Raw genomic sequence first — 57,671 nt, 5'->3', positions numbered from 1 at the left:
CAACAGTCATTCCTTTACCTGAAAGATTCACTGCCAGACTCCCACCTTGCTGAAGAGCGTTGGTAGAAGTAGTGATTGCAGCCCTAGTGTTAAACGTAGTGTAATAAACGGGTGCATTGCTTTCGTCAAAATAATTAAGCTCCGCTACTTGACCATCTTGTAGTTTGAGCAGATAGGGAATACCTAATTGACTAGCTTTTTGTTTTAAAGCTTCTTTATTAAGAAAGAAAGAAGGAAAATTTAAATTGAAATCCCTAGATATAACATTCCGTTCCTCCAAAAGAGAGGGAGTATTGACAACCTGTTGGGCTTTGACAAAGGCAATGCTTAAACCCAATAGCAAAACTACAAATATTGATCTCATCAATCTTTTATCCATAAACCAGTTTGTCAACGTTTTAGAACTAAATAAAGTTTAAAAAAAAGGGGGCTAAATAGCCCCCTTTATTATGAGTCAAAAGAGATTCTAGACTTTGGTAAGCACTACAGTACCACCATCTCCCCATGTATTTGACCAAATTATGGTAATCGTACCGTCGTCATTTACAACACCCGAGATGGTGAAAGGATCACCAAACCTATCTGCATTAGATGCAGCACCTGTTAGGACATCGCAGTTATCACGGATAGATCCAGTTGGTTTTGAGTCACCATAGAGACCAGGATACATTCCAAAAGACATATCGTCCATGTTATATAAACCAGTACCTGCAACTGCGAATGACATGGTATTATCAGAAGCAATTACGAAATCCGTAGCTGTTTGATCTGCACCTCCAGAACCATCACCAAGCTGGAGTTCCTCCCAAAAAACAGAGTATGTTCCAGCCAAATCTGATGGACAGATTACTCGAATAGCTACTTTCAACGAACCATAGTTAGAGGAAACTTCTGCACCAGTAGCACTTGTGATATTCAACAACAAATCAGGAGTCTCTGATGGGTCAATATTCCCTGTTAACACTGTAATTGGTAAGGTAGAAACGAATTCACCAGAACCAATTGTAATAGATTTAGAATCCAATCTATAATGAACACCTTCAACAGCTGTCGAAGTAGGATCTGCCTCAATATTCACAGTAATTGCTCCAGTACCTGATGTAGAAACTCTGTTGATTTGAACATTCAACATATCAGTTTGCGTAGGATTCAATCTTACGAAAGACTGAGTCAATCCATTTGGAAGATTTGCAGCGTTGAATTCTACTTGATTTCCGTTGTAGAAGGTATCAACACCTTGATCATCAAAACAAGCAGTGGTCGTCAGCGTAGCGACGAGCATTGCTAGAAATATATATATTTTATTGCTTTTCATTATTTTTTCCGGTTTTAGTTATAACCTGGGTTATCTACCAACAGCTCATTTAATTGTATCTGATCCTGTGGAAGAGGAGCAAGAAGTCTGTAATCCGTATAAGGAACAGGCTGATTGTTACCATGCTTAGTGATTGTAAGACCATTTCTTTTTAGATCGAACCATCTATGACCTTCTACTGCAAATTCAAGTCGTCTTTCAGTCATAATCTGATTGAACAATGCATCACCAGACAATCCACCGTCTACAGGAGACAACCCTCTGTTTGTTCTAAGTGCGTTCAAATCTGATCTTGATCCAGCGGCATCACTAGTTCTAAATCTAGCCTCAGCTCTGATTAGATAAAGTTCTGCAGCTCTAATGATCGGAAGGTTTTCAAGAAAATCACCTTTTGTACCTAACCACTTATTGGATCTGTAAACTGTACCTGTAGCACCAGAACGAGTGGTTTCCGTCCAAGTATCTCTTCGTACGTCTCCAGTTTCGTAGGTTGCAAGCAATTCATTTGATGCAGTTACAATAAACTGTGCACTACTGAAAACATTGGCAGTAAGCGTACACATGGAGTTATTGACACCATCAACTGTTGACCAATCTACAGATCTTATTTCAACCTCAAATAAAGATTCAGGGTTAGGATAAGTAGAGAAGCTTGATACATAATTCGCAGGTGTAGCAAGGCCAGTTCCATCATTTCCAAGACCAAAAGTAGCCATTGATTGAGTTGCCATTGCAGCAGCTTCAGAAAACTTGGAATCATACAAATAAACTCGTGCAAGAAGTGCTTCCGCTGCTCCTTTAGTCACTCTGTAAATTCCTGCTGTTCCTTTTGCAGCTGATGGCAGTAAACCAATTGCAGTAGTCAAGTCAGACTCAATCTGATCATATACTTGTCTGTTTGTAGATCTAGCTCTAAAGTCTGCATCAGAAAATCCTAATGTAGGTTCAGTTCTGATAATCACAGAATTATTCCAACCATCTACTTCTTTTCCTGGCTCATAGCCATAAACTTTAGCTAGATCGAAATAATATAACGCTCTCAAGAAAAGGGCTTCACCTTTAATTCTATTCTTTCTGGTAGCATCACCTTCCACTTCATCAATACCTGCAAGGATAATATTTGTTTCATTAATTGAACCGTAATTACCCCAAAGTCCCATATGGGCTCTGTCTGCATTCACTTCTTGGCCAATATATCGTCCTGTATTTGCTATAATTCTTAAATTATCAGCCATTATTTCAGGAGCAATCATCAATGTTTGTCCATAAGTACCAAATGCTCTAGCTCCACCGTAAGTAGCTGCCAGTAAAGACTCATAACCATCCACGTCTGCAAGTGCAGACTCTGGTGTTAAACTTTGTCTTGGTTCGGTTTCCAATAAGTCTGAACAAGATGCCAGAGATATTACAGAACCAAGCGCAATGATTTTTATATAATTTTTCATTCCTATTTCTAATTAGAAGTTAAGATTGATACCTGCAGAAATCTGACGTGCATTTGGATATGCTCCGTACGTACTTCCGATAGAGTTAGCCTCTGGATCAATTCCATTATACTTGGTAAATGTCGCCAAATTCAGCCCTTGAACGAATAGGGAAGCGCTTGCCATACCTATTTTACTCGCAGTGGCTGCACCCAAAGTATAGTTTAATGTAACTTGCTTCAATCTGATATATCCTCCATCACTTATCAATCGAGTAGAGAATGTGTTGATATTTGAAGTGCCTGGTTCTTGACCACCTTCGAAAGGTCTTCCTACTGTAGTGATATCGCCTGGCTGCGTCCAATAATCTAACTGATCAACTGTCAAATTACCAGTTCCAGATCCCCAGTTTGCAAGATTATATAAATCCGAATTGGTGGCTAAGTTACCGAACTGATACTGGAAGAAAACTTCCAGTGATACTGGACCATAAGTAAACGTGTTTGAAAGACCACCATAGCTAGAAGGCAAAGTACTTCCTTTGTAATCCAAGGTATTTTGACCTGTTACATAAGTGAAGTTGCCAGTTCCTGTTCCATCATCGTACATCGCTCTACCATTTGCCGGGTTGACGCCTAGATATTCATTTGTGTAAAAGAAATCTATTGGTTTTCCAACGATCAAACTATTACCAATACGATCCAAACCATCATATAGAGATATTAATTCGTTCTCTAGGAAAGTGATGTTAAAACCAGTGCTCCATTGGAATTTTCCAGCTACAACGTTCACGGTTTGCACATCAAGATCTATACCTTGATTTCTCACTTCTCCTGAGTTTCTAGTAATTGATCCGAAACCTGAATCAGTAGGAAGTGGGGTATTAAATAGCAGTGCTTGTGAATTCTTTCTCCAAAATTCAATAGTTGTAATAATTCGACCATTAAATAAAGTTGCATCTAAACCAAGGTTAATTGATTCTGCCTCTTCCCAAGTCAACAAGTCATTACCCAACTGAGTTAATGTCAAACCACCTTGACCTAAATACTGTCCTGATGAACCTACTAGAGATCTTGAAGCAAAATTGGCAATGTCAGAGTTACCTGTTACACCATAGGAAGCTCTAACTCTCAAGTTATCCAACCAAGTAACATCCTGAAGGAATGCTTCAGATGAAAGTCTCCATCCAGCAGAAACTGCGTAGAAAGTACCCCATCTGTTTTGCTCACCAAATCTAGAGTGACCATCTCGTCTCAAAGTAAAGTCTGCAGTGTATCGGTCATCGTAATCATATTTTGCTTGACCAAAGAAACCAGCTCTTTTGTATTCAGTAAATGAACTACCAACTGAGAATGGAGTAGCAGCGTTGTTCAAATAAATCAATGTAGGATTAGGGAATCCTCTACCTGTTGCAGTTTGCAAATCTGATTGTGAACCTTTGTACTCAAAACCCAAGATACCCGATACTGTATGCACATCATTGAATTTCTTATTGAAATTAAAGTTGTGGTTGGTATTTAAGTTTGTATTTCTTCTAGCTGTGAAAACAGAAGCACCTCCGTAAGATGAGAATACTGGAATCGTAGATGGTCTGTTATTGATATCAGCGTTATCAGAGAAATCAAGACCGAAGTAAGAAGTCCAGCTCAACCAAGGTGCAAACTGATAATTCAATTGCAGGTTAGATACTGTCTGTACTGTTTTTCCACTTCTTAATTCTTGAAATACACCTTGCACAATATTGTATCCAAACAAGTGATTGGAAGGGTATGGAGCAAAAGTTCCGTCTTCATTATAAATCGGAACATTTGGACGAGCTGAGAAACCAGCTACGAAAGGACCGTTTACAAAGTTACCTCTATCGATTGAACCATTTGTATTTTGGAACGCTAATGAAAGATTAGCTGATACGGTTAGATTTTTAGTAGGTCTATGAGTTACATTAAGTCTTCCTGTAGCTCTATCGTAATCAGACATTTGAATTTGACCTTCCTGCTTGGTATATGACCCAGAAAGGAAGAATGTAGTTTTCTCATCACCGCCTGAAACAGAAATATCATAAACACTCAATCTGCCTTCTCTGTAAAGCGCATCTAGCCAATCATAGCTTTGAAGATTTGGGTCTTCAGGGTTACCATAAGTAGCATCTGATCCTGAAGTAGCCAAACCACGGTTTTGATAAGCTACTCTTTTGATTCCAGCCAACTGAGAAGCATCCATCACATCATAAAGATTCAATGGCTGAACAATTCCTTCTTGAACTGAAATTTTTACTTGCGACTTTCCTTTTTTACCTCTTTTAGTATTGATCAATACAACACCATTTGCAGCTTGAGCTCCATAAATCGCAGCAGCCGCAGCATCTTTCAAAACTTCGATTGACTCGATGTCATTAGGGTTGATTGATGCAAGTGCATTCTGGGAACCTTGACCAGAAAGCCCGCCATTGTTTACCTGAACTCCATCCACGATGTAAAGTGGATCGTTTCCTGCGTTGATAGAACCAACGCCTCGAATTCTAACATTCAAAGTACCACCTGGCTGACCTGAGGTAGAAGTTACTTGAACCCCAGCAACTCGACCTTGCATAGCGCGGTCAAAAGATTGAACTGGAAGATTCTCGAAGATTTCACCTTTAACAGATGAAATAGCCCCTGTAATCTCTCTTTTTGACTGATCCCCATAAGATGTTACAACTACTTCGCTCAAACTTTGAAAGTCAGGTTGCAAAGTAACATCGATTACAGATTTTTGACCAATGTTGATTTCTTGAGTGGTTGTTCCAATGAAACTAATCACCAAAACTGTTCCACCATCGGGGATGTTTAACGAATACTTGCCATCAAGATCTGTGGCAGTACCAACAGTAGTACCTTTAACGAGGACAGTGGCACCTGGAATTGGTTGACCATCTTCTGCAGAAGTTACTATTCCGGTTACTCTACGCCCCTGTGCAAATGCCACAGCACCTACCAGGAATAGCGAAAGCCCTAGGAGTAAAATTTTCTTCATAAGTAATATGATTTGGTTTATATTATACCCAATGATATTCTTATTGAAGCAATATCGCAAAACAGCAGGTTACTTATTTAAGCTGTAGCCAGTGTGATGAATTTAATATAAATCTATATTTCAGCTTTTTTACAAAATTTAAATTGGATTAATAGCAAAAAACAGCCAATTACTGCATTTATGTTTTGTTATTCGAACGTTAACAAAAGTTAATTTTTTGTAAAAAATATTTAACAATGAGACTATTCACTTTCGCTATGCGGAAAAAAATTTAAATTTCAAAATTCAGCTGTTCTGCAGAATATTAGTGATTCTTATGATTAAAATCATTGCTATTATTGCCAATAACAGCATTTTAATAAAATTTAAATTTGAATTGACAGAAAAAATAAGCATTAAAATAAGAGTATTAGTTTTAGGATTTATTAACTAGTTGGCTTTTGAGGAATATTTAGTAACAGAATAATAACATTTATCCCTTTCTATAATACCTTAATTGTTATTCTTCGATTTAAAGCTTTGTTTTCAGGACTGTCATTTTTGACCATCGGCTCCTTATCTCCCTTGCCTTCTACCAGCACCCTACCTTGATGAAAACCTTGTTCAATCAAGTATTTTTGAACACTTTCTGCACGTTGCAAACTAAGAGTCTGATTGTAATTTGCACTTCCTACATTATCCGTATGCCCTATTATCAAGATATTGACATTTGGATTTTCCGATAAAAATTTAACAAGTCTTTTGAGAGATGATATTGACTCAGGTTTTAAGCTATATTCATCAAATTCAAAAAATACATTTTCAAAGACGAACTCTTCTCCAGCTGCTACCGGCACAAGCTCTACTTTCAAATCCTTGACATTTTTAATATTGTCACGTTCCACATTAAAAATTTTGGGCAAATATCCTTTCTTTTCAACATATAATCCCGAGATAGCTTTATCTGGATAAATCATGGTAAATGCACCAGTCTTACCATCTGCATTGAATCGATATAGCGTACTATCATTGATCAGAGAAACAAGCGATAGCGTAGCATCGATAGGTTCGCCCGTATTCGAATTAAAAACTTTTCCTTCAGTTACGGTGAGGTTTTCACCTAAGGAAATCTCGTCTGGGAATTTGAACCTATATAATAACGAACGGTCGTGTTCTTTTTCCGAGGTTGTCAATTCTGTGAAATAGGCATAATCTTTCTGGGCAGTAATAAATAAAGCAACTTGATCTAATTGATCGTTTATTGGCCATCCCAAATTTTCTGGCTTTGTAAACTCTCCATCAACAACTTTTGAAAGTTGGATATCCATGCCCCCAAAACCAGGATGACCATTAGATGCAAAAAAAAGAATCTCATTATTAAAAAACATGAAAGGTGAAATTTCATCTTTCGGTGTATTTACAACATCCCCCAGATTCTTTGCCTCAGACCAAGTAGCATCATTTTGCATGATACTATACCAAATATCATTTCCTCCATATCCCCCTTTTCGGTTGGAGGAAAAGAAAAGAACTCTTCCATCAGCAGAAAGCGAGGGCTGTGAATCCCATGATCTTGAATTCACATTTTTACCCATATTTCTAGGCCTTTGCCACATCCCATTTACCTTATATGCTATATACAAATCGCAGCTTCCTTCTGAATCTGGAGCATCACATGAAGTATAAATAAGGATATTCCCATCAGCAGTCACCGAGCAGGTCCCTTCGTTATAAATGGAGTTAATTGTTTGGGCAATGCTTTGGGGCTTGGACCAATTTCCTTCTGGGGAAACAAAGGACATGAAAATATCCTCTTTGTCATTATTACCCGTTCCATCCCGTTTGGTAAATAAAATCTGTTCACCATCTGCAGTCAAAACCGGGAAATACTGAAGTTGAAATTGATTCAAAGGCTCAGGAAGCTTTTCTTTTTCGATGGGTTGAAAATTCCCCAATTGCGTAGCCAAAAACTCCATTTGGTTTTTCATTTCCAGATAATAACTTGATTTCCGGAATGAAGCATCAAAAAGGGGCTCAGTTGCCTGAAATTCATCAAAAGCTTTTTGAAACTCACCTTGCTTTAAATACAGATTACTAAAAACCCACCCTATGTCTGCTCGATTTTGTTTAGTTGCATTCTTTCCACCGAGTCGTGACTTACCTGCACTGGCTGTTTTCTCAGCTTCATCAAGTTTCCCCTGAGTAATTTGAAGCTGGGCTAATTTCACATAGGCCTCTAAAAAAGACCCTTCTCTGTCAATTGCATCTTTATATTTTGCTATGGCAGCATCATATTGTCGGGATAGTGTCAGCTCTTCAGCTTCCTGATACATCCTTATTGCTCTGCCATCTATGATGGAGTAACTTTGCGCTTTCGCGAAAGAAATGGTCAAAAAAAGAAGAATACCGACTAGAATTGGGCGCATGGACTTAAGGAATGTCCATAAATTTATGAGTTTGAAGTGAAATTTTCCATTTTGGGCGTTTTTTTACAAAATCTATAATTTCCGGAGTAAACTTTTCAGCCTTACTCCATTCAGGTTGGAGCCGCAGTTCGCACGTGCTTTTCACCAGAGATGCATGATCTTCAGCAAAGTCAAAATCACTTTGATGAAATACCACTACTTTCAGTTCATCTGCCTCCTTGTATATAGAAGGATGTGGCTTCTTAAATTTCTTAGGCGAAAAACAAACCCAGTCAAAATCACCTGAAAAAGGATGTGCTCCGGAAGTCTCAATATTAGTAGTAAATCCCTTTTCCTTCAAAAGTGCTGTCAGAGGTCCCAAATCATACATTAGAGGTTCACCTCCTGTTATGACTACCAGTCTCCCCGGGTAAGCCAAGGCATCCTCCACAATCTTTTCTATCGAAAGAACCGGCCACTTACCAGAATTCCAAGACTCTTTGACGTCACACCAGACACATCCTACATCACAGCCTCCAAGCCGGATAAAATAAGCTGGATACCCGGTAAATCTACCTTCGCCTTGTATGGTATAAAATGCTTCCATTAAAGGAAGCTGAACTCCTTTGCCTACTGCTTCTACTATATTCATCTGAATTTTTGATAAAGCGGGCAATTGAACCGCTGGGTGAATTATGCCGCAAAGGTAAGGATATGATTGGAAAATTCGAAGTTTGGAAAATTAGCGGATTTTGCTCAATTCTATCTTTTGATCAATATAAGCTCTTTACTTAGGATCAATTATCAAATTGAATTCAAAAGCCCATCAATTTTTCTATTTTTGCAGGCGTTCAGCTAAAAAACAAGAAAAAAATCAATCATGGCGGAGTACACTTTTAAGGAGATCGAGAAAAAATGGCAAGCATACTGGGAAAAGAACCAAACTTTCCAGGCCAATGTAAATCCTGACAAACCAAAGTTTTATTCTCTAGACATGTTCCCCTATCCATCTGGAGCGGGACTTCATGTCGGTCATCCGCTGGGCTACATCGCATCTGATATTGTTTCTAGATTCAAAAAGCTAAAAGGATTCAACGTCCTTCACCCGATGGGTTATGACAGTTTTGGTCTGCCCGCTGAGCAATATGCCATCCAAACTGGTCAACATCCTGCGATCACTACCGAGCAAAACATCGCCAGATATACAGAGCAACTTAAAAATATCGGCTTTGCATTCGACTGGAGTAAAGAAGTGCGAACTTCAAATCCTGATTACTACAAATGGACGCAGTGGATCTTCATGCAGCTTTTCAATAGCTACTACGATCTAGATGTGGACAAAGCACTTTCGATTGATTCATTGATCGAGCGATTTGAAAAAGAAGGAAATGCAACCGTAAAGGCTGCCTGTGATGAGGATACGGAAAAGTTCAGTGCAGCAGATTGGAACGCATTCTCTGAAAAGGTAAAACAAGAAACACTCCTTAAATATAGACTGACTTTTCTAGCCGAAACCACAGTAAACTGGTGTGCGGCATTAGGCACTGTACTTTCCAACGACGAAGTGAAAGAAGGCTTCTCCGAGCGTGGCGGACACCCTGTGGAGCGAAAGAAAATGATGCAGTGGTCGATGAGAATCACAGCTTATGCGGATCGCTTGTTGAAAGGCTTGGACAAACTAGACTGGTCAGAACCTATCAAAGAAATGCAACGCAATTGGATCGGGAAATCCATCGGAGCTGACGTGGTATTCCAAGTAAAAGATTCTGAAGAGACGATCAAAGTCTTCACTACGCGTGTGGACACTATTTATGGTGTTACTTATTTGGCTTTGGCCCCAGAATCCGAGCTGGCCGCCGCACTGATTACAGAGGATCAGCGTGAAAAGGCAGAAGCGTACATCGAAGTAGCAAAAAACCGCTCAGAGCGAGAACGCATGAGCGATGTCAAAACGATCTCTGGAGCATTTACCGGATCTTATGCGATCAATCCATTCAACGGAGAAGAAATCCAGGTCTGGGTAGCTGACTACGTCTTGGCTGGATACGGTACGGGCGCAGTAATGGCCGTTCCAGCGCATGATGAGAGAGATTACAACTTTGCGAAGCACTTCAACCTGGAGATCAGACAAGTGATCGAAGGCTCTATGGAAGAAGGCTCATTCCCCGGCAAAGGCGGATTAATTATTAATTCAGGCTTCATTTCAAACCTTTACATGAAAGATGCGATGGCAAAAGCCATTGAATTCTTGGAAGAAAAAGGAATAGGAAAAGGAAAAATCCAATACAGAATGCGTGATGCGATTTTTACACGTCAGCGCTATTGGGGCGAGCCACTTCCTGTTTATTTCAAAGAAGGGCTTCCATACTTAGTAGAAGAAAAAGACCTGCCTTTGGTTTTACCTGAGGTAGACAAATACTTACCAACAGAAGACGGAGAGCCTCCACTTGCTCGCGCAAAAGACTGGAACTATAAAACTCCAGAAGGAGAATTCCCACTGGAAAGAAGTACAATGCCCGGCTGGGCAGGATCGAGCTGGTATTTCTTCAGATATACCGATCCTAAGAACGAAACTGAGTTTGCCGACAAAGCAAAAACTGATTACTGGGGCTCTGTAGACCTTTACATTGGTGGTTCCGAGCATGCGACAGGACACCTGCTTTATTCCAGATTTTGGACCAAGTTCCTGTACGATCTTGGAGTAGTGGGTGTGGATGAGCCATTCCAAAAAATGATCAACCAAGGGATGATCCAAGGCAGATCTAATTTTGTGTATAGAGTAAAAGGTACCAACCAATTTGTCAGCTATGGCTTGAAAGATCAGCACGATACGTTTGCCATGCATGTAGATGTCAATATCGTATACAATGACCAGTTAAATCTGGATAAATTCAAAGCCTGGAGACCAGATTTGGCTGAGGCAGAATTCATCTTGGAAGACGGCAAATACATCTGCGGATCTGAGGTGGAGAAGATGTCCAAATCGAAATACAACGTGGTAAATCCGGATGACATCATTGAGCGATACGGTGCAGATACGCTGAGATTATACGAGATGTTCTTAGGGCCTTTGGAGCAATTCAAACCTTGGAATACAAATGGAATTGACGGAGTGTATAAGTTTTTAAGAAAGCTGTGGAATCTATATCAAAACAGCTCTGGGGAATTCCAAGTTTCTGACGCTGAACCAAGCAAAGAAGAATACAAAGCTCTTCACAAAGCCATCAAAAAGATGGAAGAAGACATGGCCAATTTCTCCTTCAATACTTCCGTATCCAGTTTTATGATTTGCGTGAATGAGCTTACTGCCCTGAAGTCCAACAAACGAGGAATTTTGGAGCCACTTGCGATTTTGGTTTCTCCATATGCACCACATATCGCGGAGGAGCTTTGGAGTTTTCTTGGGCATGAAGGATCTATCACTGATGCTACTTTCCCTCTTTTTGAAGAAAGGCATCTGGTTGAAAGTGCGTTCGAATATCCAGTGATGATTAATGGAAAAATGAGAGCTAAGATCAACTTGGACCTTTCACTTTCCAAAGAAGATATAGAAAAAGCAGCGTTGGCGGATGAAACCGTTCAGAAATGGTTGGAGGGAAAGGCACCGAAGAAAATGATCGTGGTGCCTGGCAAGATTGTCAACGTAGTAATTTAGGATTCCTATATTTAAAAGTAAGGAGCAAGGAAAGATTGGATTTCTTTGCTCCTTTCTTGTTTTAAGGGCTATTTTGATTTCCCAATTCATAATAATGATCATCTACACTTTCCCCATAAGAACCGCTTTTATCGACAGAGATGTAGATATGATCAGCCCTGAATTAGATATAAAGCCGCTAGAGTTCACTCAAAGTCCAGCAGCACTCCCCTTCTACTTTATTCTGCAGTTTTTCCAGTTGCTTTGGTTTTTACCAAAAACGACTCAATACCTCTGCTTCTTTGGCGGTTACCACAGCGTTTTGCCGGTTTGGTTTGGAAAGGTATTCGGGAAAAAATGCAGCATTCAAGCTGGTGGCACTGATTGCATCAATATGCCAGAAATTGGCTATGGAAACTTCCGAAAGAAATGGCTTCGAAAAGCAACCGTCTACAGTTTCAAAAATTGTAGCCTAATCTTACCGGTGGCTCAAGCCTTAGTTAAACAAAACTATCGTTACGATCCTACTATTTCTCCCAAGCAAGGGTTGTTAAATCTGATTCCAGATCTTACTACGCCAATTCAAGTCATCCCTAATGGTTTTGACACCGAATTTTGGCGAAACCTAAATACGGATCGACAACCACTTTCTTTTATGTCAGTTGCAACAGGAACATCAAATCCTGCAAGGGCCAAAGTCAAAGGCTACGATTTGCTAGAACAATTGGCAGCTCATCATCGCGAATTCACTTTTACCATAGTTGGCGATCCCAATTACTATTCACCAAATCCAAATGTGAAAGTCCTCGGAAAGCAAACGCCAACTCAACTACTCACCCTGTATAATTCCCATCGCTTTTATCTCCAACTTTCTACTTCGGAGGGGTTCCCAAATGCACTTGGAGAAGCTATGGCTACAGGTTGCATTCCCATAGGATCTGCAGTAGGTGCTATTCCAGAAATTATCGGAGACAAACGGCTAGTACTAAAAACAAAAAACTATGAGGATTTAGATTTACTCGTGGAAGAACTCCAAGACTCTGACGTATGGAGTATCAGCCACACGGTTCAAGAAAGAATTCAAACTAGCTTCCCATTTAACAAGCGGAAGAACACCCTTTTACGAATACTTGAACCAGCTAATAGTTAAATTTAATAGATTAAGTTCTTACTCTATATTGAAAAATTAATATAAGTATATAGGAAATATATTATATGTTTTGGTAATCAGTCCATAACTTTTGTTTCAGAAAATCTCAAATTGAAAACGATTCATTTTTTTCAATACTTCATCCCGTACCGTTAATAATATGTGAAAATTCATAATTTTTTAAAATTATACTTTTCAAATTATAACTTAAACAAGTCAAAGCATACTGAAATCACTTCAGTAGATTAAATCTCAAAAATACCCTTTTCAAAATTTTCACTAGGGCTTTTTCATTTATGCCAAATTTTCAATTCAAAACAATCAATTCGGGTTTCTTCACTAAAAGAAACCATTTTTTCGGATCTCAACAGAAAATTGATCTAAATCAAAGATTTTTTAAACCCACTTTTCAAATCTTAACAAAATCTTAAAATATATAGACATAAAAAAAGGGGGCTTTTTAGAAAAAGCCCCCAGGAGTGGGTCTATTGTCAATCATCTAAAACCAAATATACTTTTGTAATCCTTGCTGTGTATTTGTTTTTTTGATCTTTATACTTTGATAAACATAAGGAAAATGTTTTAAAGCGCCCAAAAACAAATAATTATTTTTTCTCGATTCCTCGAATATTTAAATCAAGCAGCACCACTTAACATATGATCCGAACAATAGAATCACACCTATCTCTGTGAAAAGTGAGATTTTTAGAGCAAAGCCTATTTTTAAGTATCTTCAAGAGCACATCTATTCGCTATGAAAAAATTAATTATCTCAATTGGGATTTTAGCCCTTATCTATTTTGCTGCCACTATTATAGTACCACCCTACATTGAATCCCAAAGAAATCCAGTTAAGATATCCCCACCCTATTCTGTTTCTGCAGATGCGCAAGCTTTGTACGATAGATTGGACTTTATATCCGATTTACATTGCGACGCCTTACTTTGGGGTAGAGATCTGACCAAAAGAGGAACTCGAGGTCACGTGGATTTCCCGAGAATGCGAGAGGCTAACGTCGCTTTGGAAATGTTCACCATTGTATCAAAATCTCCTGCTGGCCAAAATATGCAGAGTAATAGTGCTGAGGCATTTGACAACATCACTCCACTAACAATTGCTAAAGGAGAATCTCCAGCAAACTGGTTCAGCCTGATTAACCGGACTCTTTCACAATCCCAAAACTTGGCAGACTTTATTGAAGAAGAAGAAGGGAAAGCAATTTTAGTAAAGAATAAATCTGATCTGCAAAAGCTGATAGAAGCACGTAAAACCGATCCTTCAATAATCGGCGGAATGCTCGGAATAGAAGGAGCTCATGCATTAGAGGGTGATTTAGAAAATCTGGATCGCGTATATCAGGCTGGCGTAAGAATGATTGGTCTCACTCATTTTTTCGACAATGAGCTCGGAGGTTCAGCACATGGTCAAAGTCAAGCAGGCTTGACTGATTTTGGAAAAGAGGTGGTGAGAAAAATGAATGAGCTAGGGATATTCGTAGATTTGGCTCATTGCTCGCCTACAATTGTCGATGATGTGCTAGCTATGACTACCAAGCCTGTGATTGTTTCCCACACCGGAGTCCGAGCAGTGCTGGATTCCCAGAGAAACTTAAGTGATTATCAAATTGAAAAAATCGCTGAGAATAGAGGCATTATCGGGATTGCATTTTTTGACGAGGCAATAGGTGTACCCGAACTGCCAAATATCATTGCTTCTATCAAACACATCCGGGATCTAGTCGGAATAGAACACGTGGCTTTAGGGTCTGATTATGATGGTTCTGTGGCCGTCCCTTTTGATATTACAGGATTTCCACTTTTGGTAGAAGGCATGCTAAAAGCAGGATTTTCAGAGCAAGAAATCAAAGCTGTAATGGGCGAAAATGTAAAAAGGTTTTTCTTACAAAATTTAAACTAGATGAACGAAGCACACCTACACCAGGAAAGCAGATATTTTCAGAAACTCCAAGAATACCTACGTGAATTTGTCTACGGAGGAATAGATGGAGCTGTGACAACCTTTGCGGTGGTTGCCGGAGGATTTGGTGCAGATCTGGATGCTGGAATCATAATAATTCTTGGCTTTGCAAATTTGCTCGCTGATGGTTTTTCCATGTCTGTAGGAGCATATCTATCTGCGAAAAGCGATAAAGAAAACTACCAGAAGCACGAATCAATTGAATACTGGGAAATAGAAAACCTTCCTGAAGTAGAGCGCGAGGAAATCCGTGACATTTACAAAGCGAAAGGTTTCAAAGGGGATTTATTGGAGAAGGTCGTAGATCAAATCACATCAAACAAAGATATCTGGGTAGCCGAAATGATGAAAGATGAGCTCAACCTCATGGAAGAAACCAAGAGTCCATTTAAAATCGGAGTTGCTACTTTCGTTTCATTTCTGATCGTAGGGTTCATTCCACTGCTTGTTTACTTATGGACTTTTTTTCACCCCTCACCTATCAATATTTTCTTTTGGACTAGTGTTCTTACTGGTTTAGCATTCTTATTTATCGGAGCATTAAAATCTCTCGTAAACCAAACATCTGCATTTAAAAGCATAGCCGAGACAGTTGGATTAGGCTTATTGGCAGCGATAGTTGCGTATTATGTAGGTGATATTTTAGAGAACTTTTTAATTAAGTAATAACATGGACACCATAGATGAAGTACTGGTTCGAATGGATCAAATCGTAGATGAATGTAAAAACACACATTCCCGAATGGGGTATTTTGCTATCCTTTACCGACAAGTTACGCGTCGTATTCGTGAGGGAATACTAGCTGGAGAATTCGAAGACAATCCTAGAATGGAGAAGCTGGACGTTCTTTTTGCAGGACGATTTATCGAGGCTTACGATCTGTGGAAACTAGGTCAAAAGCCTACTGAAAGTTGGTCTCTAGCATTTGAAGCTAGCACACATAGCAAACATCTAGTTTTACAGCATTTGTTTCTAGGCATCAATGCTCATATCAATTTAGACTTGGGGATTTCTGCAGCAGAAACAATGGGCACCGAGCCAATCGCTGGAATCCAAAACGACTTTAATAAAATCAATGCTGTTCTAGCAGAATTAGTAGACGGAGTCAAATCAAATATCAGTAAAGTGTCTCCGATTTTTGGATGGTTGATCCCGCTAGCCAAAGGCCGAGATGAAATGCTTCTCAATTTCTCCATCCAACTTGCCAGAGACGGGGCGTGGAAATACGCAGGAGAATATTACGATGCTATCGACCGCCCGGCTTTAGTTCTGGACAGAGATGGGAATATCTCCAAGCTTGCCAATAAGCTAATCAACCCGGGCAAGTTCTTATCGTTCATTGTGAAACTGATTGGTTTTGCAGAATGGAAATCAGTGAGCCGGACCATGGATCAATTGGATATGGTGGTGAAAAAGGCCCAGAAGATTTAAATGAAGTAGTTACTGAAATTCAAAAAATGTACTCCTCCAAAAACTTCTCACACCCTAATACTGGGACTTTAGAATAATAAAATCCGGCTGAATCTTCAGTAACAATTACATCACAACCCACTGCTAAAGCTGAGTAATACTCTATCCCTTCTTCAAAATCCTGAACTTGAGGATTTGCCAAAGTTAAATTCACAGTATCCTGATCTACAGGTGTCATTAAGATTTTCTTTGACAACATTTCTATCTTCAACTTTGCCATTTCAGCGCCACTTTTCTTTTCAGAAAAATAAAATGAAATGGCTAGACAAATAGGTGAAGTGCAAAGTTGTATTCCTTTTCGATCCGCCAAACTCAATACTCTTGAAGAAATGGGAAACAGTGGGCACTCCTTATTCAGGACAGATATGATAACATTAGCATCAAGAAAGATTTTCATTTCTTGGAAGAAAAGAACTCGTCTTTCTGGTCCTTGCGATTTTGTACTCTTTTATATTCCACACGTCCCTCAGCCACAAAATCTACCCAATCTGATACTGGTAAATCTTCAAGAGACTTGTAGTTTTTGGAGGTAATCTGATTATAAAGATATTCTGTCAACCTGGAAAGGCTGATGTTATTTTCTTCTGCAAATGACTTTGCACGATCGATTACATCTTTATCAAAAGACAGTGTGACTTTAACATCCATACCTCAGAAAAATAAATTTACGTAAAGATACTATTTTTTATACGTACAACTTATTGTTCCAACAATTTACTATGACAAAACATCAAGACTTAACTCGCCATTCTTGCTCGATATCAGTAATTTCCGATTCAGTCTGAGCTTTGTTTTTTCGATTCGTTTTCTCCTTGTTAAGATCAGTAGCATAGAAATGCGTATCCTGAAAATAGCCAACTCTAGCTTCAGATTCCCCCTTGGCAAAGGTCCACTTCTCACCTTTGAACAATCTCACCTTATCCTCATGTAACTCCAAATACTCATCGTATGGCCCACGTGGAGAAATTAACTTAACGAAAATAGGTGCAGTCTCAATGGCTATAAAAAGCAACATGATAAAGGTATTTGCCAAGGCCATCGCCGCGCTCTCTTCCGTCAAAGCATCCAATGCTTCCATTCTTGCAGCCAAGCCATCAAATCCTTCTATTCCTGGCTGCTGCTTCTCAAACTCCAGCTGTCGCAAAGCTACAAACTCACGAATCAGAGCTTCCAGCGTATCAATTCGTACTTGATTCCTAAGTCTTAGTTCATTTAGAGTGACTTGTGCGGCATCCAACTGTTGCTCTTTCTTTTTAGCATTTGTCCCCAAACCCACAATTCCGCTCGTACTGGTAGTTTTTTCTCCAAACCTCTCAGCATCATATTCATCCTGAAGCTGATCTCTATAGACTTCAAAACCCGTAACCTCCGCTTTTAGCGTATCTATTTTTGCTTCAAGTTCTTGGATTTCGGGGAATCCTTTAGCTAGATTCAATTTGGACTCGGCAATAAATTCAGTTCGCTTCTCATCAATCTTTCGGTCAATTTCCCGCTCAAACATTTTTAATTCCAAAGGCTTTGATATCACCAAGGCTAACAAAATTGCCAGGAATAGTCTAGGAATAGCAAGTTTCCATTCCGACCAACCACTTTCCTTTTTTCTCATACTGGAAACGATAAATCGATCCAGATTGAAAATCATCAACCCCCAAAGCAAGCCAAAAAAGATAGCGGGCCAAATAGATTGAAAAACGGTAAACAAGGCATATCCTGCTGCCAATGCGGCGAGGATTCCCGTGAAGAATACGGTAGCTCCAATTCCTATATATTTATTTGACTCGGTTGGAGACCTCTTAAGTATAGAGAAATTAGCTCCACTACAAAACCAGAAAAAACGAGTAATTCTATTCATAAACGGTAAATGGTTGACCTGAATACACAACGCTAAAACTCTTCCAAAAAGGTGTGTATTAAATTTTCGGATATAAAATGTGACGAATTCAGATAAAAAAGCACATTCCGATCAAATAAGGCATATTTAAAGTGATAAAAATGTTATTTTCTGAATTGAGGTCATTCTTCATTTTTGTACGCACTGTTCGAAAATGCTCGCCATCTGAACGGTTTTGTTCAGCTTCCTTTGGGAAATGAAATAATTTCAAGTAATCTAAACGAAAATTGTAACTGTGCTTACCTATATTTAAAATATGAAGAAATTACTCCCTGCACTCGCTCTATTATTAGTTATACAATTCTCATTTGCTCAAGAACTCCCATTTCAAGAGGAAGTAAATAACCGCGCAAAAGAAATCGATGAGGCTGGATGGGTAAAAGGTAGCGCCGTTTTCACTGGTAGTTCAAGCGTGAGAATGTGGAAAAATCTTCAGCAGCAATTCCCGGATGTGGCAATAATCAACTCTGCTTTTGGTGGTTCTACTGCTGATCAGCTCTTGATGCATTTGGACAAAACCGTTTTGCGTTTTGAACCCTCCAAAGTTTTCATCTATGAAGGCGATAATGATATCAATGCTGGACAAGAAATTTCAGATATCATGAAAAACCTAGATGAATTGGTAACCAAAATTCACGCAAAGTATCCTAATACCACGGTGAATCTGATAGCTGCAAAACCAAGTCCTTCCCGATGGGATAAAAAAGTATCTTATCTCGCTTTAAACGATTTGATACGTCAATATGCAACTACTCATGATAAAGTTAATATAGTGAATGTGTGGGACATCATGATAGATGACACAGGTAAACCAAAAGCAGATATTTTCATAGAGGACAACCTACATATGAATGAAAAAGGCTATGCGCTTTGGAAGGAGGTTTTCACTCCTTTTATGAAATAAGTCAAAAGGTTAAAACTGAAAGGACAATCCAAGTAAAACTTGCTCAGACCTAAAGTCATCCTTTCTTTTGATCACCTGATCCAAATTTAATTTTTGATCATTCATAACGCGCTCATACCGCAAGTCCAATCCTACCGGCCCAAGGTTAAGCCCCAAGCCAAATTGATATCCAAATAAAATATCTTTGCCCGCAGGTGTTTCAAAAAAATCATCATAATTATCATCCAAGATGTAATGGAAAGATGGGCCTCCAACCAAACTAACTATTTTGAAAAGATGCATTCCAACGATCACCGGCGCATCTAACCGATTGGCTTTGATTTCACCTAACCCGTTATCAAATTTAGTATGGGAATAAACCAATTCAGGCCTCAAGAAAATGTCGTAAGATGCCAACTTGTAAAAAGCGCCTATTTGATAACCTGTAGAACTGCTAGGTTCCTTCCAAATTGAGCCCGCATCTTTAAAATATTTGCCAGATGTATTGTAACTCACTCCTCCCTTCAGCCCAAACCCTGAACCTTTATGTTGTGCATTTGCTTGTAGAACTATAGCAAAAAAGAAAATAAAGCTGAGTAGGAAGATGTTTTTCATATGATTCTAGCTGGATTGAATTGTGCCAAAATGTATTTCAAAGGACAAACCGAGTAGAGTTACATCTCGTATTTGAAAGTATAAGAATCTTAAAATAAGTAAAGTCTCCAAACAGATTTACCTAAATTGAGTTTCCTGTTAAATGATTTCTATATCATCCAAAACAAAAAAAGAACCAAAAAACATGTTTACATCAAATAAACTACAAACACCACTGCTATCTCTAATTGTGGCGCTGATGTTTGCCTGTGGAAACACATCAGTTCAAAATCAAGAATCCTCTGCTGATTCAGCAAAACTTGAGGAGTATAAAGGCGAAACAGAAGTTGCTACTTTTGCTGGGGGTTGCTTCTGGTGCGTTGAAGCTCCCTTTGAAGGAATAGATGGCGTGATCACAGTAATTTCAGGCTATGCAGGAGGTAAAGAGAAAAACCCAACTTACGGTGAAGTTTCTAGCGGAAAAACTTCTCACAGAGAATCTGTACAGATCACCTTTGACCCGGAAGTAATCAGTTATTCTGAATTAGTTGATATTTTCTGGCAAACATTCGATCCTACTGATGTTGGTGGATCATTTTACGACAGGGGTTCTCAATATGAATCAGCAATTTTCTTTCATGATGCTGAGCAGAAAAAGGTTGCTGAAGAATCTAAGAAATTGCTAGATAAGTCCGGTAAATTTGAAAAGCCAATCGCTACTCCGGTGATCAAATACACAAATTTCTACCCAGCAGAAGATTATCACCAAGATTATTACAAGAAAAATCCTCAAGACTACTATTCATACAGAAGTGGTTCTGGACGTGATAAATTCATCAAAGAACATTGGCCAGAACTTAGTGAAAAAGAATATAAAGCTCCACCAAAATCCGAGTTGAAAAAAACCTTGACTGATTTACAATATGAGGTTACGCAAGAAGATGCCACTGAAATGTCTTTTCAGAATGAATATAACGGAAATAAAAAAGATGGAATTTACGTGGACATCATCTCTGGAGCGCCACTTTTTAGCTCAAAAGATAAATACGAATCGGGATCAGGTTGGCCAAGCTTCACTAAACCAATAGACGCTAGAGCATTAGAAAAGCCAACAGACGATGCGCTCGGCATGCTGAGAGTAGAAGTAAGAAGCAAATTTGGAGATAGTCATCTAGGTCATGTATTCTATGATGGTCCAGAACCTACGAGTTTAAGGTATTGCATGAATTCAGCTGCAATGAAGTTTATTCCAAAAGAAGAAATGGAGGCTAAAGGTTACGGTGAATATCTTTGGTTAGTCGATTAAAAACACAATTGAAAAGGCTGCTTTCGAGTAGCCTTTTTTTATTTTATAACTATAGGTAAATGATTTTTTTTACTAAGTTTTTCACTTAAAACTCATCCCGATATATATCTTTAAGCCAAACTTGTTCTTGTTATGAAAAAATTCGCTTGGATTGCTGGCCTTGTTATAATCGGAGTTTTGGCCGGGATTTTTTGGTATAAATTCTACTTCGTATTTGGAGAAGGAGTAAAAGCAGGGAGTTTGAATTACTTCGTAAAAAAAGGAGTAGTTTTTAAAACCTATGAAGGCAGAGTAGTACAGGAAGGCTTTCAGAGCCCAACTGCCGGCGGATTGCAAAGCAATGAGTTTCGGTTCAGTGTAGTAGATGAAGACATCGCAGTGCAGCTAGAAAGGGCTTCAGGAAAGTTTGTGGAGCTTCGCTATAAAGAATATAACGGGATGCTTCCTTGGAGAGGTACAAGCAACTTTGTGGTTACTGAAGTACTCACTATAAATAATGCGGGCAAAACTGACGGATCAGCTTTGCCCTTTGATCAATAATTAAGGACGAGTCCAATAATCGACTACTGTCACTTTATCTAAATGCGGACCTAAGATTGCTCCGAAAGCCTGGTGAGCAGGATGCGGCAAATATGCGTCTCTCGCTTCTTCAGAATGAAAAGTCAACGTGAATGCATGTGTCAATCCTTGATTCAAACCTTCTGGACTAGAATTTACTCCCCACTCAAAATCTTCGATTCCGTCAATTTCATTTTGGAGATTTCTGAAAGCATCCACCACAGATTTAATATCCTCTGGAGTTGAAGTTTCTTTAAAGCTAAAATAAACATTGTGTCTTAGTACGGAATCAGGTTTTGCAGGCATAACTTCTTCTTGGATTTCTTTAATTTCTGTTTCGACTTGTTTCTCCTCTTTTTCAGCGCAGGAAAGTGCGAGGACCAAAGGGAGAAAATAGAGTAATTTTTTCATAGGTTATAGATTTTTGACCAATCTAAGGAGATTCACCAAAATATTCTAAATCATGGCCAGAATGTAAATCACCTTTTTGAAATAGAATGGCAATCATAATATAGAACTATCTCAAAAATAGGGTATTATGCCCCGTTAAATCATGACACAATTCTTTTATCAAAGTACATTAATACTAACACGCAGGAGACATCCCATTTCCTTACCCACTATAAGCCCATTCAACCACGATGGTTTTGAAATATTTACCAAAGAAAATGCCTGCAAATCATAGATCTGCAGGCATCAAACTTTGTATTTCTTAATTGGGCAAAGCCCGACTGGAATTACTTAGCTACTTTCACGTTCACAGCGTTAACGCCTTTTTTACCTTGAACTACGTCATAAGTAACGTGATCGTTCTCACGGATTTCGTGTACTAGACCTGAGTGGTGTACGAATACATCTTCACTGTTGTCTGCTGGTGTAATAAAACCAAAACCTTTGGTTGTGTTAAAGAATTTTACTGTTCCTTCATTCATGATTACTAACTTTTTAAATTGGTGTTTCTATTAAATTTTTGTGTTTGTGTTGTATTCTGTGGCCTAGGAGGATTTTGCGACCTAGGTGCATTTTCTTTTTTCGGTGGTTCTGGTTCTGGCGGCGTGTCTGAGATGTTACCAAACTCATCCACGTACGCAATCATATCGTCCAGATCTCCGCTTTTCGGCTGATCTTTACGAGCAGCCATCTTCTCTTGCTTTTCTCTCTTTTTTCTTTTTTTAAGTTCTGCTTTTTGCTTTTTAATGAATGTGTTCTGGTTTTTTGACATATCGCGATTTTAATTGACAAATGTTATGGCCTTACCGGTTTTTCCGGCCCGACCTGTCCGGCCTATTCTGTGGATATAGCTATCCATAGACATGGGAAGCTGAAAGTTGATCACATGGGATACATCAGCTACGTCTATACCTCTGGCAGCTACATCGGTTGCTACCAGTACTCGAGTCATTCCAGTTTTGAACTCATCAATGGTTCTATTTCTGAAATTCTGAGATTTATTACCGTGAATCAACCCAGATTTTATTCCAGACTGATTTAATTGCTTACTTAACTTATCCGCAAGTCTTTTGGTTTCAGTGAAGATAATCACCTTCTCCAACTCATTTCCCTTGAATAAATCAGCAAGTATATCAAACTTATTCTTGCCTTCCGGCACACGAATAATTTCTTGATCTACATTTTCACTGGTTGTACCACCAGTGTTTACTTTGATCTCAACTGGATTGCTTAGCAACCCATCAATAAGAGCTTTTTGACTTGGTTCTAATGTGGCTGAGAAGAGCATAGTCTGACTTCTCTTAGTCATTAAATTTACGAGTTTTTTCACATCGTGAACAAAACCCATGTCAAGCATCCTGTCAAACTCATCCAACACAAGTGTATTTACTCGGTTGAGATGCAGCAGCTTACGATTTGAAAGATCCAATAATCTACCGGGAGTCCCGACGATTATATGAAGCTTTCTGCTCAAAGCTTTAAAGTCTGAGTTGATATTCGTGCCACCAATGAAGGTATTGGAATACAAGTTCATTCCTTTGCTAAGGCTCTTAAATTCCTCTTCAATCTGTAGCGCCAACTCACGAGTAGGTGTTACAATCAGTGCAGTGAAATTCTGAGGGTCAAGTTTTGCATGCTCAATAATTGGAATCAAAAAAGCCCCAGTTTTACCTGAACCTGTATTTGATATCCCGAGCAAATCTCTTCTATCCATTAAGGACGGAATAGCTTGCTCTTGAATATTGGTCATGCTTTCATAACCCTTTGCTTCAAGATTTCTTAATAATGAAGCATTGAGCTTTACACTTGTGAAAGGAGTTTCAGAACGAAATCCTTGCTGTCCGCTAGGCTGAGCCTTTTTGACAAACAAATTAGGATCAAGTTTCGATTCTTTCTTTTTATTTTGACCAGGCCTCCCTGCGGGACGAGCATTACGTCTCTGGTTAGCTGCTGGTCTTGTATTACTATTTCTATTCATGATATAATTAGGCTTTTACCGGCTCCATTTTGGGAGAATTTCCCAATACGTAGAGCATTTTAAAATGGTCCAATACAGCCATCAAAAAATGAGGTTTTGAATAATAAGGCACATTGAATTCTTCCGCTGTAGCCTTTACAATTGGTGCTATTTCCTTATAATGCACATGGCAAATATCTGGAAACAAATGATGTTCAACTTGAAAATTGAGACCACCAACGAACCAGAACAAGATTTTTGATTTGGGTGCAAAATTGCATGTAGTCGCCAATTGATGCAGAATCCGCTCTCCTTCAACTACACCATCAGTATCGGCTTTCGGGAAATCCACAACCTCCACTATATGAGCAATTTGAAACACCATGGTAATCACAAATCCTGTCACAAAATGCATCATAATAAATGCTAGAATAATTAATCCAGCTGAGAATGATGTGAAAATGATAGGTAAACCTATGACTACAGAGAAGTAAGCTAGTTTTAAGAAAACCAATTTTAGTATTCCTTTTTTGTAAGCTTTCTCTCCACCCTTCACTAGTCCTTTGTTATAATATCTCGTGAATCTGATGAAGTCTTTCGCCGTTACCCAAGAAATCGTAGAAAGAGAGTAAAAGAACCATGCGTACAAATGTTGGTATTTGTGCAGGTTATTTTTTTCTGCATTTGGCGAAAATCTCAAAAAGAATGGTGCATTGATATCGTCATCATGCTCATCAATATTGGTAAAGCTATGATGAAGAACATTGTGCTGCAAATGCCAAACCATAGAACTCGCACCCACCATATCAAGTGTATAGCCGATCCAAGTGTTAGTTTTTTTATTTTTAGAGTAGGACCCGTGAATGGCGTCATGCATTACACCCATACCTACGCCAGCCATACCGATGGCAGAACATAAATAACAAGCAAATAATTGGAATGTAGTGGTAGCTACGCCGGTGATCACAAGAGAAATCGGGACGACATACAGAGAAAGTAAGATGATGGACTTAATAACCATCTCCGAGTTTCCGTATTTCGACTTGTTCGTGGACGTGAAATGTCCATAAACTCGCTTTCTTAGTGTTTGGGAGAATTCAGATAATTCTGATTCTGAGAACCTTACTGTCTTAATGGCACTGAAATTAAATTATAAATACTATTGTTTCCCGTGGGATTTACTCTGCAAGTTTTAATTCGAAAAATGAAATCAATCATTTTGGAATTAAAAAAGTAGAAAGATGAAGAATTAAAACCTTGCGAGGGGAAACTCCTGAATTTGCTACTTAAGCAGGTTGATAATCAACGCTTACTTTATTTCAAGTAAAAAGGATATCCGGAGACAGCGCCTTTATGCGTACAAAGGTGAGTAGAAGATTTCGTATATCCTAATAACATACAATTCTATCCTCAACACTTTGGCTTAAAGTAACAAATATGTCACTAAAAATGCAACGGTAAGACACCGAATCAATCATTATTTCCAGAAACTCACCTGATGATGAACCTCAATAACAACTCTGGTTTTGATGAAAAAAATGTAAATAGACCTTTCTAATTAATTCCATCTCCAGTTAATTATACCATTTATATGGATCATCTGAACTTTATTATATATCTGTCTAGCTGTAAGCTCTTGATTTTTTAGCGCTTCTTTATTCATTACTAGCAATTGAAAATCTAGGCTTGAAATAGCTTTAGGGGAATATTTAACCCCAACATTAAGTTGCCGATAGGATGGCATATTGTATTTATTTTCAGAAGGTACTTCCAACGGAGGTAGCCAGTGGAATCCCAAATGAGCAAATGCTCTTAAAGTTGTATTGGGAAAAGAATACTCAGCAAATGCCGTAAGTGCGTCCAAGGAGCTAAAACCTTCATTCCTTTCTCGAGGAATAAAGGTGTACCATGCATCTTTCCCCCACTCCCTTGGACTATGCCAAATCCCTTTACCTCCTGTTTTGGTATAATTCAAATTCAGATTCCAAGTAGAATTTTTAAGGCCAAGCCGAGTAGAAATCGCCCAATTTCTGTCTTCCGGATCCTTGTATCGGAAAATAGGATTTTCATTCCCTCCATCTCCCAAACCAAACTGAAACCCTGCCTGAACTCCCCAAAGCCAAGTAATTCCATTCTGCTCATTTCCCCATCTTTTTTCTCCTTGAGCCCAAATGGTGTTAGAAATATTTTGAGCCAAGGTATTGGACACATTCATGCTAAATGATTCCCATTCTTTGGCCACTTCAGCTATCGCAAGCCAATCACTGGAGGTTTTTCCAACATATTGTGAAACTTCTCCAGTTGGATTTCTACCTACCGGAAATACCCCAATACTTTCTCCTACAGAAAGCCACTCACTTGTTCCACGCACACTCATCTTACTGATTCCCCAAGCAGAAAATTTCAATTGATCTTTTATGGAAAACCAGACATTCGCTCCTTCAATCCCGGTGGGAGATAGCCTGCCGTCTTGCCCGTTGATCCAATCTGTTTCGATTGCCATTCGCCCTACAGTAATTCCCCAGTTAGCATTTGAGTAGCCTAAAGAAAACTTCTCTAGTTTACCAAAAAAACGATCTTTGGGATTTAGCAAATCAAATAAGCCAACTTCATATCGATTCCCACCACCGCTGACTGGATCGGAGGCTGTAAGGTTGCTACTCCATAGATTTGCAAAGACTCTATAGCCAACACGAAACTCCCAGTGATTAGCATAGTTGAGCTTTCCCCCAAGATTCAAACTTGAACCTAGAGCATAGTCATCTTTGAACTCGCCAGGATAGGAAGTATTCATCCAGAACATTCTAAAATGAACCTCTGGATTCACAGCCAGCTTTCTCTCAGACTGCTGTGCTAAAGTTAGAAAAGGGATAAAGTAGAGAAACCCTAAAAGGAATTTTCTCATTTTTTCGCTGCTGCTTTTATTGCCTGAAATGGACCAAACTTGTGTTGCTCTTCTGAAAATCCATCAGCATATGGGCCAAAAGGGTGATCTAAAGGTTTCTTAGAAATATCAGGCCAATCATTCGGAAAATCTCGTTTTGGCCTATCTAAACTATTCACATAGGCAGCCACATCCCATGCTTCCTCATCTGAGAGTATTGGGTTCTCGTAGGTTACGCCAAAAGGCATATTTGCTTTCACATAACCAGCAAATCTGGACATACGAAATAACCCTGCACCTTGATTGTAACTATGCTCTCCCCAAAGAGGTGGATATATATAGCCGCTACTATCAGGCTTCATTACTCCTTGACCATCGATCATGTGACAGGTCACGCATTGTCTTTCGTAAATAGTTTTTCCTTTGATAGGATCAGCCGCTCTTTCGAGAAAAGGTAGTTCATAGATTCCTGCTCCCTTAGGCTTTTCGCCTTTTGGCACATCTTTCCCTAGCCAATCCATATAAGCTACCATAGCTATCATTTCCTTGCTATCGCTTGCCAAAACCTCCCCATTCAAACTTCGCTGAAAACAGCCGTTAATTCTCAATTGGATATCTTCAGATTTCCCTGATCTGCCTCTCACTTTTGGATAGGTACTTTTTGCAGCTGAATAATTATTTCCCAATGGGACTGTACCAGCTTGCAAATGGCAATTCTGACAATTTAATCCGTTTGAAATCTTTCGCACTTTTCCATTGGGCCCAAGATATTCAGATGTATTTGCTATCAATTCTCTTCCATACTTAATATCCTCCGCATTCGGTTCGGTATCTACCGTACCCCAATCTGGCGCTGCCCACATCCCAACTGGATCCATCAATGCATTAGACTTGGGTTCAGATGTAGCAGGTAAAGCCTCGGACAATTGCACCTGAGTGGGTTGCAAACCAACATGATCAAAATACAATATTCCTACAACTAGCCCTATAAGAAGCACCACAGTCCCGAGTAGCCCAGCGATTAGAGGAAAAAGTTTTAGTAAAGGTTTGGCTGTCTGATTCATATTTTGTGTGATCAAGCTACAAAAATGAAGTTAATCATCCACGAAGCATGTGACGAAGATCACCTTGGCTATTCAAAAAACAGTAATACTATGTCAAATTCAGTATTCTCATTTGGCTTCAGCCAAAAACACTTGCTTATCACCAATAGTCCCTAGTACCAGGTAATTATTCTGCTGTTTGTATAAATGAATATCCAACTCGTCTCCCAATACGCATTCTGCCAGATAATTGATTAAAAAAGGCAGCGTATGACAACCATTTTCCCTAAGGACATTCTCGACCCATTGCACATAGCTCGTATTATTCACGTGATTGTTCAGATCAAGATCGGAGTGCCTAACCTTCAACTTCTCAGATTTTAGTAATACTCCCTTTAATTTGATTTTTTCAGGTTGCCAAGCTGGCTTTTCTTTAGGGTCAAAAAGCTCCGCAGGCAATGCATTTTCTGGCCTGAAAATCCGTTTTGTCACCACATTCATCAGAACCCAAGAACTCATTGCTTGGGCAAGGATATCTCCGGAAGGATTGGTAATCAGAAATTCCCGAAAAGCAAAAAGCTTATCTACGCCTCTTCCTGCGGTATAGACCTTAATCGAATCTCCCCAAGAAGGCAAATTCTCACATTTGATTTCTATTCGTGAAAGAATCCATGAGAGATTCTGGTCTTGCAAGTTCCTTCCAAAATCAGCTGAATCAGCATGCCTCCAGGCTATTTCCTGAAATAAATTAGATAATGCGGTCAAGCTCAATTTCCCTTCTGGATCTACCTGATAAGATCGAACCTCAAAATCTTTTTGAAACTGAAAGGAAGGCTTTAAATTCATTTAGCTCGATTTGGTGAGGATTTGATTGGAATAAGAAAGACTGCTTTTCTGATACTTGAAAGTACAGTAATTCCCAATCCTGCTAAAGCTATTAATCCAAAAGAGACTTTCAAATTAAATAGTTCAGCAATAAATCCAATCATCGGCGGACCAAGCAAAAATCCAAAAAATGAAATGGTGGATACCAAAGCCAAAGCAACGCTAGGAGTATAGAGCTTAGATCTGCCAGCAATGCTATAGGAGAGCGGAATGATAGACGCTACTCCAAGTCCAACCAGTAAAAACCCGATCGTTGCCATTAGAACTGTAGGGAAAATTACAGCTAAACTTAATCCAATAAATATCAATATACCACTCACTTGAATCACCTCTACTTTGGTATATCTGGCGGCAACTTTATCAGTTATAAACCTTCCTGCTGCCATAGTCCCCATGAAAGCAACATATCCTAAGGCTATTAATGAAGGATCTGATTGAATTACTTTTTTAAAATACACACCGGACCAATCAAACATACAGCCCTCGGCCATCATACCCAGAAAAGCAATCAAGCTTATTCGCATCAACAGTGCATCTGGTTTTTTCAACACCAAACCGCCTCCACTTTCTGAGACTTTTTTGTCTTTAATGATATAACGCTGGGCAGAAAGAATAATGGTAATAGAAATCACCATCACCACCCCATAATGCTGCGCAGGTGACAATCCTAAAAATATCATCAAGGCACCTAAGCCAGCACCAGAAAAACCTGCCAAACTCCATAGACCATGGAAGGAGGCTAGAATACTTTTACCCATTTCATCCTCCAATCCCAATGCCTGGGTATTCAATGAGATATTCATCACATTACCCAGCATTCCATATACAATCAACACTGGAATCAACAACCATGTAGTCGGCGCCAAGCCAATCAAAGGTAATGTCATCGCGTATGCAAAAGCCCCAAACATAACCACAGTACGGCTCCCAAACTGATGTACAGCCCAGCCAGCGATAGGCAAACCAATAACAGAACCAAGTGGCAAAAAGAGTAACAACGTCCCAAGCTGCCCTTCTGAAAGATCAAACTTGGATTGAATATCTGGAATTCTAGCTGCCCATGAAGCAAAGCAAAGACCTACGAAAAAGAAAAATGCCCCTAGGGCAACTCGTCTTTTGGAGAGTGTGTTCATCAAATAGTTGGGTTTAAGAGGCTCACAAAAGTACAGAACATTACTGCAAATTCATGGTCAATCACGAACATTGCATAGACAAACCAGTTATCATAACCTCATTCATCTTATAAGCAAACCCATGGAATTGGTCATAGCAGGAGCCGTAATCGTTACCGCAATTTTTATTGTGCGCTTTATTATCAAAAAAGTTTTTGACTAAAAAAACCACTCTCTATTCAGAAAGTGGTCTGTTAATCGCATTATTTGAATCATCTGCTAATTAATTGGGGAGCTTATCGGAGAATTTTCCATATACCCAAGTGCCTGCGATGGCGGAAAGCAAGGTTATAATAATTACTGTAAACCCACTCCCTATTTGTGCAAATAGTGGACCTGGGCAAGTTCCAGTAATCGCCCATCCTAATCCGAATATAAACCCACCGTAAATCTGACCTTTTCGGAATTCTTTCTTAGGTATCTTAATCTCCTCTCCAGCAATAGATTTGATTTTTAATCGCTTGATCAATTGGATGGAAATAATTCCTGTAACTATCGCTGATCCAATCACTCCGTACATGTGAAAGGAATCTAACCGAAACATTTCCTGAATTCTAAACCATGAGATAATCTCTGCTTTCACAAACACGATTCCGAACAAAACCCCGAGAATTAAATATTTCACTAAAGCCAAACCTTTCTCTCCTGTAGTCTGTGAATTAGGAGCATCACAAACTACTTCTTGTATATTTTTTTCAACAACTTTCATTTTCAGTAAATTAAAATCCTACCAATTTCATTAAAGGACCTAGAAATACCAGAGTCATCAAAAAACCTCCCAACATAAAGAAAATGGTCGCTACTAAAGATGGCCATTGGAGAGAACTGATCCCCATGATTGCATGACCAGAGGTACAGCCTCCAGCATAGCGAGTTCCGAAACCAACCAGAAATCCACCTAAAACGAAAAACACCAATCCTTTTGCTGTAAATAGGTTTTCCCAAGAGAAAATATCAGAAGGCATCAAGCCTGAGAAATCAGTGATTCCCAAGGCTGTCAAATCAGCCTGCGTTTTGGAGGCTAGGACGATTTCATCAGGGTTAGAAATGAATGTGGTAGCTACAAAGCCTCCAATCAAGACTCCTAAGACAAATACCAGATTCCACATTTCCTTTCTCCAGTTGTAATTGAAAAAAGGAATGCCGGCCGGAATGCAAATCGCACAGGCATGACGAAGCGATGAAGAGATTCCAAAGCTCTTATTTCCCAAAATGAGCAGAGCCGGAACAGTAAGTCCAATCATAGGACCTGCCACATACCAAGGCCAAGGTTGGCTAATCCAGTCAATAAATTGATTCATTTGAATATTAATTGGGTGATATAATTTACAGCTATTTTAAAGCTTGAATGTTAAACCAAGTGGTCTGTGAGGACACAGACCACGGTTGAGAATACAAACTCTTGACTCTTGCTTCTTGCCCCTTAATTCTGGGCTCTAGAATCTAATGTCTTACGTCTTCCTACTACAATAACGTAGTTGGGCAAACATAATCAGTAACCTTGAACTTCTCAGAATCTTTGATATCCTTGAATCCACCTTTGACATCGATGAGATTATCATAACCTCTAGCTCTCAAAATAGAATTGAAAACCATTGATCTATACCCACCTGCACAGTGCACGAAGTAGGTTTTGTCTTTATCGATTTTCTGCATACTCTCGTTGATATAATCGAGTGGTGCATTTTCTGCATTCTCCACGTGCTCGGAAAGAAACTCGCTATTCTTTCTCACATCTAGAATATTGATTTCAGCATTTTCTGCCTGTCTTTTCGCAAGCTCTTCAGCGCTTATCGACTCTATTTGATCGATTTCTTGACCTGATTTTTCCCAAGCTTCAATTCCTCCATTCAAATATCCGATCGCATAATCGTAACCCACTCTAGCCAATCGTGTGATTACCTCTTCTTCTCTTCCTTCATCCGCAACTACTAAGATTTCTTGCTTCAAGTCCGGTATCATTGCACCAACCCAAACCGCAAAACTTCCGTCAATTCCAATATTAACTGAGTTTGGAACAAATCCTTTTGCAAAAACCTGCGGTGCCCGGGTATCCAGAATCAAAGCTCCGGTCTCATTTGCGGCAGCTTCAAATTCTGAAGGAGTCAAAGGCCTCACTCCTCTTTCTAAAACTGCATCAATGCTGTCATAACCTTCGATGTTCATCATGACGTTCTGCGGGAAGTACGCAGGAGGCGGAGTCAATCCAGTAATCAATTCTTTAATGAACTGTTCTTTGGTAATCTCCTGAAGAGCATAATTGGTTTTCTTCTGATTACCTAGGGTATCTGAGGTTTCCTTACTCATATTTTTACCACAAGCAGATCCTGCACCATGAGCTGGGTAGACGATTAAGTCATCTGGAAGTGGCATTATCTTATTTCGAAGGGAATCATACATATGCCCAGCTAAGATTTCCTGGGTCAAATCTGCAACTACTTTCTGTGCCAAGTCAGGTCTTCCCACATCTCCTATAAATAAGGTATCTCCGGTAAATATTGCCTCAGGATTTCCTTCTTCGTTGAATAACAAGTAACAAGAACTCTCCATGGTATGTCCAGGAGTATGGAGCACCTTTATCTTAGCCTTCCCGATTTTGAACTCCTGACCATCTTCAGCAACAATTGCATCAAAGCCCATTTTCATAGTCGTAGGTCCATATACTATAGGAGCGCCTGTTTTTGCCGAAAGATCTTGGTGACCTGACACGAAATCAGCGTGGAAGTGTGTTTCAAACACATACTTGATCTTAGCATTTCTTCGCTCAGCTTTCTCTATGTAAGGCTGAACTTCTCTAAGCGGGTCAATTACCGCCGCTTCTCCATCTGACTCAATGTAGTACGCACCTTGAGCAAGACATCCAGTATATATTTGTTCGATTTTCATATGTCTTTTTTTATTATTTTTCTATTAGATAAACAAAAGTAGCCCTTTGCTCCTATGCGGAGGATGACTTTTGTCACACAGTATTCAAACAGTATCTTTAATGTTATTATTTAAAGTATTGATAAGCTGATGTGTAGGAACAACACCTGACTCTCTCCAAAGAATTTTTCCTTTTTGGAAGAGAATCAAAGTAGGCACACCGCGAACTTGAAATTTACTGGCAGCTAACTGATTCTTATCTACATCTACTTTTAGAATCTTCACTTTACTGCCTAATTGCTTAGCCGCATCCTCTAAAATAGGCTGCATCATTTTACACGGACCACACCAAGTGGCAAAGAAATCCACCAATACTGCTTGGTCTCCGTCTATCAGTTCTTGAAATGTTTTGGCTTGTGTACTCATGGTTTCTATTTATTTGACACAACAAAAGTAGAAGCAAAATCAGTTCAGAACGGTAATTAATATCACATAGGCATGAAATGGTAAAGCAGTCCCTGTTTTAAAATACCTTAATTCACCTTAATTGGCATTTATTTTTTTTATTTTCGCCAGTCAAATTCTACTTATTAAATGCTCAATTACAAGCAAATCAATAATCTGACCGGTTGGGTCGTTTTTGCGGTAGCTACTCTAGTTTACGTGCTTACTGTCGAACAAACTGCAAGTTTCTGGGATCCAGGAGAGTTCATAGCGGTAGCCTACAAGTTGCAAGTTCCACACCCTCCAGGAGCTCCATTTTTCCTACTAGTATATAGAATGTTCAGCTTCTTCGCCTTCGGAGATCCTTTACAGGTAGCTTATTGGATGAATATAGGAAGTGCACTGTTCTCAAGTTTCTCCATCTTATTCCTTTTTTGGTCTATCACTTTATTTGGAAAAAGACTTTTCAAAGTAGTTGAAGGTCAGGAAAGCAAAGGCGAAACAATCACTTTGATGGGTGCTGGAATAGTAGGGGCTTTGGTTTATACTTTCTCAGACAGCTTCTGGTTTTCTGCAGTTGAGTCAGAGGTATATGCTATGTCATCCTTTTTTACAGCCATAGTAATTTGGGCATTCCTGAAGTGGGACGTGATCAAAGACCCTCGTGAGGAGAACAAATGGATGATTTTCATCGCCTATTTGGTTGGTCTTTCTATTGGTGTTCACTTACTGAACTTGGTGACTTTGCCAGCTCTGGCTCTCATCTACTATTTCAAAAAGTACGAAAACCCGACTTTAAAAGGAGGCTTTTTCGCCATGTTCCTCGGTGGTGTTGCCCTAATTATCATTAACAATCTTATTATTCCGGGCCTTCCAAGTTTGGCTGGTTCCATGGAAATTTTCTTTGTAAACAGCATTGGATTGCCTTTTGGGTCAGGAATCGTTGTATTTATGATTCTGTTTTTTGTTGCTGTATTTTATGCCTACAGATATTCTCGGAAGAAAGGGAATGCCATCCTAAACACAGCTCTTCTATCCTTCATTTTCATTTTGATTGGCTATGCGAGTTATGCGCTAATCGTAGTACGTGCCAATCAAGATCCTATTATCAACGAAAATGCCCCAAAAGATATCATTAGCTACGTTTCGTATTTGAAACGTGAGCAGTATGGCTACAGACCTTTGTTGCATGGGCAGTATTTCACCGCGCAATTAGTAGCTCAAGAAGAAGGTGCTCCTGTTTACATGAAGGGCAAGGATAAATACGAGATTGTAGATTATTCCTTGGTCAATACTTACGACCCTACGAAGACAACTATTCTGCCTCGAATTTATTCTACTCAGGAAAGCCACAAGAGACTTTACCGCCAAAAACTTGGATTACGAGAAGGACAAGAGCCTTCTTTCGGAGACAACATTTATTTCATGTTCTCACATCAGCTAGGGCATATGTACTGGCGATACTTTATGTGGAATTTCTCAGGAAGAGAATCAGACTTTGGCGATGCGCCATGGATAGGAATTACGGATGCTTTCAAAGATTATCCCGATTATATCACCGAGAACAAAGGGCACAATAATTACCTGATGCTTCCACTTTTGCTGGGAATTATTGGCTTGTTTTTTCAGGCTAAAGTTGACCCGAAATCCTTCTATGTAAACCTGATGCTATTCCTGATGATGGGTGTGGTATTGGTTCTTTACCTGAACTCCCCACCAGTGGAGCCTAGAGAGCGGGATTACATCTACGTTGGTAGCTTTTATGCATTCGCAATATGGATAGGACTTGGCACCATGGCCATAGCACATATGATTGGTCGTGCTACCAAAAACCTCGCAACAGCAGGAATCATAGCGACTTTGCTTACCCTTCCTGTTGCTGGCCTAATGGGAGCTCAAAACTGGAATGATCACAATAGAAGAGATAGGTATTTCTCTGTTGACTCTGCTAGAAACTTCCTTGCATCCTGTGCGCCAAATGCAATTCTTTTCACAGGTGGAGATAACGACACTTTCCCGCTTTGGTATGTGCAGGAAGTAGAAGGATTCCGCACCGACGTGAGAGTTATTGTCTTGAGTTATTTCGATACGGATTGGTATGTGGAGCAAATGACAAGACCTGTGAATGAGTCTGAAGCTTTGCCATTCAGTCTAGATCCTAACCGATATCAAAAAGGTACGAATGATGTGCTTTACGTGATGGAAAGAGAGAATCTAAATGCGATCTCTGCAAAGGAATACCTGAAGCTTTTGAATTCAGGATCTGATCTTTTGAAGATGGAAACTGGCGGTAAATCTGTTGCAAACATGGTTCCTTCCAGAAACTTGATTATGGAAGTAGATAGCGCATCAGTCGCTAATAAGGACATCATCCCTGAGGAATTTGCGCCGCTTTTTGCGCCGCAAATGAATCTTCAAATCACTGGAAACTATGTCACCAAAGGCACTTTGATGCTAATTGATTTGATTGTATCCAATAATTGGGAAAGACCGATCTACTTTAACAATACTTCCCTTGCAACTATTGGAATCAACGTACAAGATCACGTCGTGATGGAAGGGTTGACTTATCGCTTACTTCCAGTGAGAAAGCCTGAATACATACGCGAAGAGCTCGTAAATGCTGATTTGGCTTATGAAAACTACATGACCAAGTTTTCTTTCCGAGGCATGAACAATCCTGATGCTTACCTGGACGAGGAATACAGAAGATTTGCTTCGAATCATAGAAGCGCATTGAACAGCATTGTCATTGCGCTGTTAGATGAAGGTGATATGGAAAAAGCAGCTACTCTTCTAAACTACGGATTGGAAGTAATGCCGAATGAAGCAATTCCTTATGACCTGTCTAGCGGACAGTCCGTACCACTTTTCTTTGAGGTAGGTGAAGATGAAAAAGCGCTAGATATCATAAACGAGGTTTCGAAGAAATCCTTGGACATGATCGAGTTCTACACAGAGGAAAACAGAGAATATGACAGAGAAATGATGATATCAATCGAGATGATTCGCTATTTCATTCCACTTTTGGAAGAAAGAGGTTATCAGGAAAAAGCTCAGGAGCTAAAGCTTAGAATGGAACAATTCCTAGGGCCTCAACAAGGTGGAGGTAGCGCTTTGGATAGGAGATAAAAACAAATTATTCCATAGTAAAGGGATTCGAAAATGATTCGAATCCCTTTTTTATTTATACCCTTGAAAAGCACAGATTATGTTAGGCTGAGCGAATTCGAAGCCTTTCCAAGTCAGACTTAATTATTTTTTCATCCCAAATTGAACGCAAAGGTTTTCACCACATAGCCACATAGATTTCATAGGAATCTGTACCAAAATTGACTTGCCAAGCTATGATTCCTATGTGACTATGTTGTTTAGTATTGACAAATTGCTTTCCAGATAAAACGTTATTTATTGAATATTGCTTTATTTATAAAGCAATATTCATTTCTTTTTGATCTATTGATTAAGCAAAATGGCGTAGTACACCAGATTAAGACATAAGGATTTACTAGAAAAAATGGGCAACCCGAGAATTGAATCTCCTACTATCAGGCCTCAATTAGAGTTAGAAAAATCTAGAAACCTCAAATAAACCGCTTTACTACCCAAAAAATAATCGCCAGCAAAAACACGACAATCGAGATCTTATTGATGCCATGCATCATGCGAAGGTTATAATTAGACTTCTGGTTTGGATCTGGCTTTTGGAAAACCCGCAGGAAGTAGTTTCCAAAATCACCGAACTTAAAGAAATCTTTGACTTTATTGTTATCAGACATGGCTTAGCTTTTTTGGTAAACAGATGGGATAGGGAAATGGTTTACTTAAACCTTTCAGATCTTTTTTTGACCTCGAAGGTTTATTTATTATTCTAAACCTTCGAGGTTTTAAAAACCTCAAAGGTTAAAGTGATTCCGGCTCATTCCACATTCCATCTTCCTTGATGATTTCTATCAATTTATCGACAGCTTTCTCAGAAGGAACAGATCGCTTCATCACTTCCTTACCTTTGTAAAGGGTGATTTTTCCTTTTCCGGAACCTACATAACCATAATCTGCATCTGCCATTTCTCCAGGTCCATTCACGATGCACCCCATGATTCCAATCTTCACCCCTTTCAAGTGATCAGTCCGCTTACGAATCATCGCTGTAGTTTCTTGCAAGTCAAATAACGTTCTTCCACAAGAAGGGCAGGAAATGTATTCTGTCTTTGACATTCGAGTTCTTGCTGCTTGCAAAACTCCAAAGCCTACAGAATTATGAAGTTTAATCTGAGCTAGCACTTCCTCACGCGTATGATCTCTCTCCTTTTCTAAGGAAATGAAAATCCCATCTCCAAGGCCATCAATCAACAATCCTCCAACATCAGTAGCTGCATAAAGCATTGTTTCATCCTGAGATTGATCTGGATAGCTTACTTTGACGATCACAGGGATCTCGGATTTTGCTTCGAGTAAACTTACAAGAGCGCGCCTCAAAGCAGGCATGGCATGCTTATTCTCTGTTTTCAGAATCAGAACGGTATCTCTTCTATCCAAAGTCAGCGCTATGCCTTCAGCAATTTGGGTGTCATAGATTTCCAGGAAATTCAATTCAGCATGAAATTTCTCAGCAATATTGAAACTCACCAAATCGTAAAGAGGGAATTTGTTTTGCTGGTCAGAACCAGTAGTCCAAATCGCAGCATCCTGGATTTCCTTCATACCATTTGGCAACATAAAAGGAATTGGATTGGCACCAGAATAGACAAAGTCACAACCCTGATCATTCATTTTCCACTTATCCAATTCAGGTAAATAGAAATGACCAACTGACTTCATTTCCTTTTCAGTGATCTTATCAATCTTGGAAATATCAGTGATTACTCGAGGAACATTTTGCCCTCCAAAATTATATATCTCAGCACTGTGGCGCTTGAAATGCTCGTATGGATTGACTGGATACTCCTGAATTGCTTTGATCTCTGCATGTTCTTGTCGGTGCAAATAGCGATCTATCAATGCTTTGGCGACCGGGGCTTCAAACTCTGGATCTTCTGTCAAGGATACACGAACTGTATCTCCCAAACCATCTTCCAGCAAAGTACCAATTCCAACTGCGGATTTGATTCTGCCGTCTTCCGCTTCTCCCGCTTCTGTCACCCCAAGATGAAGGGGATATGGTTTAAACCCACCTTCGTCCAATTTCTCGACCAACAATCGATATGCCTGAACCATCACTTGGGTATTGGAAGACTTCATTGATATCACGATATCAAAGTAATTCTCGTCCTCACAAATCCTCAAAAACTCCAGTGCCGATTCCACCATTCCCAGCGGAGTATCGCCATATCTGCTCATGATCCGGTCAGAAAGAGAACCGTGATTAGTCCCAATTCTCATGGCTGTGCCGTGTTCCTTACAGATTTTCACCAAAGGCAAAAACCGCTCGCGAATACGATCCAGCTCTTCCTGATACGTTTCGTCGGTATATTCTAAAACTTCAAATTTTTTCTTATCCGCATAATTCCCAGGGTTAACCCGCACTTTTTCTACGATCCTAGCAGCCACTTCTGCTGCATTCGGAGTAAAGTGGATATCAGCAACAAGTGGTGTATTGTAACCTCTTTTGCGAAGACCATCCTTGATGTGCTTCAAGTTTTCCGCTTCCTTGATACTTGGAGCAGTGATTCTCACTAGCTCACACCCAGCCTCGATCATCCGTATACTTTGCTCGATGGAGCCTTCGGTATCCATGGTGTCCACCGTAGTCATAGATTGCACCACGATAGGATTATCTCCTCCGATGATTACGTCACCGATTTTCACAGGGATAGTCTTTCTCCTAGAGTAACTCGTCAGGCTATCGCAATAAAGCTGATCTATAGATTTAATATTTGTATCCATGGGTTTATATATCTCCTAATTGAGGTCGGATTACTAGTTCTTCAACAACAGACCGCGGTGAAAGGTTATAAGCTGCCCAAACACTTTCAGCTACATCCTCAGCTTTCATAAATCTCTCGATCGGCAAATCAACACCTTCCCAGCTCGAAGTGTAAGTTGCACCGGCCAGAATAGAAGTCACCTTAATCTGATGCGGTTTTAATTCTTCGCGAAGGCATTTGGTCATTCCAAGCATCGCCCATTTGGAGACTGCATAGGTTCCGCCATTTGGATAGGCAGTTAATCCCGCAACCGACCCCATGGTGAAAATATGTCCTGATTTCCTATCGATCATTTCATTGACAAAACCACGGGTCAAGTAATAAGCAGAATACAAATTGGTTTGCATCATCAATTCAAAATTCCCTTCTGGCTCATTGTGAATTGCCCCCGGCAAAAAGACTCCGGTATTATTTACCAAGACATCAGGTATTGCTTCAGCCTTAATTTCATCCACAAATTTGGAAACCTCTTTTTTCTCTGAAAGGTCGGCCTGAATCGCCAGCACTTTAATCGAAGGATAATTTGCTTCCAAACTAGCCTTTAACTCAGCTAAGTCAGATGCATTTCTCGCACAGGTGAAAATATCAAAACCTTCTGCTGCAAAGCGCTCGATGATCGCCCTTCCAATTCCTTTCGTACCTCCAGTGACCAGGATGCTTTTACTCATTTGATTAGTAGTTTAATAGTTAGTATGACAACTATTTTACATCAGCAAAGTTACATTTTTTTATCAAAACAGAGCGGAAACTTGCATTCTCCCTACATGAACTATCCGATCCAATCCCTGTGAATTCCTTCCTTCATACACGAGATTCAGCTGTAGCCCTTCCCCGATTTTCTGAAGCCAATTCAAATTCCAGGTCACATTTGTCCCTGGCGTCAGCGCTTGGAGCATTTCATAACCCACAGGAGAGTTTGCTACACCATTGTAATCGATTTGAATCAACTTGAGATTTCCGGTGAGTGTAGTTTTCACTGCTCGTGCAAAACGAAGATCCAGTCCCACTTGATGCAATTCCGCTTTTTCCTTGAATTCTACAGTTGTAGTGTTGATTTTTCCAGTGAAAGAATAAGTAGCAGTAGTCCGAAAATAAGGAGTTGGCTGCCAAGAAAACTCAGGTCCGATCTGATTTTGCGAGATGGCATAATTTCTATTATCCAAAAAGTCAGAAGCAGAAAGCCGAGTTCCTATTCCTGCCAAAATCCTCAAAGTAGTCTGTCCATTGAAATTATATCGAGTATTCAATTTCCAATCCTTCTGGATCAAATCCTCAAAACCTCCAGAGAGCAACTGCTTGAATTGGGAATCAAAATAAGTAAGGTCAAATCCGTATTTTGCTGAAGCTCGATTGAAAAAAAAGCTAGAGCGAATTACTTGGCGGATGGACAAAATATCCTCGCGATTAATCCCGCCAACAAAAGGATTGATCCGATCCACAAAGTCGTCAGAAGTCACCTTCTTCTCCACACTCAGGCTTGTTGTATTGGAGAGCTTATGCAGAAATGTTCGCAACCCACCCGACTCCTTCCAAGATTCCGGGAATTTAGCCTGAAGTCGGTAATTCAAAATACTAGTGTACGCCTGAATGTAGGTATCCGTAGGAACAAAAATCTTAATGTATTGCTTTTCCTCGGGGTTGATGGCGATATAGAATTCATTCAGCTGCTGCACGCCATCGTCATTATCATCCCTCCAAGTATGCGTACCATCACCATTTGGCGCTGGCAAAAACACAAACTCCCGTTGCAATTCTCGTCCATTGCCAATCGCATAGCTGATTTCATTTCTAATGAGATTTTTTCCCAAACTCCCTTGATAGTCAAGCTTGCCCATCACATTGAGTTCGGACTGCAGATCGCGCTGCAAATATTCCAGTTCCCGATAGGTAAACGTACTGCTTAAACTATGTTGTGTCCATTGCTTTCTGAACGTAAAATTGGACGTAAAAGCTCTTGTATCATTGACCATTTCTCCCGCCATTGGAGCTTTATCTTCACGCCAAGCTGCATCTGCTAAAAATGAATAACTCAGCGAATCGTTGCTTCGCAAATAAATAAGATGCTGCTTAAAGTTCATTGCAGTACTAACCACCGAATCCGTTTCTGCACTTTTCAAAGCATTTTGGTCCAATGAAAATTGATAGCCGGGCACAATAATTTTGGAATTATAACTCAAATCACCCAGATACCTCGTCCAGTCAGATTTCAATGAATCCTGAGTTGAATTCAAGCGAAAGAACTCTTGCCTAAGCCGAATTTTGGACCCTAACTGAAGGTTCCAATTTGCAGTATGCTGTGTTCCATTTAGTACGTTTTTCCTGTTCCTCAGGTAAAAAAGGTAATCGAAGTGATTTAGCGCATCTTTTTCAAAACCAATCCCAGCGCGGAAAAACTGCTCGGATGCTGGATTTTGTAATGCTTGCTGGCTGAGCCCCCAATCCCGATCAAACTCAATGTATCGGAATCGATCTATAAAATTGAAATTGGTAGAATTGTATTCATATTCCGATTGGCCTTTCATCGTATAGCCTTTGAAAAGTGAGGATTCCCGACCTTCAGATTGCAAACCTACCTTCACTCCCAGCCCCTGATTATTTTCATCATCTAATTCAGAAAAAAGGTTTTTATCTTCCGAAGAAAGCGCCAATTCCGTATAAACTTTCTCATGTTCGTTTAGCTTAATTCTGCTGCCCGCAGTCACCATTCGCTTGCTATCAGGAAGCGGTAATTGGGACAAAATCGAATAATCTCCCTGTGGCTGTCCATTTAAGCGAGGAACATATTCATAGACTGTTCCATTTGACAATTGGCTGGATCGGCGATAATCTCCAAGTCCAGAGCCAACTTGCGAAAAACCTAATTCGTAATGCGCCAACTCAGGTTCGTTGGAATATTCATAATAAACAACAGGATTACCCAGATCATCAAACGCTGTGACCTTTTTGTATAAAATCCGATTCTGATCAAAAGCGACACTATCGATCCGAGGAGTTCTTGCCAGTTTGGCACTATCGCCCACTGAAGCCATTAGTCCCAATTCACCCTGAGAAAAATCGGTGAATAGAGGACGGTTACGATTGTCTTTTTCCTGATAATAATTCAAATAAACATCGACTTTCCCGTTGGTCTGAGTATGATTTGCCCCGATGATAGATCGGGAATAATTCCGCTCGGCGTATTCAAAATCTACCCGAACACGGGAATACTGCGTGATCAGAACTTTGGGTGTAAAAGTGATTTCTGCCTGATTGTAATCGATCACATAGTCTTCATTGAAACCACGCTTGAGCTGTTTACCATCTAGAAATACACGCTCAGAATTTGCCATGATGATCACAAATCGCTCGTTATTTGGTCCGCTAACTCGATACGGACCAAGTACTCCTTCCAAAATCGGAAGTAGAATTGAAGCAAATTTCCCTTTGGCAATGGAAGCAAAACCTTGAGAACTTGCAGACCACTTTTCACTCATTTTGTACTTGGAGGTGAATTGGAGCCCTTGTACATTTTTGTAATATCTTAAAAACTCAGACTCCCGCTGCTGCAAAACCACATCTCCAGCTGCCAAATTGAAGTCATCGTTATATAGCTCGATCAACACATTGTCAAAGTCCTGAATCTGCTGTGTGTTTCCTTCAGGTTGGAAAGGTACATTTTGATCGGTGATGCTTGCACGGATCTTTAAATTCTCAGAAATATCCCCTTCTAGCTGAAGGTTAAGTGCAGAGTTGACAAAAACATTTTGGGTATTCCCAAAGGAAATACCCCGCGTGAGACTTCCGGATTTATAAAGATTTGTCGTGGGAAATAGCTCTTCACGAAAGTCAAATGCAGGTAATTCTGCCATTCGATTATCTTTAAACTGAGCCATGGAATCGTAATCGACCAGTAAAGTCCGACGAGCAACTGGCTGATCAAAACGTATAGAAAAAGTCCGATAGCAAAGCAAAAGTGAGTCGGGCTTTGAGTCATTTTCAAAAAGCACTTGAAGCTTATTTGCACTGAGATCGTAATTGAACTTATAAGTCTTTCCTTCCTTATCTGCTAGTCTAATGGTTTCTTCTAACAGTGAAAGTGAATCTGGAACAGTAGGCACTATAAAATCTCCAGACTGTACCCATCGGCATTTTTCCTGAGCTTTTACAGATATAGCAAAGCCCAGCAATAATACCCAGATAAGAAGCCCAATACGATTATTCACTCCGAAATGCCTTTTGATTGGAAGGTACTAAAAAGATGAATTATCCCATCAATGGAAAGGTGAGATAGAATGTAGTGCCCTTTCCAACCTCAGTTTCAAACCAGATTTTTCCGCCCGCTGTTTCCACACCACTTTTTGCGATAGCCAATCCTAATCCAGATCCTGTGGACTTGGTAGAGAAATTAGGAATGAAAATTTTATCCTTCAGATCGTCAGTGATTCCTTTACCATTATCCGTAATCTCAAGGAAAACGGCTTGTTCTGTCATCCAAAGCCAAATGCCAATTACAGGCTTCACTCCAGGTTCGACAGACTGAATCCCGTTAATAATTAGATTCGAAATCACTCTTCCGAAAAGTTTATCATCACCTAAGATCGGAATTTCATCGGTAAAAGAATCGTCCTGAAAAATCAAATCAACTTGCTGGTCACCGCTGAAGAGCTCCAAAACTTTATTCAGCACAGCTTTAAAGTTCATCAACTCATTATTTGGCAATGGCATTTTTGCAAAAGTAGAGAAAGAGGAAGCTATTCCGCTAAGTGCATCAACTTGGTGAATCAATGTTTCCAATGATCTCTTTAGCTTTTCCGCATCGTCTAACCTTCCCGCATCTTGCAGCCTGATCAAGTGCTGAAGGGTGAGCTTCATTGGCGTCAATGGATTTTTTATCTCATGCGCAACTTGCTTAGCCATCTCCCGCCATGCAGATTCCTTCTCAGTGGAAGCAAGTACTTTCTTGGAGCTTTCCAGTTTAAAAAGCATGTTGTTGTATTCATTCACAAGTAACCCAATCTCATCTTTGGAACCCCAATACATGGGTTCATTATCTTCCAAATTGGTAGCTTTTAGCTTTTGCGTCAGCAACTTGAAAGGGAAGGTGAGGTTGGTAGAGACAAAATAGGAAACAAACAAAAAGAGAATGAAAATCACCACGAATGCATTGAAAATATTGCTTAGCACATCTGCAATCAGGGTGTTTAATTCTGCTTCTGACTCGAAGAATGGAACTGCCAAAATCCCTAAATTCTGCTGACTCGCTGTTGCTGGAATCGACAGATACACAGATTTGTACCGCAATTTCCCTATTTGCTCCTCAGCCAGAAACTGAGACTGCCCCATTTCTTCAATCTCAGCCATTGCTTTAGGATTAATTAAGGGAGCCAAAATTTTCTTATCAAAGATGTTAGGGCGATTGGTAGATTCCAGTTTGCCTTCAGTGCTATAAATATGGATATCACTGGCAATGGTGTTTGCCAATTCATTTACTTCCTCATTGAGTTGATCACTGTCGACATTTTCAAGGCTCTGATTATTGAGAAAGCTTCCAAGATTCCCTCTGATCAATGCTGCCTTTTGGATGTATTGTCGGTCCAAGTCATCACGGTAGCTATTGGCAAGCAGCCCAATCGTAATAATGCTAATGATAAGGATTGGGAAAAAGAAGGCGAAATTAAGGTAAAGCTGAAGCTTAGTGGAGTAATTGAATTCGAAGTTCTTCACTCCTGTGACCAAAGTATTGATCAGAATAGCCAAGAAAGTCATGATCACAAACAGCACAAAGAAGAGCGAGATGTTCCCAAAGAAGTGAGCGACGGAAATATTCTTTGAGGAGACTATTATCAACTCATCTCCGTTTTTTATCCCGAAATGATGATATCCATTTTGATGGACTCCTTCAGTTAATAAGGCATTGCGGCTCAGTGCACGTTTGAACCCAACATTGAGATAATTAAAGGAGCCTGAATTCCGTATAAATTCACCCTCCTTGAAAATGGCATAATCATAAAGTACAGGATCAAGCTTGTCGTTATACTTCTTATCCAGTAACAATTTCGGATAGACACTGGTAGGCTGAACACGTAACTGTTTCAACTCAAGAAAAACTGTACCAAGCGATGATCCTTCTTTGCTCATTGGCACAAAAGCTATGAAGCGATTCCCTTTGTTCGATTCATTGCCGCGGATAAAGTACAGATCTTTTACACTAGTCGCATAGTCGCTTTTGATATATTCCAGCTGCAGATCTTTCAGGCTTTCCGAATTGGTAGAACCTAAGATTTGTTGCCCTGAAGAAGAAAAAATCCTGACTTGAACTTCAAACTGATCGAAGTAATTATCCAGATAAATTCTCCTGATTTTGGTTTCGATTGGGTCTTTAGAGAAAAGTGGATCTGCTATTCGATTCTGAATGAACAAATCATTTTTGATCCGTGTGAATATTTCCCCCAAGAAAAACTCGGTCATTACATCGTTCTCAATTAGGTTTTGATTTGCAAAGCGATTTTTCGATTGAATCAATTCACTTTTTTCTGTCTGAAAAGTACTTATCCCTCCAATAATTGCCGCCACTAGACATGCAAAAAAGAAGGTGAGAAAGGTATCTAATCCAAGTTTAAAGGCATTTTTGAAAAGCTCAAGTCGGATGATTATGACTATGAAAATAAGATGGATAAGCCATACAATACCTCCCCAGAGGCTAAAGAAAAATAAGGCCGCAGCGATGGGAAGACCTACAATTGCAATCCATTTGTAATATACTTTTTTGTGCTTATTGACCTCCAAAAGCAAACTAAACATAGTAAGCGAAAGCAAAACATATACTGCTCCCCACAGGAAAAGCATAAAGAAACTTATCCCTTTAAACCAATCAAATGAGGGAATAGAGCTAATATCTAATGCCCACTGCGAGTTGGTCATCAAGTCCCGAGGGAGTGACCAGATCATGTACAAACCTATAGAGCTAACCAGGAAGGAGAAAAGGAAAAACACCAAGAACTCATTCTTGGTCTTTAGGACTTTTATCTTTTCATGCATCACTCTGGAAGCAAGCTGATAGATCACCATCGCTAAGATCAAAACCCCACAAATCGTGTTGATCAACAGATCTCCCAAGCTGGGATTGAACCAAGAAGAGGCGTAATTGGCTGAATCAAATAAGGACAAATTGAGATAGTTACTTGGGAAATCCAGGAGTAACATCATAAATCTAAATGTCCCTAGCACAAAAATCGCGTAGCCTATAGCCTGCCACCTTCTTCCTGACTTCCACTTACTCAGTACAAAATCAGAGCTTAATAGAAAATAAAGAAGAAATACTGAGGTAAAGAAGATTAGAATGGCAGGATTGACAACTCGGCCAGCCGGGCTGTAACCAAAAAGAAAATTGATTCCAAAAAGTGGTATTCCCGCAGGATTCTTAACAATTGCAGCTCCTTCCTCAGGGGTGGTCAAGAGCTCGAATCTACCATTCCCAAAGATCTCTGGGTTTGGACCTGTAATCAGATAGTTATTTTCAATGTTTCCGGGCCAAATCAAGCGGAGCACATGAAGCATTACATAATCAGCTCCATTCCTTTTCACGCTCCTTATCTTCAGCATGAGAGTACCATAAGGATCCTCCAACAACTGGTATTCTTTAGTAAGATCAACTTGCGAAAAATCCAGCGCTAACGTGAAGTCCGACCAGAACAAGAGCTCTTTCTCAGGACTTAAAATAAAAAAAGGATGTTTATGGACTGGAGTACTGATTTGACCAAAACTTAACGTATCATCTGGTCTTACATCCATTAGAATCTGTATGAAATCCTCATCAAATTCTTTGTCAACAGCCTGAATCCGATCCTGTAAAGCCTGCAAATACGTATCCTGATCGCTTTTCTGAAAGAAAAAGAAATTCAATATCAACACTGCAAGAAGAGAGAAAATACTGATCAAGATGATCAGGCGGCGGGAATCATGCTTCATTTAGATGTAAAATAAAAAAAGCAAAGTCTCTGATCAAACTTTGCTATTCTATTCGTTTAGTGCATGGCAATTTTAGCTTTTCTTTTCTTAGCATTTCGATACCAGAAATACCCTAGCACCATTGCAATTAGGTAGGGCATTACAAACAAATACATAATCCCAAGATTAAGACCAGCTGCTACACTAGTATCTCCATTACTCACATTATTTTCTACTGATGCGCGACACATGGCACACTGAGCATAAGTTGCAGTATGGAACAGCAAAGCTATGATTGAAAGAAATCCTATTTTAAGAGCTTTTTTCATATTAATTCCTACGAATGAAAATAAACGCAGGTTTTTTAATGTAGATAATAAGGACTGATCATCAAGTAAACAATCACACCGGTGACAGTTACATAAAGCCAGATCGGATAGGCAAATTTAACAACTTTTCTGTGCTTCACACGCTGATCAGTATACCCATAGTAATATGCAAAGAGGATAGGGAAAAGAGCGACAGCTGCCAGAATAATATGAGTAATTAAAAGGAAGAAATAAATGCCTCGTATTGATCCTTCCCCTCCAAATGAAGTGCTCTCAGCGGCTGCGTGATAAATCACATAAGAAACCAAAAATATGGCTCCCAGTACAAAAGCCACAGTCATTGATGCCCTGTGATAAGGGACATTTCCTTTTTTGATAAATACAAATCCTGCAATCAAAGCAAAGGTTGCTGCAGTATTCATAACGGCGTTTAGATGAGGAAGGAAGTAAACCCATTCTGCCCCCAAATTAATTTTAGAGGGCATAAATATAAGTACCGCCACAGCCAGAGGAATAATTATAGAAATGGCAATAATCCAGCCTTTAACTTTCCCTTCATTTTCTAACAAACTATTCTCCTTCGCTTGCATGTAATAACACTTTAGTCTCTAACATCAATAAATCTACTTCTTCACGTGTGGTTCCACTGTAATATCCACGAATCCGACCCAACTCATCTATCAGCATAAACTTGTCACTATGAACAAAGTCATCCGGAACTCCCATCCCATCAACAGTAGGAATGATAAAGCCGCATTTGGCTAGGTCGTAGGTTTCCTGAACTCCACCGGTAAGGAAATCCCACTTGCCAGCCACCGCTTTATGTTCTTCAGCATATTCCCGCAAGATTTCCGGAGTATCATAAGTAGGGTCTATACTAATTGACATAATCTGAACTTTGTCTTCATCTCTAAACATGTCATTTACTCGCTCCATCTCAGCAGACATCTTAGGACAGATACTTGGACAAGAGGTAAAGAAAAAATCAACTATTGTCAATTTCCCTTCCATATCTGATCTACCTACTTTATCACCCTCTTGATTAGTAAAGGTGAACTCAGGAATATAATGCTGAGTAGTATCTGCAACTGGACATTCTTGAAATGGATTGTCCACTCCTTTTTCAAAAAAGACAGGAATATCATACGAATTGCTCCCAAAACCTTTTAGAAAAAGAAATATCAAAATTGGCACCAAGAGGATGCACACCAGTACCATCCCTTGCAATAAACGTAAACTTCTCATACTAGTGCTTTAACAAAAAAGGAAGGCCAAAGTTTCTCACTTCAACCTTCCTTTTAAAATATCTTTTTAACCTCAGATTAAAACCAACGCATGTTGAAAATGTCTGATCCTTCTTTAACAAGAACTATTATCAGCCAGAACAAGAAAACGATAGGGATCAAAATAGAATAAATTAAAGGCTTCACCTCGTCACCCAAGTGCATGAATTCCATCATGATATATTTTGCCTTCCATACTGTCAAAACCATGAACAACACATAAAGGATAATTCCTCTCGGCATTGTAAAGGCCATGATGAACTCAGCACCTGTTATCAGCGCCAAAATCAAAGCAGTCTTTCCTATCTTTTTGATTTTCTCACTGTTCCTAGGAACTACGTTAAGCGTAGATTTATTTTCTTGAATATCCATAATTCTAATTTTTACAGGTTAGATCAGGTAGAATAAAGTAAATACAAAGACCCAAACAAGGTCGACAAAGTGCCAGTACAAACCGATTTTCTCAACCATTTCATAATGACCTCTTCTATCATATACTCCCACAGCAGCCTGATAGAATACCATGAATAGTAGAATAACACCTATCGTAACGTGGAATCCGTGGAAACCAGTGATGAAGAAGAACAGATTGGCAAAGGATGCTGGACCATATTCATTGACCAGTAGATTTGCCCCAAATACTGTCTCAGTTACATTCTGGCTAATTCCATTGATATAATTCAGCACTGCACCACCTTCAGATCCATGAATAAAGTGATTCCATTCCCATGCTTGGCAGCTCAAGAATGTAATACCTCCTACCAAAGTCCAAAGCATCCATTTCACTACGTCATTTCTATCATTTCTGTGACCTGCCTCTACAGCCAATACCATAGTAACAGAACTTGCGATCAAAATGAAGGTCATCAAACCTACAAATACTAGTGGAGCATGGACTCCATGTACAAATGGAATAGCATCAAATACCAATTCTGGTATTGGCCAGTACTCATTAGAACCAACAAACTCCGTGGCAGGTCCGCCATAAGCAGGATAACTTACTCGGATAGCAATGTAGGTAATCAAAAAAGCGGCAAAAGTAAAGATATCCGAAAGAAGGAAAAACCACATCATGAGTTTTCCATAGCTAGCTTTGAGAGGTTCATTACCACCTCCCCAAACGCCTCTTTTCGAGCTTACTCCTATAGCAGTAGAATGCGCAGACATAAGATATTGATTTGTACTTGGTTTATTTTAATGATTCAAAAGCAAAAACATAAATAGATATAACCACAATGCAGCTAGAAAATGCCAGAAAGTAGTTGCCATTTCAAGTGTATCCATAGACTTGGAGTGCACTTTATATCTATAGGTCGAAATTAATACAATAATCAGAAATATCACACCGCTGATTAAGTGAACAGCATGCAATCCCGTGAATACGTAAAGAAATGATCCCGAAGGGTTGCCAACGAAAAACACGTTTTCATCAACTAGCGCTACCCAACTGTACCATTGGCTTACTAGAAATGCAACGCCAAACAATACTGCCAAACTGAGACCTGACCTAAGCCCTACAAGATTATCTTTTTTTGCTGCTGAATAAGCATATTGAAGGAAAAGGCTACTGAGTACTACTATTCCTGAACTGTACCAGAAAATAGTAGGGAGATCATATTCTAACCAATTTCCCTCAGATTGTCGAACTATATAAGCACTGGTGAGTGCAGCAAAAATCATTACCACAGTCACTAAGAACAGCCATAATGCAAACTTTTTTGGATGCATCGCGATAGGCTGCTCTACCATATCTACGTATTTAAGTTCCTTTTCCATGATTAGGGTAATTTATCTAATAGGTAAGCGATTTGCACTATTGGCAAATACAAAAAGGAACCAAACATTATTCGTAAAGCTGATTTGCGGGAACAATCTTTCATTAAGGAGAAAGTCTGTGCCAAAAACAACACGCCACAAACAGTAGCGACGATTCCTGAAGTCATTCCAGTAAGTCCAAAATAGCTTGGCAGCAAACCCAATGGCAACAAAAAGAGCGTATAAATCATTATTTGAATAGCAGTATTGAGATCTTTTCCTCCACCACTTGGTAGAAGTTTGAAACCTGCTGCTTTGTAATCTTCATCTCCAACCCAAGCGATCGCCCAGAAGTGAGGAAATTGCCAGATAAATTGAATCCCGAAAATAATCAAAGCTTCATGGGTAATAGAACCCGTGGCAGCAGTCCATCCTAAAAGCGGAGGTAACGCACCAGGAATAGCACCAACGAAGACAGCAATAGGTCCTACCCTTTTCAACGGAGTATAGACAAATACGTAGAGCACCATACTCAATACACCTAGCCAAGTGGTCAGCGGATTAGTAAAGTACCAGAGCAACCCTACGCCTATTACTGCTACAAATGAAGTAACCCAAAGAGCTTCTTGAAGCGAAATAAGTTTTAAAGGAAGTGGACGATTTTGAGTACGCTTCATCAGCTTATCCAGATCACGCTCCAAGATTTCGTTTGCAGCACAGGAAGCACCACTAATCAAGAAACCACCAATGGCCAAACCTAGAAAGCCAGACCATCCGAAACTAACGCCACGATCGCCAAGAATATAACCAAATACAGCAGAGAAGGTAACTAAGGCTGAAAGCCTTAATTTAATCAACTCAGCGTAAGCTCTAAACTTGCTTATCACTAAACTACTAATATGGTCAGTCACTGCAACTGTCCTCATGATCAATTTGTATTTAATCGAAACTGTATATTTTCTTTGATTTCAAGAAGTAAGAAAACTTGCACTCCTATAATCAAAGAACCTAATAAGAGATGGATTGGCTGAAGAAATGCTGGAATACCAAAGTAGGCCATTCCCATTCCTGTAGCTACTTCCAGTATAATCAGAATCATCAAGACCTGAGACCAAAGATTCACTTGAGACCTTCTTAGAGTATATTTAAATGCCCAGAAGAAGTACAATACATGGATACCAAGTAGAACTAATGAGAAGGATCTATGAATAAGGAAATTTAACCCCACTCTTCCTATCCACTCATCTCTAAGCATATTGCCTAAAGAAGAAGAGATAACATCTATCTGCTCTCTTACCTGAGTGCCTAGAACAATCTGAACCACCATTAATACAGTACCTATGAATAGCACACGCTCAATTCGTCTTGGCACATTCATTTTCACACTTTTACTCATTATCAACTTACCTGATCTGTGATAAACATAGATTAAAAGTGAAACGAGTAGCAATGCCAACATCATGTGGAAAGTGATCATCCAATGCAGCAAATTAGTAGAAACTACAATGGAACCGATCCACCCGATGAAAATTACCAAGACTAGATTGAAAACAGATAATATTGGTACCCATTGATCAGCCTTTCTGAGTGAAAATGATTTCCAAACAGTAAAGATTATCAGAAGTCCAATAACGACTCCAGCTAATCTATTGAGGTATTCAATCCAAGTTTTAACTGCATTAAATTCCTCTTCGATCAGAATGGATTTATCATTTGCTATTTCCTCGGCCTTTTCAGAGAATCCTAATTTTTCAAGTGTTGCCACGAACCTTTCGTTCTTGGCTAATCTTTTATTGAGATAAATCTCCTGATAATTTGAAGGTAATTGATCCACACTCGTTGGAGGAATCACACTGCCAAAGCATTTTGGCCAATCGGGACAGCCCATTCCAGAACCTGTACTCCTAACTATCCCTCCAATAAGAATCAGTATATAAACAGCTATCACCGTGATTAAATTTACACGACGAAAGCTGTTTATTGATTTATTAGTGACTTGTTTCATTTGAGACCAACACTTCCTCCTCTTCCTTCATAATTTCCAACTCCACTTTAACCAATTCCTGCTCATGAGGAAGATTGGACTCAGGAGTAGCTGAAAGCGGAACAGTCTGAGGTATAAAATCCTCTTCAGCACCTGGCTTAGAGTAATCATATGGCCATCTGTAAACCGCAGGGATTTCACCTGGCCAGTTTCCGTGACCTGGTTCTATAGGAGTGGTCCACTCTAGCGTATTGGATCTCCATGGATTCTCAGAAGCTTTTCTACCTCTATACATAGAGTAGAAGAAGTTGAACAAGAATATGAACTGAGCACCGAAAGTGATGATCGCAGCTACAGACACAAACATGTTCAAATCAGTATACATATTGGCAAACTCAAAGTTTGTCCAGCTGTAGTATCTTCTAGGGAAGCCAGCAATACCAATGTAGTGCATAGGGAAGAAAACCATGTATACTCCTACAAATGTGATCCAGAAGTGTACATAGCCCAATTTAGCATCCATCATTCTGCCAAACATCTTAGGGAACCAGTGGTAAACACCTGCGATCATTCCAAAGAAGGAAGCAGAACCCATCACCAAGTGGAAGTGAGCTACTACGAAATACGTATCGTGAAGCTGAATATCAATAGCTGAGTTTCCAAGGAAAATACCTGTCAAACCACCAGAGATAAAGAAGGAAACTAGACCAATCGAGAACAACATCGCTGGAGTGAAGATCAAGTTACCTCTCCAAAGCGTAGTCAAGTAGTTGAATACTTTTACCGCTGAAGGCACCGCAATGATCAAAGTCAGGAACATAAAGATCGATCCTAGGAAAGGATTCATACCTGACACGAACATATGGTGAGCCCATACTACGAAAGAAAGTACTGTAATACCAAGCAAGGATATAATCATCGCTTTATATCCGAAGATTGGCTTTCTTGAATTGGTAGCGATTACTTCAGAAGTAATACCCAATGCAGGAAGCAATACAATGTAAACCTCAGGGTGACCTAAGAACCAGAATAAATGCTGATACAATACTGGGCTACCACCTGTATTTGGAAGTGCTTCCCCACCGATATAGATATCAGAAAGGTAGAATGAAGTACCAAAGCTTCTATCAAATACTAATAATAAAGCAGCAGCAAATAAAACTGGGAAGGACAATAGACCGATTACGGCTGTCAAGAAGAAAGCCCAAATAGTCAAAGGAAGCTTTGAAAAAGACATCCCCTTTGTTCTCAGGTTAATTACTGTAGTGATGTAATTGATACCTCCCATTAGAGAAGAAGCAATAAAGAAAGTCATTGCTACCAACCATAAGGTCATTCCCAATCCAGATCCAGGAATAGCTTGCTCCAATGCAGAAAGAGGCGGATAAACCACCCAACCACCAGCAGCAGGCCCTGTTTTTAAGAAAAGAGAAATAAACATGATCACACCGGAAATGAAAAACAACCAGTAGGAAATCATATTCATAAATCCTGAAGCCATATCTCTAGCTCCAATTTGTAATGGTATCAAGAAGTTGGAAAATGTACCACTCAGACCTGCAGTCAAAACAAAGAATACCATGATGGTACCGTGCATAGTGACCAGAGCTAGGTAGAACGTAGGATCCAATTTCCCTGCTTCATCTATCCATCCACCCAGTATAGGACGAAGGAAAGACATATCCATATCTGGAAAACCTAGTTGTAATCTAAATAGGATAGAAAGAAGTCCACCGATAAGAGCCCAAAACATACCAGTAACTAAGTATTGTTTTGCGATCATCTTGTGATCTTGAGAGAAAATATATTTGGTTACAAAATTATCATGGTGCTCATGATCGTGGTGATCGTGAGCTGCGTCATGATTTGCGACAGATGCTGTTGACATAATCTATAATTTTGTTTGTTACTTTTCAGTTAATTGAACTTCTGCTACTTCTTTTGCATCCGCTGGAACTCCAGTAGCTAAAGCTGGATTCATCTGGATAAAAGATCTCTGCTCTGCATACCACTTTTGATAAGCCTCAGGCTCTACTACCTCTATTACTTTTCTCATTGAGAAATGACCTCTTCCACATATCTCAGTACAAGCGATCTCATAATTGAAATCAGGATTACCAGTCTCTTCTCTCATTTCAGCAGTAGTCTTAGTAGGTACAAACCAAAAACGAGTAGGCATTCCAGGTACTGCGTCCATTTTCAATCTCATGTGTGGAGCAAATACAGAGTGAAGAACATCTCTAGCTCTGATTTTGAAAAGTACTGGCTCTCCTTTAGGTATTACCACTACTGGAGATGGGAAATCATCAACAGAATTCTTATCTGAGAAATCGACACCATGTGAATTCGTAGCAGAAATCAATCGGTAATCGTAATCACCTAATACTTGATCTTTACCTGGATATCTAACCTCCCAAGCAAACTGATACCCCATGATTTCAACAGTGTGTGCGTTCTCAGGAGCTGGCGCAGTGATATCTGACCATGCTACCCAACCAGAAATAACTAAGCCTGCAAGAACGATAGCCGGAACAACTGTCCAGATAATCTCAAGCTTGTTATTGTCAGGGTAGAAGGATGCTTTACGCTTCTCACTATACTGATATTTATAAGGGAAAATAAATAGTAGGATATGAGTGATCAAGAAAACTATCCCAGTGACACCCATTGACCACCAGAACAAAGAATCAGTAATAACGCCATGCTCGGAAGCAACTGGCAACTGATAATTGTCAAATTCTTTGATAGAATACCAGAACATCAAAATTCCGCCACCTAACAAGAAAACGATAAATAAAATAGCGTTAACCTTATTACTCCCTGAAGCGATCTTTTTATCAGATCCTTTTACAACTGAGACTAATGTTTGGATTCGATATACCATCCATATTATGGAAAATATCAAAAGAACCCCTACTCCAATCAGAAATCCGTACATACCTTAGTTATTTCGGCTGTTATTAAATGTGATGATTATAGCTTTCTTCAAGCATTGGATGGTTTTTAGGAACCAAATTCCCTTTTGCCAAACTAGAAAGAATTACGAAGGTGAAGGCAGCTCCATAAACCAAGAACATACCTACTTCCATAAACCCAACTCCACCATTATGTCCTAATGTGCCAGGCTGAACCATAAGGAAGAAATCAACCCAATGTCCAGCGATGATTAAGGCACAAACTAATTTCAAGAAAACTCCATGTCTTTTAGAATCCCTTGTCATTAATAACAAGAAAGGAAGGACAAAGTTTAGACCTAAGTTTACAAATATGAAAGGACCATAAATATCACTCGACAATCTTTCAATGAAGTAAACTGTTTCTTCAGGAATGTTGGCATAATAGATCAACAAGAACTGAGAGAACCATAAGTAGGTCCAGAAAATGGTAAAGCCAAAGATGAATTTACCTAAGTCATGAACATGGTTTTCATTGACCATTTCAAGTAATCCTTGACTTTTCAAAAAGATGACAAGCAAAGTAATCGTTGATAGTCCGGCTACAAACCAAGAGGCAAATACATACCATCCAAATAGCGTAGAGAACCAGTGCGTGTCAATTGACATCACCCAATCCCATGCAGAGATAGAAGATGAAACTGCAAAGAAAATAAGGAAGAATGCTGACCAGCTTCTGATCTTATACCAGGAAGAAGTCCCTCCGATGATATCCTCATTGTAGGTGAATTGCTGAAATTTCTTGAAAAAGAACACCCAGAACCCAAAAAACAAGACCATTCTAAAGATATAGAAAACAGGGAATGTTCCTTTAGCCATAGGCCAATAGAAGAACGATCCTTTGCCGTCTATGATATGATCATATTCTGGAGAAGCCTTATCAAATAAGTAAGCATGAGTCCAGTGGAACAAATCATGATTAGCTACGAAGAAAGTAACGATCATTAATACACCAGCAATTGGCAGCCAATTACCTAATGAAAGCATTACTCGAATAATAGCTGTTGACCAACCGGCCTGTGCAGCATATTGAATTGCAAAAAAGAATACGCCAATAATCGCTATACCAGTGAAATAAACATTATTGATCCAAAGATTAGCGTATAGGCGCTCATACCAATGAAAAGCATGGCCTTCAGCTTCTGCCGCTTCGCCATGACCTCCACCAAACATTGCCATTAGGATACCTATTACTAGCAATGCTGCACCGATACCCAAAACTGTAAAAACAGACTTTTTTGTCGCTGCTGTGAAATCAAATTTTTGATCCAGATTATAGTGTTGTACGTCGTGAGCCATAATTAATTAGCTGGAGTTTCTACTTGTGATACATCTTGGTCAGCTTCAGCTACAACTTCCGTCGTTGCTGTTGCATTATCAGCATTCTGACCTCCCTGGAGTTCTTGTTTCACATAGTGAACAATTTTCCATCTATTTTCTGGAGTGATCTGAGAACCGTGAGCTCCCATTCTTCCTTTTCCTTTGGTGATAACATGGTAAATATGTCCTTCAGAAAGACCCACATAGGCGCCACCTGTTAAGTTAGCCACACCACCTATAATTGCTCCTACTTTACCATCTCCTTGACCACCTGTTCCATGACATGGAGTACAATATAGTTGGTACAACCTTTTACCCTCAGTCAAAACTTCATCTGAAAGTTCGATAGGGTTTTTCATTGATGTTCCAGCTTCTTCTATTTCAAAAGCCTTGTAGCGATATGGCAAATATCCTTGCTTATTTCTAGGAACCGTGTTAGCAACTGGCTCACGCATATTCATGTTGTGAGGGTTGTTAATGTTACTATTGAAATATTCGCCTTTACCATCTTCTCGGGTAGAAATCAGGTCTCCCTTAGTTTCCGAATCCATGATCTGAGTCAAAGGTTCGTACGCTACCGAGTGATACATCTGAGGGGCATATTCTAAGCCTTGATTTTCGCCTCCGGCTCTACAGCCTGCTAGGGTAATCCCAGCTACTGCAATCCCTAAAATACTTAGTGTCTTAGCAATCTTCATATTTCCAGATTTACTATTCAAAACTTTTTTTATTAACCTCTGATGCTCCAGACGATTTCAATATCTCTTCAATCTTGGCCAATTCCATAGCTGAATTGTTTGCTATATCAATTGCCATTACGTGCTTATCATCAGTAATTCTCAAATCGAAGATTCTAGGCTGGGCCCAAGGCTTCAAGTTTGTACTCACCATAA

The 57,671-nt window shown here is 39.6% G+C and carries 50 protein-coding genes (2 of these 50 cut by a window edge); 9 read left to right on the top strand and 41 right to left on the bottom strand.

The window, feature by feature from the left end; all coding sequences use genetic code 11:
* From LV83_RS11125 to LV83_RS11100, 6 genes are all read right to left on the bottom strand, one after another.
* Positions 1–379 carry the 5' end (the start) of a S8 family serine peptidase gene (locus LV83_RS11125; protein WP_111611599.1) on the bottom strand. It extends 3,089 nt beyond the left edge of the window, so 379 of the gene's 3,468 nt are visible here — the first part of the coding sequence; the start codon lies at positions 377–379; the stop codon falls past the left edge of the window.
* Positions 380–466: 87 nt separating this feature from the next.
* Positions 467–1,315 carry a hypothetical protein gene (locus LV83_RS11120; protein ID WP_146613707.1) on the bottom strand — a complete coding sequence of 283 codons (849 nt, stop codon included), beginning with the start codon at positions 1,313–1,315 and terminating at the stop codon, positions 467–469.
* Positions 1,316–1,329: 14 nt separating this feature from the next.
* The gene (locus LV83_RS11115; RefSeq protein ID WP_111611597.1) at positions 1,330–2,760 is read right to left on the bottom strand and encodes a RagB/SusD family nutrient uptake outer membrane protein; all 1,431 of its coding nucleotides are present in this window, start codon (positions 2,758–2,760) and stop codon (positions 1,330–1,332) included.
* A gap of 12 nt (positions 2,761–2,772) precedes the next feature.
* Entirely contained in the window at positions 2,773–5,751 is a 2,979-nt protein-coding gene (locus LV83_RS11110) for a SusC/RagA family TonB-linked outer membrane protein (RefSeq protein ID WP_111611596.1), read from the bottom strand.
* Between the two features lie 482 nt (positions 5,752–6,233).
* Positions 6,234–8,156: an OmpA family protein gene (locus LV83_RS11105; RefSeq protein WP_111611595.1), complete on the bottom strand. Its 1,923-nt coding sequence runs from the start codon at positions 8,154–8,156 to the stop codon at positions 6,234–6,236.
* A gap of 4 nt (positions 8,157–8,160) precedes the next feature.
* Positions 8,161–8,787: a 7-carboxy-7-deazaguanine synthase QueE gene (locus LV83_RS11100; RefSeq protein ID WP_111611594.1), complete on the bottom strand. Its 627-nt coding sequence runs from the start codon at positions 8,785–8,787 to the stop codon at positions 8,161–8,163.
* A 228-nt stretch (positions 8,788–9,015) separates the two neighbouring features.
* Here LV83_RS11100 and leuS point away from each other — a divergent pair, with 228 nt between their 5' ends.
* The 5 genes from leuS to LV83_RS11075 all read left to right on the top strand — a co-directional run bounded on the left by leuS (position 9,016) and on the right by LV83_RS11075 (position 16,329).
* Positions 9,016–11,790, top strand: a complete 2,775-nt coding sequence (leuS, locus tag LV83_RS11095; protein ID WP_111611593.1) for a leucine--tRNA ligase — start codon at positions 9,016–9,018, stop codon at positions 11,788–11,790.
* Positions 11,791–11,884: 94 nt separating this feature from the next.
* On the top strand, positions 11,885–12,919 hold the full coding sequence (locus LV83_RS11090; protein WP_111611592.1) for a glycosyltransferase family 4 protein: 1,035 nt from the start codon (positions 11,885–11,887) through the stop codon (positions 12,917–12,919).
* Positions 12,920–13,673: 754 nt separating this feature from the next.
* A complete protein-coding gene (locus tag LV83_RS11085; protein ID WP_111611591.1) occupies positions 13,674–14,837 on the top strand; it encodes a dipeptidase in 1,164 nt (387 codons plus the stop codon).
* Positions 14,838–15,563, top strand: coding sequence for a VIT1/CCC1 transporter family protein (locus tag LV83_RS11080; RefSeq protein ID WP_111611590.1), 726 nt, complete (start codon positions 14,838–14,840; stop codon positions 15,561–15,563).
* A 4-nt stretch (positions 15,564–15,567) separates the two neighbouring features.
* Positions 15,568–16,329: a DUF5995 family protein gene (locus tag LV83_RS11075; RefSeq protein WP_111611589.1), complete on the top strand. Its 762-nt coding sequence runs from the start codon at positions 15,568–15,570 to the stop codon at positions 16,327–16,329.
* A 19-nt stretch (positions 16,330–16,348) separates the two neighbouring features.
* On the opposite strand, the gene LV83_RS11070 is transcribed toward LV83_RS11075, so the two are convergent.
* The 3 genes from LV83_RS11070 to LV83_RS11060 form a co-directional block, all read right to left on the bottom strand.
* Positions 16,349–16,765 (bottom strand): PIN domain-containing protein, encoded by a 417-nt coding sequence (locus LV83_RS11070; protein WP_111611588.1) that lies wholly within the window; start codon positions 16,763–16,765, stop codon positions 16,349–16,351.
* Positions 16,762–17,016, bottom strand: coding sequence for a DUF6364 family protein (locus LV83_RS11065; RefSeq protein ID WP_111611587.1), 255 nt, complete (start codon positions 17,014–17,016; stop codon positions 16,762–16,764). Before LV83_RS11065 ends, LV83_RS11070 begins: the two co-directional genes overlap by 4 nt.
* Before the next feature lie 82 nt (positions 17,017–17,098).
* Complete coding sequence (locus tag LV83_RS11060; protein WP_111611586.1) at positions 17,099–18,220, bottom strand: DUF4407 domain-containing protein; 1,122 nt, start codon at positions 18,218–18,220, stop codon at positions 17,099–17,101.
* Positions 18,221–18,515: 295 nt separating this feature from the next.
* On the opposite strand from LV83_RS11060, the gene LV83_RS11055 reads away from it, so the two are divergent.
* Positions 18,516–19,163 (top strand): GDSL-type esterase/lipase family protein, encoded by a 648-nt coding sequence (locus tag LV83_RS11055; RefSeq protein WP_111611585.1) that lies wholly within the window; start codon positions 18,516–18,518, stop codon positions 19,161–19,163.
* A gap of 9 nt (positions 19,164–19,172) precedes the next feature.
* Here LV83_RS11055 and LV83_RS11050 read toward each other — a convergent pair whose 3' ends face one another.
* Positions 19,173–19,757, bottom strand: coding sequence for an outer membrane beta-barrel protein (locus LV83_RS11050; RefSeq protein WP_111611584.1), 585 nt, complete (start codon positions 19,755–19,757; stop codon positions 19,173–19,175).
* A 184-nt stretch (positions 19,758–19,941) separates the two neighbouring features.
* Between LV83_RS11050 and msrA the strand changes: the two genes are divergently transcribed.
* Positions 19,942–21,042 (top strand): peptide-methionine (S)-S-oxide reductase MsrA, encoded by a 1,101-nt coding sequence (gene msrA / locus LV83_RS11045; protein WP_111611625.1) that lies wholly within the window; start codon positions 19,942–19,944, stop codon positions 21,040–21,042.
* Between the two features lie 132 nt (positions 21,043–21,174).
* Positions 21,175–21,582 carry a hypothetical protein gene (locus tag LV83_RS11040; RefSeq protein ID WP_111611583.1) on the top strand — a complete coding sequence of 136 codons (408 nt, stop codon included), beginning with the start codon at positions 21,175–21,177 and terminating at the stop codon, positions 21,580–21,582.
* Here LV83_RS11040 and LV83_RS11035 read toward each other — a convergent pair whose 3' ends face one another.
* The 13 genes from LV83_RS11035 to trxA all read right to left on the bottom strand — a co-directional run bounded on the left by LV83_RS11035 (position 21,583) and on the right by trxA (position 33,282).
* Positions 21,583–22,011: a Dabb family protein gene (locus tag LV83_RS11035; RefSeq protein ID WP_111611582.1), complete on the bottom strand. Its 429-nt coding sequence runs from the start codon at positions 22,009–22,011 to the stop codon at positions 21,583–21,585.
* Positions 22,012–22,337: 326 nt separating this feature from the next.
* Entirely contained in the window at positions 22,338–22,532 is a 195-nt protein-coding gene (locus tag LV83_RS11030; RefSeq protein ID WP_086501652.1) for a cold-shock protein, read from the bottom strand.
* Between the two features lie 5 nt (positions 22,533–22,537).
* Entirely contained in the window at positions 22,538–22,822 is a 285-nt protein-coding gene (locus LV83_RS11025) for a cold-shock protein (RefSeq protein WP_245947036.1), read from the bottom strand.
* A 9-nt stretch (positions 22,823–22,831) separates the two neighbouring features.
* A complete protein-coding gene (locus LV83_RS11020) occupies positions 22,832–24,028 on the bottom strand; it encodes a DEAD/DEAH box helicase (RefSeq protein WP_111611581.1) in 1,197 nt (398 codons plus the stop codon).
* A gap of 7 nt (positions 24,029–24,035) precedes the next feature.
* Positions 24,036–25,028, bottom strand: a complete 993-nt coding sequence (locus LV83_RS11015) for a fatty acid desaturase family protein (RefSeq protein WP_111611580.1) — start codon at positions 25,026–25,028, stop codon at positions 24,036–24,038.
* A gap of 537 nt (positions 25,029–25,565) precedes the next feature.
* Complete coding sequence (locus LV83_RS11010) at positions 25,566–26,912, bottom strand: hypothetical protein (RefSeq protein ID WP_111611579.1); 1,347 nt, start codon at positions 26,910–26,912, stop codon at positions 25,566–25,568.
* Positions 26,909–27,955 (bottom strand): c-type cytochrome, encoded by a 1,047-nt coding sequence (locus LV83_RS11005; RefSeq protein WP_111611578.1) that lies wholly within the window; start codon positions 27,953–27,955, stop codon positions 26,909–26,911. Before LV83_RS11005 ends, LV83_RS11010 begins: the two co-directional genes overlap by 4 nt.
* Before the next feature lie 108 nt (positions 27,956–28,063).
* Positions 28,064–28,780 (bottom strand): acyl-[acyl-carrier-protein] thioesterase, encoded by a 717-nt coding sequence (locus tag LV83_RS11000; RefSeq protein WP_111611577.1) that lies wholly within the window; start codon positions 28,778–28,780, stop codon positions 28,064–28,066.
* Entirely contained in the window at positions 28,777–29,952 is a 1,176-nt protein-coding gene (locus LV83_RS10995; protein WP_111611576.1) for an MFS transporter, read from the bottom strand. Before LV83_RS10995 ends, LV83_RS11000 begins: the two co-directional genes overlap by 4 nt.
* A gap of 262 nt (positions 29,953–30,214) precedes the next feature.
* Complete coding sequence (locus tag LV83_RS10990; RefSeq protein ID WP_111611575.1) at positions 30,215–30,700, bottom strand: DUF6691 family protein; 486 nt, start codon at positions 30,698–30,700, stop codon at positions 30,215–30,217.
* A gap of 10 nt (positions 30,701–30,710) precedes the next feature.
* Complete coding sequence (locus tag LV83_RS10985; RefSeq protein WP_111611574.1) at positions 30,711–31,292, bottom strand: YeeE/YedE family protein; 582 nt, start codon at positions 31,290–31,292, stop codon at positions 30,711–30,713.
* A 163-nt stretch (positions 31,293–31,455) separates the two neighbouring features.
* The gene (locus LV83_RS10980) at positions 31,456–32,877 is read right to left on the bottom strand and encodes an MBL fold metallo-hydrolase (RefSeq protein WP_111611573.1); all 1,422 of its coding nucleotides are present in this window, start codon (positions 32,875–32,877) and stop codon (positions 31,456–31,458) included.
* An 84-nt stretch (positions 32,878–32,961) separates the two neighbouring features.
* On the bottom strand, positions 32,962–33,282 hold the full coding sequence (gene trxA, locus LV83_RS10975; RefSeq protein ID WP_111611572.1) for a thioredoxin: 321 nt from the start codon (positions 33,280–33,282) through the stop codon (positions 32,962–32,964).
* Between the two features lie 168 nt (positions 33,283–33,450).
* On the opposite strand from trxA, the gene LV83_RS10970 reads away from it, so the two are divergent.
* Positions 33,451–36,432 carry a glycosyltransferase family 117 protein gene (locus LV83_RS10970; RefSeq protein ID WP_111611571.1) on the top strand — a complete coding sequence of 994 codons (2,982 nt, stop codon included), beginning with the start codon at positions 33,451–33,453 and terminating at the stop codon, positions 36,430–36,432.
* Positions 36,433–36,884: 452 nt separating this feature from the next.
* Here LV83_RS10970 and LV83_RS10965 read toward each other — a convergent pair whose 3' ends face one another.
* From LV83_RS10965 to LV83_RS10880, 18 genes are all read right to left on the bottom strand, one after another.
* Positions 36,885–37,079, bottom strand: a complete 195-nt coding sequence (locus LV83_RS10965; protein ID WP_111611570.1) for a DUF6728 family protein — start codon at positions 37,077–37,079, stop codon at positions 36,885–36,887.
* Between the two features lie 124 nt (positions 37,080–37,203).
* Complete coding sequence (ispG, locus tag LV83_RS10960; protein ID WP_111611569.1) at positions 37,204–39,186, bottom strand: (E)-4-hydroxy-3-methylbut-2-enyl-diphosphate synthase; 1,983 nt, start codon at positions 39,184–39,186, stop codon at positions 37,204–37,206.
* A 4-nt stretch (positions 39,187–39,190) separates the two neighbouring features.
* Complete coding sequence (locus LV83_RS10955) at positions 39,191–39,895, bottom strand: SDR family oxidoreductase (RefSeq protein WP_111611568.1); 705 nt, start codon at positions 39,893–39,895, stop codon at positions 39,191–39,193.
* A gap of 63 nt (positions 39,896–39,958) precedes the next feature.
* The gene (locus LV83_RS10950; RefSeq protein ID WP_245947035.1) at positions 39,959–43,429 is read right to left on the bottom strand and encodes a hypothetical protein; all 3,471 of its coding nucleotides are present in this window, start codon (positions 43,427–43,429) and stop codon (positions 39,959–39,961) included.
* Positions 43,430–43,469: 40 nt separating this feature from the next.
* The gene (locus tag LV83_RS10945) at positions 43,470–47,174 is read right to left on the bottom strand and encodes a sensor histidine kinase (RefSeq protein ID WP_111611567.1); all 3,705 of its coding nucleotides are present in this window, start codon (positions 47,172–47,174) and stop codon (positions 43,470–43,472) included.
* 56 nt (positions 47,175–47,230) lie between these two features.
* Positions 47,231–47,482, bottom strand: a complete 252-nt coding sequence (locus tag LV83_RS10940; RefSeq protein WP_111611566.1) for a hypothetical protein — start codon at positions 47,480–47,482, stop codon at positions 47,231–47,233.
* 35 nt (positions 47,483–47,517) lie between these two features.
* Entirely contained in the window at positions 47,518–48,072 is a 555-nt protein-coding gene (locus LV83_RS10935; RefSeq protein WP_111611565.1) for a DUF420 domain-containing protein, read from the bottom strand.
* Positions 48,053–48,727 carry an SCO family protein gene (locus LV83_RS10930; RefSeq protein ID WP_111611564.1) on the bottom strand — a complete coding sequence of 225 codons (675 nt, stop codon included), beginning with the start codon at positions 48,725–48,727 and terminating at the stop codon, positions 48,053–48,055. Before LV83_RS10930 ends, LV83_RS10935 begins: the two co-directional genes overlap by 20 nt.
* A gap of 77 nt (positions 48,728–48,804) precedes the next feature.
* Entirely contained in the window at positions 48,805–49,137 is a 333-nt protein-coding gene (locus tag LV83_RS10925; RefSeq protein WP_111611563.1) for a cytochrome C oxidase subunit IV family protein, read from the bottom strand.
* A gap of 18 nt (positions 49,138–49,155) precedes the next feature.
* Positions 49,156–49,932 (bottom strand): cytochrome c oxidase subunit 3, encoded by a 777-nt coding sequence (locus LV83_RS10920; RefSeq protein WP_111611562.1) that lies wholly within the window; start codon positions 49,930–49,932, stop codon positions 49,156–49,158.
* Positions 49,933–49,959: 27 nt separating this feature from the next.
* Positions 49,960–50,541, bottom strand: a complete 582-nt coding sequence (locus LV83_RS10915) for a cytochrome c oxidase subunit 3 (RefSeq protein WP_111611561.1) — start codon at positions 50,539–50,541, stop codon at positions 49,960–49,962.
* Between the two features lie 2 nt (positions 50,542–50,543).
* Positions 50,544–51,446 carry a heme o synthase gene (gene cyoE / locus LV83_RS10910; protein ID WP_111611560.1) on the bottom strand — a complete coding sequence of 301 codons (903 nt, stop codon included), beginning with the start codon at positions 51,444–51,446 and terminating at the stop codon, positions 50,544–50,546.
* A gap of 2 nt (positions 51,447–51,448) precedes the next feature.
* Entirely contained in the window at positions 51,449–52,525 is a 1,077-nt protein-coding gene (locus LV83_RS10905) for a COX15/CtaA family protein (RefSeq protein ID WP_111611559.1), read from the bottom strand.
* Positions 52,509–54,392 carry a cytochrome c oxidase subunit I gene (locus tag LV83_RS10900; RefSeq protein WP_111611558.1) on the bottom strand — a complete coding sequence of 628 codons (1,884 nt, stop codon included), beginning with the start codon at positions 54,390–54,392 and terminating at the stop codon, positions 52,509–52,511. The genes LV83_RS10905 and LV83_RS10900 overlap by 17 nt, the downstream gene beginning before the upstream one ends.
* Positions 54,393–54,410: 18 nt before the next feature.
* Positions 54,411–55,442 carry a cytochrome c oxidase subunit II gene (locus LV83_RS10895; RefSeq protein ID WP_111611557.1) on the bottom strand — a complete coding sequence of 344 codons (1,032 nt, stop codon included), beginning with the start codon at positions 55,440–55,442 and terminating at the stop codon, positions 54,411–54,413.
* Positions 55,443–55,464: 22 nt separating this feature from the next.
* Positions 55,465–56,757, bottom strand: a complete 1,293-nt coding sequence (locus LV83_RS10890) for a quinol:cytochrome C oxidoreductase (RefSeq protein ID WP_111611556.1) — start codon at positions 56,755–56,757, stop codon at positions 55,465–55,467.
* Positions 56,758–56,759: 2 nt separating this feature from the next.
* Positions 56,760–57,476 carry a c-type cytochrome gene (locus tag LV83_RS10885; protein ID WP_111611555.1) on the bottom strand — a complete coding sequence of 239 codons (717 nt, stop codon included), beginning with the start codon at positions 57,474–57,476 and terminating at the stop codon, positions 56,760–56,762.
* Positions 57,477–57,489: 13 nt separating this feature from the next.
* Positions 57,490–57,671, bottom strand: the 3' end of a protein-coding gene (locus LV83_RS10880; protein WP_111611554.1) for a DUF3341 domain-containing protein. Its footprint extends 349 nt past the window's final position; 182 of the gene's 531 nt are visible here — the last part of the coding sequence; its start codon lies off the right edge, out of view; the stop codon is at positions 57,490–57,492.

It is taken from the genome of Algoriphagus yeomjeoni (assembly GCF_003259505.1).
Lineage (GTDB): Bacteria > Bacteroidota > Bacteroidia > Cytophagales > Cyclobacteriaceae > Algoriphagus > Algoriphagus yeomjeoni.
The sequence above is the reverse complement of the archived record's forward strand: the minus strand, read 5'-3'. Positions and strand labels throughout refer to the sequence as shown.

Bases quoted from the DNA above. Each gene is read 5' to 3' on its own strand.
- LV83_RS11030 (WP_086501652.1), bottom strand. From the start codon at position 22,532: ATGAATGAAGGAACAGTAAAATTCTTTAACACAACCAAAGGTTTTGGT.
- LV83_RS10885 (WP_111611555.1), bottom strand. From the start codon at position 57,476: ATGAAGATTGCTAAGACACTAAGTATTTTAGGGATTGCAGTAGCTGGG.
- LV83_RS11015 (WP_111611580.1), bottom strand. From the start codon at position 25,028: ATGGTTATTAAGTCCATCATCTTACTTTCTCTGTATGTCGTCCCGATT.
- LV83_RS10955 (WP_111611568.1), bottom strand. From the start codon at position 39,895: ATGAGTAAAAGCATCCTGGTCACTGGAGGTACGAAAGGAATTGGAAGG.
- LV83_RS11020 (WP_111611581.1), bottom strand. From the start codon at position 24,028: ATGAATAGAAATAGTAATACAAGACCAGCAGCTAACCAGAGACGTAAT.
- LV83_RS11040 (WP_111611583.1), top strand. From the start codon at position 21,175: ATGAAAAAATTCGCTTGGATTGCTGGCCTTGTTATAATCGGAGTTTTG.
- LV83_RS11025 (WP_245947036.1), bottom strand. From the start codon at position 22,822: ATGTCAAAAAACCAGAACACATTCATTAAAAAGCAAAAAGCAGAACTT.
- LV83_RS11060 (WP_111611586.1), bottom strand. From the start codon at position 18,220: ATGAATAGAATTACTCGTTTTTTCTGGTTTTGTAGTGGAGCTAATTTC.
- LV83_RS10970 (WP_111611571.1), top strand. From the start codon at position 33,451: ATGCTCAATTACAAGCAAATCAATAATCTGACCGGTTGGGTCGTTTTT.
- LV83_RS10935 (WP_111611565.1), bottom strand. From the start codon at position 48,072: ATGCAAGCGAAGGAGAATAGTTTGTTAGAAAATGAAGGGAAAGTTAAA.
- LV83_RS11100 (WP_111611594.1), bottom strand. From the start codon at position 8,787: ATGAATATAGTAGAAGCAGTAGGCAAAGGAGTTCAGCTTCCTTTAATG.
- LV83_RS10895 (WP_111611557.1), bottom strand. From the start codon at position 55,442: ATGTACGGATTTCTGATTGGAGTAGGGGTTCTTTTGATATTTTCCATA.
- LV83_RS11005 (WP_111611578.1), bottom strand. From the start codon at position 27,955: ATGAATCAGACAGCCAAACCTTTACTAAAACTTTTTCCTCTAATCGCT.
- LV83_RS10930 (WP_111611564.1), bottom strand. From the start codon at position 48,727: ATGAGAAGTTTACGTTTATTGCAAGGGATGGTACTGGTGTGCATCCTC.
- LV83_RS11105 (WP_111611595.1), bottom strand. From the start codon at position 8,156: ATGCGCCCAATTCTAGTCGGTATTCTTCTTTTTTTGACCATTTCTTTC.
- LV83_RS11010 (WP_111611579.1), bottom strand. From the start codon at position 26,912: ATGAGAAAATTCCTTTTAGGGTTTCTCTACTTTATCCCTTTTCTAACT.
- LV83_RS10890 (WP_111611556.1), bottom strand. From the start codon at position 56,757: ATGGCTCACGACGTACAACACTATAATCTGGATCAAAAATTTGATTTC.
- LV83_RS11035 (WP_111611582.1), bottom strand. From the start codon at position 22,011: ATGAAAAAATTACTCTATTTTCTCCCTTTGGTCCTCGCACTTTCCTGC.
- LV83_RS11080 (WP_111611590.1), top strand. From the start codon at position 14,838: ATGAACGAAGCACACCTACACCAGGAAAGCAGATATTTTCAGAAACTC.
- LV83_RS10915 (WP_111611561.1), bottom strand. From the start codon at position 50,541: ATGGAAAAGGAACTTAAATACGTAGATATGGTAGAGCAGCCTATCGCG.
- cyoE (WP_111611560.1), bottom strand. From the start codon at position 51,446: ATGAGGACAGTTGCAGTGACTGACCATATTAGTAGTTTAGTGATAAGC.
- LV83_RS11090 (WP_111611592.1), top strand. From the start codon at position 11,885: ATGATCATCTACACTTTCCCCATAAGAACCGCTTTTATCGACAGAGAT.
- LV83_RS10940 (WP_111611566.1), bottom strand. From the start codon at position 47,482: ATGAAAAAAGCTCTTAAAATAGGATTTCTTTCAATCATAGCTTTGCTG.
- LV83_RS11110 (WP_111611596.1), bottom strand. From the start codon at position 5,751: ATGAAGAAAATTTTACTCCTAGGGCTTTCGCTATTCCTGGTAGGTGCT.
- LV83_RS11085 (WP_111611591.1), top strand. From the start codon at position 13,674: ATGAAAAAATTAATTATCTCAATTGGGATTTTAGCCCTTATCTATTTT.
- leuS (WP_111611593.1), top strand. From the start codon at position 9,016: ATGGCGGAGTACACTTTTAAGGAGATCGAGAAAAAATGGCAAGCATAC.
- LV83_RS11115 (WP_111611597.1), bottom strand. From the start codon at position 2,760: ATGAAAAATTATATAAAAATCATTGCGCTTGGTTCTGTAATATCTCTG.
- LV83_RS11050 (WP_111611584.1), bottom strand. From the start codon at position 19,757: ATGAAAAACATCTTCCTACTCAGCTTTATTTTCTTTTTTGCTATAGTT.
- LV83_RS11120 (WP_146613707.1), bottom strand. From the start codon at position 1,315: ATGAAAAGCAATAAAATATATATATTTCTAGCAATGCTCGTCGCTACG.
- LV83_RS11070 (WP_111611588.1), bottom strand. From the start codon at position 16,765: ATGAAAATCTTTCTTGATGCTAATGTTATCATATCTGTCCTGAATAAG.
- LV83_RS11065 (WP_111611587.1), bottom strand. From the start codon at position 17,016: ATGGATGTTAAAGTCACACTGTCTTTTGATAAAGATGTAATCGATCGT.
- msrA (WP_111611625.1), top strand. From the start codon at position 19,942: ATGTTTACATCAAATAAACTACAAACACCACTGCTATCTCTAATTGTG.
- LV83_RS10995 (WP_111611576.1), bottom strand. From the start codon at position 29,952: ATGAACACACTCTCCAAAAGACGAGTTGCCCTAGGGGCATTTTTCTTT.
- LV83_RS11000 (WP_111611577.1), bottom strand. From the start codon at position 28,780: ATGAATTTAAAGCCTTCCTTTCAGTTTCAAAAAGATTTTGAGGTTCGA.
- LV83_RS10925 (WP_111611563.1), bottom strand. From the start codon at position 49,137: ATGGATATTCAAGAAAATAAATCTACGCTTAACGTAGTTCCTAGGAAC.
- LV83_RS10920 (WP_111611562.1), bottom strand. From the start codon at position 49,932: ATGTCTGCGCATTCTACTGCTATAGGAGTAAGCTCGAAAAGAGGCGTT.
- LV83_RS10980 (WP_111611573.1), bottom strand. From the start codon at position 32,877: ATGAAAATCGAACAAATATATACTGGATGTCTTGCTCAAGGTGCGTAC.
- LV83_RS11055 (WP_111611585.1), top strand. From the start codon at position 18,516: ATGAAGAAATTACTCCCTGCACTCGCTCTATTATTAGTTATACAATTC.
- ispG (WP_111611569.1), bottom strand. From the start codon at position 39,186: ATGGATACAAATATTAAATCTATAGATCAGCTTTATTGCGATAGCCTG.
- LV83_RS10945 (WP_111611567.1), bottom strand. From the start codon at position 47,174: ATGAAGCATGATTCCCGCCGCCTGATCATCTTGATCAGTATTTTCTCT.
- trxA (WP_111611572.1), bottom strand. From the start codon at position 33,282: ATGAGTACACAAGCCAAAACATTTCAAGAACTGATAGACGGAGACCAA.
- LV83_RS11075 (WP_111611589.1), top strand. From the start codon at position 15,568: ATGGACACCATAGATGAAGTACTGGTTCGAATGGATCAAATCGTAGAT.
- LV83_RS10900 (WP_111611558.1), bottom strand. From the start codon at position 54,392: ATGTCAACAGCATCTGTCGCAAATCATGACGCAGCTCACGATCACCAC.
- LV83_RS10985 (WP_111611574.1), bottom strand. From the start codon at position 31,292: ATGAATCAATTTATTGACTGGATTAGCCAACCTTGGCCTTGGTATGTG.
- LV83_RS10905 (WP_111611559.1), bottom strand. From the start codon at position 52,525: ATGAAACAAGTCACTAATAAATCAATAAACAGCTTTCGTCGTGTAAAT.
- LV83_RS10990 (WP_111611575.1), bottom strand. From the start codon at position 30,700: ATGAAAGTTGTTGAAAAAAATATACAAGAAGTAGTTTGTGATGCTCCT.
- LV83_RS10965 (WP_111611570.1), bottom strand. From the start codon at position 37,079: ATGTCTGATAACAATAAAGTCAAAGATTTCTTTAAGTTCGGTGATTTT.